This window comes from Aromatoleum diolicum (assembly GCF_012910955.1).
Classification (GTDB): Bacteria; Pseudomonadota; Gammaproteobacteria; order Burkholderiales; family Rhodocyclaceae; genus Aromatoleum; species Aromatoleum diolicum.
This window is the reverse complement of sequence record NZ_WTVQ01000021.1, coordinates 1-55,895: the sequence shown is the minus strand read 5'-3', so window position 1 is coordinate 55,895 and position 55,895 is coordinate 1. Positions and strand designations below refer to the sequence as shown.

General features: G+C 66.0%; 53 protein-coding genes (1 of these 53 running past the window's edge). 33 read left to right on the top strand and 20 right to left on the bottom strand.

What is annotated here, in order from left to right:
• From metW to GPA25_RS13565, 7 genes are all read right to left on the bottom strand, one after another.
• Positions 1-368: the 5' portion of a methionine biosynthesis protein MetW gene (metW, locus tag GPA25_RS13595; protein ID WP_169260948.1), read on the bottom strand. Its footprint begins 220 nt before the window's first position; the window shows 368 of its 588 coding nt (coding positions 1-368); its start codon is at positions 366-368; the stop codon falls past the left edge of the window.
• Positions 369-370: 2 nt separating this feature from the next.
• Complete coding sequence (gene metX, locus GPA25_RS13590; RefSeq protein WP_169260947.1) at positions 371-1,498, bottom strand: homoserine O-succinyltransferase MetX; 1,128 nt, start codon at positions 1,496-1,498, stop codon at positions 371-373.
• Between the two features lie 365 nt (positions 1,499-1,863).
• Positions 1,864-3,594, bottom strand: coding sequence for a phosphoenolpyruvate--protein phosphotransferase (ptsP, locus tag GPA25_RS13585; protein ID WP_169260946.1), 1,731 nt, complete (start codon positions 3,592-3,594; stop codon positions 1,864-1,866).
• Positions 3,595-3,598: 4 nt separating this feature from the next.
• Positions 3,599-3,868, bottom strand: a complete 270-nt coding sequence (locus tag GPA25_RS13580; protein WP_169260945.1) for an HPr family phosphocarrier protein — start codon at positions 3,866-3,868, stop codon at positions 3,599-3,601.
• A gap of 7 nt (positions 3,869-3,875) precedes the next feature.
• Complete coding sequence (locus GPA25_RS13575; RefSeq protein WP_169260944.1) at positions 3,876-4,259, bottom strand: PTS sugar transporter subunit IIA; 384 nt, start codon at positions 4,257-4,259, stop codon at positions 3,876-3,878.
• 137 nt (positions 4,260-4,396) lie between these two features.
• On the bottom strand, positions 4,397-4,864 hold the full coding sequence (locus tag GPA25_RS13570) for a hypothetical protein (protein WP_169260943.1): 468 nt from the start codon (positions 4,862-4,864) through the stop codon (positions 4,397-4,399).
• 235 nt (positions 4,865-5,099) lie between these two features.
• Positions 5,100-6,725 carry an ABC-F family ATPase gene (locus GPA25_RS13565; protein WP_169260942.1) on the bottom strand — a complete coding sequence of 542 codons (1,626 nt, stop codon included), beginning with the start codon at positions 6,723-6,725 and terminating at the stop codon, positions 5,100-5,102.
• A gap of 400 nt (positions 6,726-7,125) precedes the next feature.
• On the opposite strand from GPA25_RS13565, the gene GPA25_RS13560 reads away from it, so the two are divergent.
• Entirely contained in the window at positions 7,126-8,760 is a 1,635-nt protein-coding gene (locus GPA25_RS13560; protein WP_169260941.1) for a sensor domain-containing diguanylate cyclase, read from the top strand.
• 46 nt (positions 8,761-8,806) lie between these two features.
• Positions 8,807-9,367 carry a DUF3592 domain-containing protein gene (locus GPA25_RS13555; RefSeq protein WP_169260940.1) on the top strand — a complete coding sequence of 187 codons (561 nt, stop codon included), beginning with the start codon at positions 8,807-8,809 and terminating at the stop codon, positions 9,365-9,367.
• Between the two features lie 13 nt (positions 9,368-9,380).
• On the opposite strand, the gene trhP is transcribed toward GPA25_RS13555, so the two are convergent.
• From trhP to GPA25_RS13540, 3 genes are all read right to left on the bottom strand, one after another.
• Positions 9,381-10,757 carry a prephenate-dependent tRNA uridine(34) hydroxylase TrhP gene (trhP, locus tag GPA25_RS13550; RefSeq protein ID WP_169260939.1) on the bottom strand — a complete coding sequence of 459 codons (1,377 nt, stop codon included), beginning with the start codon at positions 10,755-10,757 and terminating at the stop codon, positions 9,381-9,383.
• A gap of 131 nt (positions 10,758-10,888) precedes the next feature.
• Positions 10,889-11,455 carry a phasin family protein gene (locus GPA25_RS13545; RefSeq protein ID WP_169260938.1) on the bottom strand — a complete coding sequence of 189 codons (567 nt, stop codon included), beginning with the start codon at positions 11,453-11,455 and terminating at the stop codon, positions 10,889-10,891.
• Between the two features lie 192 nt (positions 11,456-11,647).
• Entirely contained in the window at positions 11,648-12,313 is a 666-nt protein-coding gene (locus GPA25_RS13540) for an esterase/lipase family protein (protein WP_169260937.1), read from the bottom strand.
• 107 nt (positions 12,314-12,420) lie between these two features.
• Between GPA25_RS13540 and GPA25_RS13535 the strand changes: the two genes are divergently transcribed.
• Positions 12,421-12,795, top strand: coding sequence for a thiol-disulfide oxidoreductase DCC family protein (locus GPA25_RS13535; RefSeq protein ID WP_169260936.1), 375 nt, complete (start codon positions 12,421-12,423; stop codon positions 12,793-12,795).
• 60 nt (positions 12,796-12,855) lie between these two features.
• Here the strand turns inward: GPA25_RS13535 and GPA25_RS13530 are convergent, their stop codons facing one another.
• The 6 genes from GPA25_RS13530 to GPA25_RS13505 all read right to left on the bottom strand — a co-directional run bounded on the left by GPA25_RS13530 (position 12,856) and on the right by GPA25_RS13505 (position 20,328).
• Positions 12,856-13,443 carry a hemerythrin domain-containing protein gene (locus tag GPA25_RS13530; protein ID WP_169260935.1) on the bottom strand — a complete coding sequence of 196 codons (588 nt, stop codon included), beginning with the start codon at positions 13,441-13,443 and terminating at the stop codon, positions 12,856-12,858.
• 61 nt (positions 13,444-13,504) lie between these two features.
• Positions 13,505-14,713 (bottom strand): 3-oxoadipyl-CoA thiolase, encoded by a 1,209-nt coding sequence (pcaF, locus tag GPA25_RS13525; protein WP_169260934.1) that lies wholly within the window; start codon positions 14,711-14,713, stop codon positions 13,505-13,507.
• Between the two features lie 103 nt (positions 14,714-14,816).
• On the bottom strand, positions 14,817-16,061 hold the full coding sequence (boxA, locus tag GPA25_RS13520) for a benzoyl-CoA 2,3-epoxidase subunit BoxA (RefSeq protein ID WP_169260933.1): 1,245 nt from the start codon (positions 16,059-16,061) through the stop codon (positions 14,817-14,819).
• 61 nt (positions 16,062-16,122) lie between these two features.
• Positions 16,123-17,544, bottom strand: coding sequence for a benzoyl-CoA 2,3-epoxidase subunit BoxB (boxB, locus tag GPA25_RS13515; RefSeq protein WP_169260932.1), 1,422 nt, complete (start codon positions 17,542-17,544; stop codon positions 16,123-16,125).
• Between the two features lie 169 nt (positions 17,545-17,713).
• Positions 17,714-19,384, bottom strand: coding sequence for a 2,3-epoxybenzoyl-CoA dihydrolase (gene boxC / locus GPA25_RS13510; protein WP_169260931.1), 1,671 nt, complete (start codon positions 19,382-19,384; stop codon positions 17,714-17,716).
• 29 nt (positions 19,385-19,413) lie between these two features.
• Entirely contained in the window at positions 19,414-20,328 is a 915-nt protein-coding gene (locus tag GPA25_RS13505) for a helix-turn-helix transcriptional regulator (protein ID WP_169260930.1), read from the bottom strand.
• 320 nt (positions 20,329-20,648) lie between these two features.
• Between GPA25_RS13505 and GPA25_RS13500 the strand changes: the two genes are divergently transcribed.
• The 13 genes from GPA25_RS13500 (at position 20,649) to paaH (ending at position 33,268) form a co-directional block, all read left to right on the top strand.
• Positions 20,649-22,226, top strand: coding sequence for a 3,4-dehydroadipyl-CoA semialdehyde dehydrogenase (locus GPA25_RS13500; RefSeq protein WP_169260929.1), 1,578 nt, complete (start codon positions 20,649-20,651; stop codon positions 22,224-22,226).
• 42 nt (positions 22,227-22,268) lie between these two features.
• Complete coding sequence (locus GPA25_RS13495; RefSeq protein ID WP_169260928.1) at positions 22,269-22,736, top strand: 4-hydroxylaminobenzoate lyase; 468 nt, start codon at positions 22,269-22,271, stop codon at positions 22,734-22,736.
• A gap of 235 nt (positions 22,737-22,971) precedes the next feature.
• Positions 22,972-24,564 (top strand): benzoate-CoA ligase family protein, encoded by a 1,593-nt coding sequence (locus GPA25_RS13490; protein ID WP_169260927.1) that lies wholly within the window; start codon positions 22,972-22,974, stop codon positions 24,562-24,564.
• A gap of 57 nt (positions 24,565-24,621) precedes the next feature.
• Positions 24,622-25,815, top strand: coding sequence for an ABC transporter substrate-binding protein (locus GPA25_RS13485; protein ID WP_246265675.1), 1,194 nt, complete (start codon positions 24,622-24,624; stop codon positions 25,813-25,815).
• 75 nt (positions 25,816-25,890) lie between these two features.
• Positions 25,891-26,757 carry a branched-chain amino acid ABC transporter permease gene (locus GPA25_RS13480; protein ID WP_169260926.1) on the top strand — a complete coding sequence of 289 codons (867 nt, stop codon included), beginning with the start codon at positions 25,891-25,893 and terminating at the stop codon, positions 26,755-26,757.
• A gap of 5 nt (positions 26,758-26,762) precedes the next feature.
• Positions 26,763-27,731 (top strand): branched-chain amino acid ABC transporter permease, encoded by a 969-nt coding sequence (locus GPA25_RS13475; RefSeq protein WP_169260925.1) that lies wholly within the window; start codon positions 26,763-26,765, stop codon positions 27,729-27,731.
• The gene (locus GPA25_RS13470) at positions 27,724-28,482 is read left to right on the top strand and encodes an ABC transporter ATP-binding protein (RefSeq protein WP_169260924.1); all 759 of its coding nucleotides are present in this window, start codon (positions 27,724-27,726) and stop codon (positions 28,480-28,482) included. Before GPA25_RS13475 ends, GPA25_RS13470 begins: the two co-directional genes overlap by 8 nt.
• A 7-nt stretch (positions 28,483-28,489) precedes the next feature.
• Positions 28,490-29,254, top strand: coding sequence for an ABC transporter ATP-binding protein (locus tag GPA25_RS13465; RefSeq protein WP_211163109.1), 765 nt, complete (start codon positions 28,490-28,492; stop codon positions 29,252-29,254).
• Between the two features lie 155 nt (positions 29,255-29,409).
• A complete protein-coding gene (locus GPA25_RS13460) occupies positions 29,410-30,180 on the top strand; it encodes an alpha/beta fold hydrolase (RefSeq protein WP_169260923.1) in 771 nt (256 codons plus the stop codon).
• A gap of 4 nt (positions 30,181-30,184) precedes the next feature.
• The gene (locus tag GPA25_RS13455; RefSeq protein ID WP_169260922.1) at positions 30,185-30,607 is read left to right on the top strand and encodes a benzoyl-CoA thioesterase; all 423 of its coding nucleotides are present in this window, start codon (positions 30,185-30,187) and stop codon (positions 30,605-30,607) included.
• A 16-nt stretch (positions 30,608-30,623) separates the two neighbouring features.
• Positions 30,624-31,427, top strand: coding sequence for an enoyl-CoA hydratase/isomerase family protein (locus tag GPA25_RS13450; protein ID WP_169260921.1), 804 nt, complete (start codon positions 30,624-30,626; stop codon positions 31,425-31,427).
• Between the two features lie 94 nt (positions 31,428-31,521).
• Complete coding sequence (locus tag GPA25_RS13445; RefSeq protein ID WP_169260920.1) at positions 31,522-31,686, top strand: rubredoxin; 165 nt, start codon at positions 31,522-31,524, stop codon at positions 31,684-31,686.
• Between the two features lie 34 nt (positions 31,687-31,720).
• Positions 31,721-33,268, top strand: coding sequence for a 3-hydroxyacyl-CoA dehydrogenase PaaH (gene paaH, locus GPA25_RS13440; RefSeq protein WP_169260919.1), 1,548 nt, complete (start codon positions 31,721-31,723; stop codon positions 33,266-33,268).
• A 67-nt stretch (positions 33,269-33,335) separates the two neighbouring features.
• Here paaH and GPA25_RS13435 read toward each other — a convergent pair whose 3' ends face one another.
• Both GPA25_RS13435 and GPA25_RS13430 read right to left on the bottom strand, forming a co-directional pair.
• Positions 33,336-34,955, bottom strand: a complete 1,620-nt coding sequence (locus tag GPA25_RS13435; protein ID WP_169260918.1) for a T6SS phospholipase effector Tle1-like catalytic domain-containing protein — start codon at positions 34,953-34,955, stop codon at positions 33,336-33,338.
• A gap of 25 nt (positions 34,956-34,980) precedes the next feature.
• Positions 34,981-35,463: a DUF3304 domain-containing protein gene (locus GPA25_RS13430; protein ID WP_169260917.1), complete on the bottom strand. Its 483-nt coding sequence runs from the start codon at positions 35,461-35,463 to the stop codon at positions 34,981-34,983.
• 433 nt (positions 35,464-35,896) lie between these two features.
• Between GPA25_RS13430 and bzdN the strand changes: the two genes are divergently transcribed.
• The 16 genes from bzdN to hbdR all read left to right on the top strand — a co-directional run bounded on the left by bzdN (position 35,897) and on the right by hbdR (position 51,774).
• Complete coding sequence (gene bzdN / locus GPA25_RS13425) at positions 35,897-37,036, top strand: benzoyl-CoA reductase, bzd-type, subunit N (RefSeq protein ID WP_169260916.1); 1,140 nt, start codon at positions 35,897-35,899, stop codon at positions 37,034-37,036.
• A gap of 19 nt (positions 37,037-37,055) precedes the next feature.
• Positions 37,056-38,360 (top strand): benzoyl-CoA reductase, bzd-type, subunit O, encoded by a 1,305-nt coding sequence (bzdO, locus tag GPA25_RS13420; RefSeq protein ID WP_169260915.1) that lies wholly within the window; start codon positions 37,056-37,058, stop codon positions 38,358-38,360.
• 132 nt (positions 38,361-38,492) lie between these two features.
• Positions 38,493-39,302, top strand: a complete 810-nt coding sequence (locus tag GPA25_RS13415) for an acyl-CoA dehydratase activase (protein ID WP_169260914.1) — start codon at positions 38,493-38,495, stop codon at positions 39,300-39,302.
• 38 nt (positions 39,303-39,340) lie between these two features.
• A complete protein-coding gene (bzdQ, locus tag GPA25_RS13410) occupies positions 39,341-40,249 on the top strand; it encodes a benzoyl-CoA reductase, bzd-type, subunit Q (protein WP_169260913.1) in 909 nt (302 codons plus the stop codon).
• 52 nt (positions 40,250-40,301) lie between these two features.
• The gene (locus GPA25_RS13405) at positions 40,302-40,754 is read left to right on the top strand and encodes a GNAT family N-acetyltransferase (protein ID WP_169260912.1); all 453 of its coding nucleotides are present in this window, start codon (positions 40,302-40,304) and stop codon (positions 40,752-40,754) included.
• A gap of 151 nt (positions 40,755-40,905) precedes the next feature.
• Positions 40,906-41,064: a hypothetical protein gene (locus GPA25_RS13400; protein ID WP_169260911.1), complete on the top strand. Its 159-nt coding sequence runs from the start codon at positions 40,906-40,908 to the stop codon at positions 41,062-41,064.
• A complete protein-coding gene (locus GPA25_RS13395; protein WP_169260910.1) occupies positions 41,061-41,843 on the top strand; it encodes an SDR family NAD(P)-dependent oxidoreductase in 783 nt (260 codons plus the stop codon). Before GPA25_RS13400 ends, GPA25_RS13395 begins: the two co-directional genes overlap by 4 nt.
• 113 nt (positions 41,844-41,956) lie before the next feature.
• Complete coding sequence (locus GPA25_RS13390) at positions 41,957-43,135, top strand: acyl-CoA dehydrogenase family protein (RefSeq protein ID WP_169260909.1); 1,179 nt, start codon at positions 41,957-41,959, stop codon at positions 43,133-43,135.
• 161 nt (positions 43,136-43,296) lie between these two features.
• Positions 43,297-43,947 (top strand): TRAP transporter small permease subunit, encoded by a 651-nt coding sequence (locus GPA25_RS13385; protein WP_169260908.1) that lies wholly within the window; start codon positions 43,297-43,299, stop codon positions 43,945-43,947.
• On the top strand, positions 43,944-45,275 hold the full coding sequence (locus tag GPA25_RS13380) for a TRAP transporter large permease (RefSeq protein WP_169260907.1): 1,332 nt from the start codon (positions 43,944-43,946) through the stop codon (positions 45,273-45,275). Before GPA25_RS13385 ends, GPA25_RS13380 begins: the two co-directional genes overlap by 4 nt.
• Before the next feature lie 38 nt (positions 45,276-45,313).
• Positions 45,314-46,345 carry a TRAP transporter substrate-binding protein gene (locus GPA25_RS13375; RefSeq protein WP_169260906.1) on the top strand — a complete coding sequence of 344 codons (1,032 nt, stop codon included), beginning with the start codon at positions 45,314-45,316 and terminating at the stop codon, positions 46,343-46,345.
• Between the two features lie 64 nt (positions 46,346-46,409).
• Positions 46,410-47,981, top strand: coding sequence for a 3-hydroxybenzoate--CoA ligase HbdA (gene hbdA, locus GPA25_RS13370; RefSeq protein ID WP_169260905.1), 1,572 nt, complete (start codon positions 46,410-46,412; stop codon positions 47,979-47,981).
• Positions 47,982-48,275: 294 nt separating this feature from the next.
• Complete coding sequence (locus GPA25_RS13365) at positions 48,276-49,022, top strand: SDR family NAD(P)-dependent oxidoreductase (protein ID WP_169260904.1); 747 nt, start codon at positions 48,276-48,278, stop codon at positions 49,020-49,022.
• Between the two features lie 57 nt (positions 49,023-49,079).
• On the top strand, positions 49,080-49,898 hold the full coding sequence (locus tag GPA25_RS13360) for an enoyl-CoA hydratase family protein (protein ID WP_169260903.1): 819 nt from the start codon (positions 49,080-49,082) through the stop codon (positions 49,896-49,898).
• A 250-nt stretch (positions 49,899-50,148) separates the two neighbouring features.
• Positions 50,149-50,904: an enoyl-CoA hydratase/isomerase family protein gene (locus tag GPA25_RS13355; protein WP_169260902.1), complete on the top strand. Its 756-nt coding sequence runs from the start codon at positions 50,149-50,151 to the stop codon at positions 50,902-50,904.
• Positions 50,905-51,090: 186 nt separating this feature from the next.
• The gene (hbdR, locus tag GPA25_RS13350; protein ID WP_169260901.1) at positions 51,091-51,774 is read left to right on the top strand and encodes an HTH-type transcriptional regulator HbdR; all 684 of its coding nucleotides are present in this window, start codon (positions 51,091-51,093) and stop codon (positions 51,772-51,774) included.
• A gap of 64 nt (positions 51,775-51,838) precedes the next feature.
• Here hbdR and GPA25_RS13345 read toward each other — a convergent pair whose 3' ends face one another.
• Both GPA25_RS13345 and GPA25_RS13340 read right to left on the bottom strand, forming a co-directional pair.
• The gene (locus GPA25_RS13345) at positions 51,839-53,359 is read right to left on the bottom strand and encodes a 3-hydroxyacyl-CoA dehydrogenase (protein ID WP_169260900.1); all 1,521 of its coding nucleotides are present in this window, start codon (positions 53,357-53,359) and stop codon (positions 51,839-51,841) included.
• A 3-nt stretch (positions 53,360-53,362) separates the two neighbouring features.
• The gene (locus GPA25_RS13340) at positions 53,363-54,136 is read right to left on the bottom strand and encodes an enoyl-CoA hydratase (protein ID WP_169260899.1); all 774 of its coding nucleotides are present in this window, start codon (positions 54,134-54,136) and stop codon (positions 53,363-53,365) included.
• A gap of 367 nt (positions 54,137-54,503) precedes the next feature.
• On the opposite strand from GPA25_RS13340, the gene GPA25_RS13335 reads away from it, so the two are divergent.
• Positions 54,504-55,697 carry an amidohydrolase family protein gene (locus GPA25_RS13335; protein ID WP_169260898.1) on the top strand — a complete coding sequence of 398 codons (1,194 nt, stop codon included), beginning with the start codon at positions 54,504-54,506 and terminating at the stop codon, positions 55,695-55,697.
• Positions 55,698-55,895 lie beyond the last annotated feature (198 nt).

Sequence of the window (55,895 nt, the reverse complement as noted above, 5' to 3'; positions counted from 1 at the left end):
CTCTGGCGGTGGCGCCAGTAGCCGAAGTTCGGAAAGCTCACCACCGCCTCGCGGCCCACCCGCAGCATTTCGGCGAGAATCCCCTGCGTGTTGTGCATCGCCTGCAGCGACAGGCTCATGATGACGTGGTCGAAGAACCCGTCCTCGAAGCCGGCCAGCCCCTTTTCCATGTCCATCTGGATCACGTTGATGCCGTTGCGGGTGCACGCGAGCAACTTGTCCGGGTCATTCTCGACGCCGTAACCCTGCACCTGGCGCACCTCGACGAGGTGCTTGAGCAGACTGCCGTCGCCGCATCCCAGATCGAGCACCTTTTCGCCCGGCGAAATCCATTCGGTGATGACTTCGTAGTCGTAACGGTAGGACATGGCTAAACCTTGATGCGGTCGAAATAGGCGGTCAGGAGCGCGTGGTATTGCGCGTCGTCGAGCAGGAAGGAATCGTGTCCGGCGTCGCTCTCGATTTCCGCGTAGCTGACATTGCGCCGGTTGTGCAGCAGCGCGTAGACCATCTCGCGGCTCCTCGCGGGCGCGAAGCGCCAGTCGGTGCTGAAGGACACGACGAGGAAGTCCGCGGTCGCGCGCGCGAGCGCCGCCGACAGGTTGCCGCCGTGCGCGAAGGCGGGATCGAAGTAGTCCAGCGCCTTGGTCGCCAGCAGGTAGGTGTTGGCGTCGAAGTAGCCCGCGAACTTGTCGCCCTGGTAGCGCAGGTAGGACTCGATCTCGAATTCGACGTCGTAGCTGTAGATCGCCTTGCCATGGCGCAGGCTGCGGCCGAACTTGTCGCCCATCGCGTCGTCGGACAGATAGGTGATGTGCCCGACCATGCGTGCGAGTTTCAGGCCGCGTGCCGGCACCACGCCGTGGTCGTAGTAGTGGCCGCCGTAAAACTCCGGATCGGTGAGGATCGCCTGGCGCGCGACTTCGTTGAACGCAATGTTCTGCGCCGTGAGCTTGGCGGCCGAGGCGATCACCACCGCGTTGGCGACGCGCTCCGGATGCTGCAGCGTCCACGACAGCGCCTGCATGCCGCCGAGGCTGCCGCCGACCACCGCGGCGAAGCGTTCGATGCCGAGGCGGTCGGCTAGGCGCGCCTGTGCCTCGACCCAGTCCTCGACCGTGACGAAGGGGAATTCCGCGCCCCACGGTTTGCCGGTGGCGGGATTGGTCGAGTTCGGCCCGGTGGTGCCGTAGCAGCCGCCGAGGTTATTCACGCCGATGACGAAGAACTTGCGCGTGTCGAGCGGTTTGCCCGGTCCGACGAGGTTGTCCCACCAGCCGATGCTGTTGGGTGCATCGGCGTGATGGCCGGCGACGTGGTGCGAGCCCGACAGCGCGTGGCACACCAGCACCGCATTGCTGCGCGCGGCGTTGAGTTCGCCGTAGGTTTCATAGACGAGTTCGTATTCGGGCAGCGCGCCCCCGCTGCGCAGCGCCAGCGGCTCGGCGAAGTGCGCCCGCTGGGGGCTGACGACGCCGACGGATTGGGGTTGGATCATGGTCGTATTCTTGTAAACGAAAAAAACCCAGCCGGCTGGGAAACGCGGACTGGGTCGCCCTCGCTTTAGCCGGATTTATTAAGCGCCCGCAAGCTGTGGTTCAAATCGGCGCTAAGGCTCCAAAATTATCGCGCGCGGGAGGAATTGTCAAACGTCGTCTGGTGCGTACACCGGCCGGGTACAAGGCGGAGGGCGTGCGCCGGAATTCGGCCGGCGGGCTTGCCCCGTAGGAGCGGCTTCAGCCGCGAACAGGCCGTTTCGCGGCTGAAGCCGCTCCTATGGGCGCCGGTGTGATCGAGCGTCCGCAGCGCCGTCGCCGCGCCCCGCCGCGAGCCGGACGCCCGCTGCCGTATTGGCACGCATTGCTAGCCCGCCAGCCGCAGCACTGCCTCGCGCACCTTCGATTGCTCGTCCATCTTCAGGATGCGCTGCACGCGCGGTGCCAGTTCGCCAAGGTCGGCGCGCAGCACCTGCTGTTTGATCTCCAGGATGTTGCCCGGATGCATCGAGAAATTGCGCAGTCCCATGCCCAGCAGCAACAGCGTGTAGGCCGGGTCGCCCGCCATCTCGCCGCATACCGACACCGGCAGGCCGAAACGGGCGCCGGCCTGGATCGTGCCGCCGATCAGCTTCAGCACTGCCGGATGCAGCGGGTCGTAGAGATGCACCACGGCCTCGTCCGAGCGGTCGATCGCCAGTGTGTACTGGATCAGGTCATTGGTGCCGATCGACAGGAAGGACAGGCGGCGGATGAACATGCCCAGCGCGAGCGCCGCCGCCGGCACCTCGATCATGCCGCCAACCTCGAGCCGGGGATTGTATTTGATGCGCTCGACGTCGAGTTCGGCCTTGGCCTTTTCGATCAGGCGCAGCGTCTGGTCGATCTCGTGCGCGTGCGCGAGCATCGGGATCATGATCTTGAGCTGCCCGTGCACCGAGGCGCGCAGCAGCGCGCGCAGCTGCGTCAGGAACATCTGGGGTTCCGCAAGCGAATAGCGGATCGCCCGCAGGCCCAATGCCGGGTTCGGCTCGAAGCGCGCGGTCACGCCGTTGAGCGCCTTGTCGGCACCGACGTCGAAGGTACGGATCGTCACCGGCTTGTCCGGCAGCGACTTCAACACCGTGCGGTAGGCTTCGTACTGCTCGTCCTCGTCGGGCAGCGAGTCGCGTCCGATGAACAGGAACTCGGTGCGGTACAGGCCGACGCCGTCCGCATTCACCGCCCTGACCTGGGCGAGATCCTTCGGCCCCTCGATGTTCGCCAGCAGGTTCACGTCCTCGCCGTCGAGGGTGGTTGCGCGCGTATCCTTCAGGCGATTGAGCTTGGAACGCTCCAGTTCCAGTTCGCTGCGGCGCAGGCGGTATTCCTCGACGATGCGCTCGTCGGGATTGACGATGACGACGCCGCGCGTGCCGTCGATGATCAGCAGTTCGTCCTCTTCGACGAGCTGGCGGATGTGATGCAGGCCCACCACCGCCGGGATGCGCAGGCTGCGCGCGACGATCGCGGTGTGGCTGGTGGGGCCGCCGACATCGGTGACGAAGCCGCCGATGTTGTGGTCGCGGAAACCGATCGTGTCCGCCGGCGACAGGTCGTGCGCGACGATGATCGTGCCGAGGCCGTCACGGCGCTTTGGTGGCAGATGGCCGGGATGGCCGAGCAGCACCTTCACCAGACGCTCGACCACCTGCACGACGTCGGCCTTGCGCTCGCGCAGGTAGGGGTCCTCGATCTGGTCGAACTGCTCGACGACGAGTTCCATCTGCTGTACCAGTGCCCACTCCGCATTGCAGCGCCGCGCCGTGATCAGCTCGCGCGCGGCGTCAACCAGCATCGGGTCGCCCAGCATCATCATCTGCAGGTCGACGAAGGCGCCGACCTCGCTGTGACTCTGCCCGGCAGTGGCCGCGGCCTTGAGGCCGACCAGCTCGCCCTGCACCGTCGCCACCGCCTCATTGAGTCGCTCGACTTCCTCCGGAAGGTACCGCACTGCCACGTGGTAATGGCTGACCTCCAGCATCGCGTGCGATACCAGGTGCACGTGGCCGATGGCGATGCCTTGCGAGACCGGCAGACCGTGGATGGTGAACGGCATGTAGTTATTCCCCCTCGCCGAAGCGGTCGGCGATCAGGTCGAGGATGGCCTGCAGGGCCGCGTCCGCGTCTTGTCCCGAGGTTTCGATCGTGATCGTCGCGCCGCGCGCCGCCGCCAGCATCATTACGCCCATGATGCTCTTGGCGTTCACGCGCCGCCCGTTGCGTTCGAGCCAGACGTCTGCCCCGAAGCTGCTGGCGGTCTGGGTCAGTTTTGCCGAGGCTCGCGCATGCAGGCCCAGCTTGTTGATGATTTCGGCTTCGACTCTCGGCATGCCCGGCTCACTTGATGTGCAGCACGCCGTCGCAGCCGCCCGAGACGGCGCGCTGCACGACGGTGTGCATGTCTCTTTCCCGATACGTCAGGACTCGCAGCAGCATCGGCAGGTTCACGCCCGCGATGGCTTCGACGCGACCCGGCGCGATCAGTTTCTTGGCGATGTTCGACGGCGTCGCACCAAAGATGTCGGTGAGCACCACCACGCCCTGACCGCTGTCGGCCAGAGCAAGCATCTGGCGCGCGAGCGGCAGCAGGTCGAGCGGGTCGTCCTGAGCCGACACGCCGAGCTGGACCATCTGCACGGGACGCTTGTTGAGCACATGGCATGTGCACTGTATGAGTGCTTCGCCAAGGCTGCCGTGGGTGATGAGGAAGATGCCGATCATTTCGTCGCCAAGGGGTTCGCGACGATTGTAGCCGAGACATGTACGACTGCAGCAGCGGACCGACCCGCACGGGGGTCTTTCGGTAGCCGTGTGCTGCTCGGCTCATGCCGTCGACGCCGGGACGTGACGCGTGCCGCTCAGAGGTTGTGGCAGGTGGTGCAGAGCAGGCGTTCGCCGCCGGCGCCTCTGACGTAGTCGGCCGTGTGCGTCGGATCGGGCGTCGTCGTGCCGTGTTCGGTGTGGCACGAGGCGCAGTCGATGACCCAGCTGATGGCGTCCGCCGTGCCCTTGGGCGTCGCCTTTGACGAGCGCGTTCGCGTGCCGGTCGTGCCGGTGGTGCTGGTCGTCGAGCTGCTGAATAACTGGATCTCGTCGGGGTCGGCCTGGCCGTTGCCGTTTTGATCGAAGAACAGGATGCCGGACTGCGAGCCACCGGGCTGGTGGTAGTCGGCGCGGGAAGGATAAGAGACGCGCACCGGATGATGTCCGGGTGCGACAAAGTAGCCGGTGAGATCCGGTGCCGCATTGTCCACCGACGTTGCGTAATGGCACGTGCGGCAATCGGAATATTCCGCGCGTGCCGCGGCGATGGCAGAAAAAGCCATGCATGCCGTCAGCGTCAGCCGGAATCCGCGTGTCGTAAACAAAACCAGTCGCCCATGGTGGTTGACCCGGAATCGGGTCAATATCGGGCCGAAATATACAACTGGTATTGTAAATATGCAAATGACGATGGACTCAGGCCTTCGTCATTTGCCCGGGGTCTGCTCGATGATTACGACAGCATTGCGCTGCGCGGTCTGCGCATTCCGGGGTGGCGGCCCCGGAACCGGTCGGACCTCAGCCGAGGCCCTGGCTGGCGAGGTATTCCTCGTAGCTGCCGCGGTAGTCGATGATGCTGCCGTCGAGCTTGATTTCGATGATGCGCGTCGCCAGCGAGGACACGAACTCGCGGTCGTGCGAGATGAACAGCAGCGTGCCGGCGAATTTCTCGAGACCGGTGTTGAGCGATTCGATCGATTCCATGTCGAGGTGGTTGGTCGGCTCGTCCATCAGCAGCACGTTGGGGCGCGACAGCATCAGCTTGCCGAACAGCATGCGGCCCTGTTCGCCGCCGGAGATCACCTTGACCGACTTGCGCACGTCGTCGCCGGAGAACAGCAGGCGGCCCAGGGTGCCGCGGATCAGCGTCTCGAGGTCGCCGCCTTGCGAGTCCACGGTGACGCGTGCGTAGTCGGCGATCCATTCGGTCAGGCTGGTGTCGCTGGCGAAGTCGGCCGAATGGTCCTGCGCGTAATAGCCCGGCTTGGCCTTCTCGGCCCACTTCACGCCGCCTTTCTGCGGTTTCAGGTCGCCCAGCAGCAACTTCATCAGTGTGGTCTTGCCGACGCCGTTCTCGCCGATGATCGCGACTTTCTCGCCCGCCTCGATGGCGATCGAGAACTTGTTGATCAGCGGCTTCTCCATGCCCTCGTAGGCGAAGGACAGGTTCTCGACTTCGCACGCGAGGCGGTGCAGCTTGTCCTTGTCGTCGTAGTCGAAGCGGATCCACGGGTACTGGCGGCTGGAGGGCTTGACGTCTTCGGGCTTGAGCTTGTCGATCAGCTTCAGACGGCTGGTGGCCTGCTTGGCCTTGGACTTGTTGGCCGAGAAGCGGCGCACGAATTCCTGCAGGTCCTGGATCTTTTCCTTGGCGCGCGAGTTGGCGGCGCTCAGGCGCTGGCGTGCGAGCGTCGACGCTTCCATGTAGTCGTCGTAGTTACCGGCGTACACGGTGATGGTGCCGTAGTCCAGGTCGGCCATGTGGGTGCACACCTGGTTCAGGAAGTGGCGGTCGTGCGAGATGATGACCATCGTGCTGTCGCGCTCGTTGAGCACGTCTTCGAGCCAGCGGATGGTGTTGATGTCGAGGTTGTTGGTCGGTTCGTCGAGCAGCAGGATGTCGGGGTTCGCGAACAGCGCCTGGCACAGCAGCACGCGCAGCTTCCAGCCGGGCGCGACGTTCTTCATCGGCCCGTTGTGCAGATCGGTGCCGATGCCCACGCCCAGCAGCAGTTCGCCGGCACGCGATTCGGCGGTGTAGCCGTCATACTCCGCGAACTTGCCTTCGAGTTCGGCCGCGTGCATGTAGTCTTCCTCGGTCGCCTCGGGGTTCGCGTAGATCGCGTCCTTCTCGGCCATGCACGCCCACATCTGCTCGTGGCCCATCATCACCACGTCGAGCACGCGCATGTCCTCGTAGCCGAACTGGTCCTGCTTGAGGTAGGCCATGCGCTCGTGCGGATCTTTCGAGACGTTGCCGGCAGACGATTCGAGCGCGCCGCACAGGATCTTCATGAACGTCGATTTGCCCGCCCCGTTGGCACCGATCAGGCCGTAGCGGTTGCCTTCGCCGAACTTGACGGAGACATTCTCGAACAGGGGCTTGGCCCCGAACTGCATGGTGATGTTGGCGGCGACGAGCACGGCGAGTCCTGTTTTCCAGATAAAACAAAGCCTTGCATTATACGCCAGAAGGTCGGGATTGTCGGGATGCTGTTGCCGGCGGGGTGCGTCCGGGCTGCTTGGGGGCGGCGGTCCGGGTGCTGCGGGGCTCCGCGGAGGGGCGCGGACGGCGGCCCGGCGAATATCGACGGTGTCGCGCCGCGAAACTCATGATCGGCGTAATGCGGAATGAAATCAGTGAAATACGCTATGACTTTTGCCGTATATACGGCGCGAACGGGCGAGGATAGACTGACCACCAGGGAGCCCGTCGGGTGATGTCGGCCGTACCGGGACCCGGCCCTTGTCCGTCTTGGGAGCCGCTCACGCCGGCATTCGTCGTAGTGGGGGGGACGGGCACGCCAGAGAAAAGGGGAAGTACATGAACAGCCAGGATCAGCACCCGGCGGGCAGGCGCGATGCGCCGCTCTATCTGGTCTTGGCATTCGCCTGGCTGTTGTTCACGCTCGCCTCGATCAGCTTTGCGGTTCACGACGCATGGGAGCGCGTCGAGCGCGATTTCGCCGCGCGCGCCGAAAAGGACATCGACACCCTGCGTGATCGTCTGCGCAGCAACGAGACCCTGCTGGACGGTTTTGCCGCTTTCCTCGGTATCGTCGAGTCGCCCAGTCGTGCCCAGCTCGCAGGCTTCGCGAGTCGCACGCTGGCGGGCAATCCGCACATCTACATGCTCGAGGTGGTGCAGAAGGTTCCCGCAAGCGCACGTGCCGAATTCGAACGGACGCTCGCGGCGCAGGCCGGCGCGGGTCGCCGCATCAGCCGTTTCGACTACCAGGCGGGGCGCAGCTGGGCACCGGTTGCCGACAAGGCCGTGTATTACCCGATTTCCTTCATCTGGCCGGAAACGCCCGAATCGCGCCCGGTTCTCGGTCTGGACCTGGATGCCGTGCCGCATCTGCGCGATACGATGCGCCGGGCGGATCTCAGCGGTGCCGCCGTGGCGTCGCAGCCGTTTGCGCTGATCGAAGGGCCGCTGGCCTACGTAATGTTGAAGCAGGCCGACCGCAGCCCGCCCGAAAAAGGGAAACGGGACGTAGCGCCACGGCCGGAGCGCTATGCCTTGCTGGTCGTCAAGGGCGAATCGCTGCAGCCCGCGAGCATTGATCCGTATAGCTCGCATACCCTGCGGGCGCTCGGCGACCGTGGCCCGATCGATCCGCCACTGGTCGATGTGCCGGCGCAGTTTGCGGCAAGCGCGCTGGAGCGGCGGCTGCTGCCCCGGGTCCGGGTCACTACGATGGATTTCGGCACCTCGCAACCGGTCCGCCTGAGCATGAGCCGGCAGTTGCGCTTCGCCGACATCAGCGCCCAATCGCTCGGTCTCGCGATACTCCTGTCCGCCTTGTCGCTGCTGGCACTGGTCCTGTTCGTGCGCAGACACCGCGCGGCGGCGCTTCGCGAACACGAGGCTCACCGGCGCGCGCGCCATCATGCCCTGCATGACGCGCTGACGGGGCTGGCGAACCGGCGCTTGCTGCTCGATCGCGTTGAACTGGCGCTGGCGCACTGGCGGCGGACAGGCGAGGGGTTTGCGCTGTTCTTTGTCGATCTGGACAAGTTCAAGGAGGTCAACGACCAACATGGGCATGATGCCGGCGATGCCGTGCTGCGGGCCGTGGCGCAACGCATGCGCAACAGCGTCCGCGAAACCGACACGGTCGCGCGTATCGCGGGCGACGAATTTGTCGTGCTGATTCCCGGCATTACCGAGCGCGTGACGCTGCAGACCATTGCGGACAAGGTTCTCGCGGTGCTGGCGCAACCGGTCGAGGTCCGCACGGGGCTCACGATCGTCATTACCGGCAGCCTCGGGATCAGTCTGTGCCCGGACGACGGTTGCGAGCCGGACGCGCTGCTCAAGTGCGCCGACGCGGCCATGTACGACTCCAAGCGCGGCGAATCCGGCGCGCCGGGTCCCACCGCTGCGCCGCGCCTGCGCCTGATCCGCAAGGCGGACCGGATGGCCGCAATCCAGCGGAAATTCGCCCGCCACTGATACTTAGTTCCTGTCGCGCTCACTCCTCAGGCTGCAAACTGTCGATATGTTCGTCCCCCAAGCCCCTTCGTCGTTGCGAGTCCGTCTGGCGAGTCTCGTGATTCGTGTCGGTGTCCCCCTGCTGGGGGTGACCTTGCTTATCCTGGGGCTGCTGGGGCTGGTGTCCTTTGCGGTGCTGCCGGCTTTCGAGGCGCTGCGCAGTCGCGACTGGCAGCCGGTGCCGGCGGTGCTGGAAACCGTAGCCGTGCAGCCGCCGCCTTCGCGCCTGCATCCGCCGCTCGATGCGGTCGCGGTCCGCTATCGCTACACGATCGGGGGCATCGACTATGCTTATGATTGTTTCGACCCGCATGCCGGTCTGTATCTGCACAAGGCGAGTTCGGAAGTGCTGGCGGAATTGCGCGCATCGCGCGAGATCGTGGTGTGGGTGAACCCCGCCAATCCGGCCGAGGCCATGGCGCGCCGCGACCTGCGCTGGCCCGTGCTGCTGTTTTCGCTGCCGGCCCTGCTGATGTCGCTGATCGGCGGCCTGCTGGTATTTGCCGGGATGCTGGCGTGGAACAACGTCGATCTCAAGCTGGCCCGGCGGCCCAGCGGCGGTCATTGAAACGCGGCGTTCCTTACAGCAGACGGGCGACGAAGCACGGTGCGTCGGTTCGGGTGCCGGCGGGCAGCGGCAGCCGGACGCGGCGGCCGGCGCCGGGAATGCGGGCGAGGGGCTGGCGCTCGGCGTCTTCGAGGTGTTCCAGCACGGCGATGATGTTGCCGTGGGGCTGGATGAACTCGAGGCGGTCGCCGAGGCCGAAGCCGTTCTTGACCTCGACATCGGCGAGGCCGCTGCTGGCGTCAATGCCGAGCACTTCGCCGACCAGCAGGCTGCGGCCGGACTCGGAGTGGCCACGCAGGTAGTTCTGGTGGTCCGGCGTGTGGTGGCGCTGGTAGAAGCCGTCGGTGTAGCCGCGGTTGGCGAGACCTTCGAGTTCGCCGAGCAGGCGCGTGTCGAAGGGGCGCCCGGCGAGCGCGTCGTCGATGGCGCGGCGGTAGCCCTGGGTGGCGCGCGCGACGTAGTAGGGGCTCTTGGTGCGGCCTTCGATCTTCAGCGAATCGACGCCGATGGCGACGAGGCGTTCGATGTGCTCGACGGCGCGCAGGTCCTTCGAATTGAGGATGTAGGTGCCATGCTCGTCCTCCTCGATGGGCATCAGCTGACCGGGGCGGGTGCCTTCCTCGAGCAGGAACACGCGCTCGCCGGCGGCGTGGCGCGGGCCGCCGCCGAGTGCGATGCCGGGTGCGACATCGGCTGTGGTGTCGCCCGTCGCAGCCGTGGTGCCGCAGCGGTGCAGGTCGCCCGAGCCGTCCTCCTGCGCTTCGTGCGCCTTGTAGTCCCAGCGGCAGGAGTTGGTGCACGTGCCCTGGTTCGGGTCGCGGTGGTTGAAGTAGCCCGACAGCAGGCAGCGGCCGGAGTAGGCGACGCACAGCGCGCCGTGCACGAACACTTCGAGTTCCATGTCCGGGCAGGTCTGGCGGATGTCCTCGATCTCGTCGAGCGAGAGCTCGCGCGACAGGATCACGCGCTTGATGCCGACCGAAGCCCAGAACCGCACGGCGGCATAGTTGGTGGTGTTGGCCTGTACCGACAGGTGGACGTCAACCTCCGGCCAGCGCTCGCGCACCATCATGATCAGGCCGGGGTCGGCCATGATGAGGGCGTCGGGCTTGAGCGCGATGACCGGTTCCATGTCGGCGAGAAAGCTGCGCACCTTGGTGTTGTGCGGCAGGATGTTGCTGACGAGGTAGAAGGCCTTGCCGCCGGCGCGCGCCTCGGCGATACCCTCGGCGAGCGCCTCGAGCTTGCCAAAGCTGTTGTTGCGCACCCGCAGCGAATAGCGGGGCTGGCCGGCATAGACGGCGTCGGCGCCATAGGCGAAGGCGGTGCGCATCATCTGCAGCGAGCCGGCGGGGGCAAGGAGTTCGGGGGCGCGGGGTAAGGTGGGCATGGTCGGCGGAAGCGGGGACGAGGCGTGCAAGGGTAACCGGAAACGACTTCGGCGCCCGAAGGCGCCGAAAGTTCAGTGCGTGATCGTCACCGGGCGGTGGCGTTGCCGCCTCCGCCGGACGACCGGGCTTGTCAGGCCGACTTCTTGGACGCGGTCTTGGTTGCAACGGGAGCGCTGACGGCATCGACCGCTGCCTTGGCCGTCGCAGCGACGTTGGACTCGGTGATCTGCACAACCTTGCGGGTGGCCTTGTTCACGCTGTCGTAGGCCGAGTTGGCGGCGGCGATTGCCGACTGCACCGCGGCGACGGCGACTTCGGAGCCGGCGGGAGCGGACTTCGCAGCCTTTTCGAGGGCCGCGCCGACTGCCTTGGCGGCTTCGGCGAACTGGGTCTCGATCGGCTTCACGGCTTCTTCGACGCTCTGGGCGAGGATCTCGTAGCTGCTGCTGAAGTAGGCCAGCGCCTTTTCGGCGGCGGGGCGGGCCAGCGAGGCCTGCAGCGCGAAGAATTCGTCGGGGGTCTTGACGGCGAGCAGGGCACGCACGGCAGCGCTGCCGTCTTCGAGCGCGGCACGCGTGGTGTTGAGATTCAGCGCGATCAGACGCTCGGTCGATTCGAAGCTGTTGCGGGTAGCGGTTTCGACGGTGGCAAGGAGGGTCTTGCTGGTGGCGGCGAAGCTGTCGGTGTTGGCGATCATTTTGTATTCTCCTGAGGGGGCGGCGGGGGCTCGGTCTGCAGACCCGCTGTTTTCAGCGGGCTTTTGCTGCACTGCACAATTGAGATTCTAGACTGTTATTTGTCGCAGTCAAGTTAATTTTGTTGCAGTGCACCAATCGGCGATGTGATGGCCGCCACGACCGGTGGAATTCGGCGTGCGGGACGGTGGCATTCAGGTCTGGCGGGTGGCGTCGGGCGTGTCCGGGGAATGGACGAAGGCTCCGCTACGGAGGAAGGCTGCGACCTGATCGGTACAGTGCCGCGAGAACAGCATTTCCGTGTGGTTGACCGTTAGCGTGATCGTGTCGCGGGCTTGTGCAACGCGGGTTTCGTCGACCATCACGACGCCGTCGTTGGGCTTGGGCAGGCGCACCAGCGTGCCGGCAAGGCCGAGACCGCGGCAGCCCGCGAGGACGCCGATGTCGATCCCGTCGAGGCCCTGAGGCGGCGGCGTGGCGAGCCAGTCGCGCATCGAGCGGCCGACGATCGCGGAAAACCCGGGTACGCGCATCAGCGTGGCCGCGCTACGCGAGCCGCCGTAGGGCGGCCCCATCAGCACGACGCGGCGCACGCGCGGGTCGGGGTGGCGGGCCAAGGTGCTGAGTACGAGCAGCCCGCCGAGGCTGTGCCCGACGAGGTGGATGGTGTCGGCTTCGAGGCTGGCGAGGAAGCGCGCGAGTCCCTGCGCGTTAGCGGCGAGGCCGTGCCGCACCGACGGGTAGGACCAGGTCTGCGTGGCGAAGCCGTAGCGCCCGAGCCGGCGCCGCATCAGGCCGAACACCAGCCCGTGCATCCACAGGCCGTGCACCAGCACCACCGTTTCGCCGCGTGTGTTCATGCGTGATGACTATACCGGAATCGCGCAGGCGGCACGAACGCCGCGGACGGCTTGTCCAAGGAGCAGGGGCCGGGGTGTGGGTGCCCGGCCGTCAGTGGGACAAGCCGATGAGCGATGAAAAGGACAACATCACTGTCTATTACGACGGCGCCTGCCCGCGCTGCGTGCGCGATCGCGCGCGCTACGAACGCCTGGCGGGAAAGGCCGGCGTGGCGGCGACGAACTGGGTGGATATCACGGGACGCGACGCCGAACTGTGCGAACTCGGCGTCGATCCGCAGGCGGCACTGCGCGAGTTGCATGTCAGCGACGCCGCCGGCAGTCTCCATCGTGAGCTGGATGCCTACATTCTGCTGATGTCGCGCGTGCCGCTGCTGCGCCCGCTGGCGTGGCTGATCGGTTTGCCGGGGGTGCGGCCGCTGGTGTCCTGGTGTTACCGCGGCGGGGTCAGGCGACGCCTGCGGGCGACGCACCGGCTGTAGCGCGTCGTCGACGTGGCGCCCCGCGCGCGGCGGCCAGGGCGAGGCCGCGGGCGCGCGTGCTCAGGGCGGCGTATCGCCGCCGAAGCCGATCGGCGAGGGGGCGAGACTGAGGATGCGCTGATAGAGGGCTTCCGCTTCGTCCTTGGGCTTGATGCCGAACAGCGGGTTGTCGTTCTCGCGGAATGCGGCGGCGATTTCGGCCCATTCGGCGGCGGTCAGCACGCGCTCGGCGATCGGCATGAAGACGTCCTCTTCGGTGCGCAGGTGCTCCCATTCGAGTTCGGCATAGCGGTCGGCGGTGTCGAAGAATTCCTCGCCGGCATGGGCGTCGCCGCCCTGGAAGGCGATCAGCTGCTTCTTCAGGTTCTCGACCATCGGGTAGCCGAGGGCATGTTCGCGCTCGAGCCGGCCGATCAGGCCGTCGGCTTCGCGGGTGCGGCGCTTGACCGCGGCGAACAGGTACTTGTCTTCCTTGGGGTGATGCCAGCGGTCGGGGTAGGACACGATGTAGTCGAGGATCGCGCGCAGCAGGGCGAAGTTGGGCGCGCCGCCCTTGCGCATGTCCTTGACCAGATAGCGCAGCGAATACAGCACGGCGCTGATCGCGAGGTGCTCGTCGCGGATGATCTGGATGGCTTCCGGTTTCAAGTTCGGTCTCCCGTGGTGCGTGTCGTGTCGTGTCGTGTCGTGTGGTGGTCGTGGCAGCGTATCAGACGCGCTCGATGGCGAGCGCGATGCCCTGGCCGACGCCGATGCACATCGTCGCGAGGCCGTAGCGCCCGCCGGTCACTTCGAGCTGGTTCAGCGCGGTGGTGACCAGGCGCGCGCCCGAGGCGCCGAGCGGGTGGCCGATGGCGATGGCGCCGCCGTTGGGGTTCACCTGCGCGCCGTCGTCGGGCAGGCCGAGCTGGCGCAGTACCGCGAGGCCTTGCGCGGCGAAGGCTTCGTTGAGTTCGATGGTATCGAAGTCGCCGACCTGCATGCCGAGGCGCGCAAGCAGCTTGAGCGTGGCCGGTGCCGGGCCGATGCCCATGATACGCGGCGCCACGCCGGCAGCGGCACTGCCGAGGATGCGCGCGCGCGGCGTGAGGCCGTAGCGGCGCACCGCGTCTTCGGACGCGAGCAACAGCGCGCAGGCGCCGTCGTTGACGCCGGAGGCGTTGCCGGCGGTGACGCTGCCGTCGGGGCGCACGACGCCCTTGAGCTTCGCCAGCATCTCCAGCGTGGTGTCGGGACGCGGGTGTTCGTCGGCGCTGAAGACCAGCGCTTCGCCTTTCTTGCGCGGCACTTCCACCGGCACGATCTCGCGCGCGAAGAAGCCGCGCTCGGCGGCCGCCGCCCAGCGCTGCTGGCTGCGCAACGCGAAGGCGTCCTGGTCGGCGCGCGACACGCCGAAATCAGCGGCGACGTTCTCGGCGGTTTCGGGCATCGAGTCGATGCCGTATTGCGCCTTCATCAGCGGATTGACGAAGCGCCAGCCGATGGTGGTGTCCTCGATCTTCGCGCTGCGCGAGAAGGCGCTGTCGGCCTTGGCGAGCACGAAGGGGGCGCGGCTCATCGACTCGACGCCGCCGGCGATCATCAGCTCGGCCTCGCCTGTGGCAATCGCGCGCGCGGCGCTGCCCAGCGCGTCGAGGCTCGATCCGCACAGGCGGTTCACGGTGCTGCCGGGCACTTCGACCGGCAGGCCGGCGAGGAGCGCGGCCATGCGGGCGACGTTGCGGTTGTCTTCGCCGGCCTGGTTGGCGCAGCCGTAGATGACGTCATCTACGGCCTGCCAGTCGACGGCGGCGTTGCGCGCGATCAGGGCCTTGATCGGCAGCGCGGCGAGGTCGTCGGTGCGGAGGCCGGACAGCGTGCCGCCGTAGCGGCCGAAGGGGGTGCGGATCGCGTCGCAGATATAGACGGGCTTGTTCATGCGCTGGTGTTCCCTGTGGTCGACGCGGGCGCGCCGGGACGGACCCGGGGCGCGCCGGCGCGTTGGGTTGCGGCCGGGACGATGCGCCCCGGCGGCGTGGGTCTTAGTAGGTCTCGACGTGGAAGCGAGCCTTCGAAAGCAACTGCGGGCGCAGCTGGTCCCAGTCGGCACCGTTCGCGCGGCAGATGTCGCGGAAGGCTTCCAGGACGCCGGCTTCCATGCCCTTGAGGCCGCAGATGTAGATGTAGCAGTTGTCGTCGTTGAGCATCGCGAACACCTTGTCGGCGCGCTCGCGGATCGAGTCCTGCACGTATTTCTTCGGTTCGCCGGGCACCCGCGAGAACGCGAAGTTGATCTCGATGAAGTCCTTCGGCAGCTTCTGCAGCGGGCCGAAGTAGGGCAGCTCGGCGGGCGCGCGGGCGCCGAAGAACAGCAGCAGTTCGCCGCCTTCGTTGTGGTTCATGCGGCGGCGGCGGCGCTCGGTCATCGCGCGCATCGGCGCGGAGCCGGTGCCGGTGCAGATCATCATGATCGACGAGCCGGGGTGGTTCGGCATCAGGTAGGTGGCGCCGTAGGGGCCGGTGACCTGCACCTTGTCGCCTTTCTTGAGGTCGCACACGTAGTTCGACGCGACGCCGCGCGCGGGCTTGCCTTCATGGTCCTCGGTGACGCGCTTCACCGTCAGCGAGAGGTTATTGTAGTGCGGGCGCTCGCCGTCGCGCGGGCTGGCGACCGAGTACATGCGCAGCAGGTGCGGCTTGCCGCGCTCGTCGGTGCCCGGCGGGATGATGCCGATCGACTGGCCTTCGAGCACCGGGAAGGGGGTCGTGCCGAAATCCAGCACGATGTGGTGGATGTCGCTGGAGGCGTCGTCGGCGGTGAGGCGGTAGTTGCCGGTCACCGTCGCCGTCACCGGGCTGGCGGGCGAGTAGATATTCACGTAGGGGTGCGACGCGGACCATGGGGCCAGCGCCGGGCCGCCCTGGCCGGCGGTCGCGACTTCGGTAATCTGCTGCACTACGGCGGGGAGTTCCGCCGCGCCCATGACGGTCGCTTCGAGCTGGTCGAGCGCGGTGGTGTCGGGCAGCAGATCCCAGGAAAACTGTTCGGTCAGCGTGAAGGGCTTGGCCTGTTCGACGTTGCGCCATGAATCGATCGCGCCGGTGGGACAGGGCGAGATGCAGGCCAGGCAGCCGTTGCAGGTGTCGAAGTTCACGACGTAGTTGCGGGTGTCGTGGGTGATCGCATCGACGGGGCAGATCTCTTCGCAGGTGTTGCAGCGAATGCAGATTTCCGGGTCGATCAGGTGTTGCCTGGCAATGCTGGCGTGCTCTGCGGGCGCGTTCATGGCTGTCTCTCTCCACTGGGCGGGGAACGGGCTGGTGCCCGTCCCCGTTCTTCTCGATAGCTTAGTTGAAGCGGACGTAGTCGAAATCAACGGGCTGGTTGTTGATGCCGCGACCCGGGGCAGCGATCCAGTTCGCAAACTTGCCGCGCTCGACGCACTGACCCATCAGCGAATGCACGTACAGGCGGTCGCTCTCGGTCGGCAGCCAGCTGTTGTGCTGGTGCGTCCATTCGGCTTCCGACAGCAGGCGGCCGTCCGGGCTGATATGCGAACCGGCGAACATGCCGATGCGACGGTGGAAGCCCTTGTGCGGCAGCGTGAAGCGGAAGTCGAAGCCGAACTTGGCCGGGATGCGGTTCCAGCGGTCGACGCCGGCCTGCACATCGGTGATCCAGTCGTCGCGCAGACGCTCGTTGAGCGCCGACAGCGCCGGCACGTGGCGGGTCAGGATCTTGTCGCCGGCGACATCCATGACCTCGTATTCCGAGTTCTGCAGCGTGTGGTCGTCGGCGATCTTCTCTTCCTCGAAGCGGCCCTTGAGGCCGTTCGTGTAGTAGGTCGCGGCGTTCGACGAGATTTCGGCGCCGTACAGGTCGCTGGTGACGCTGTAGTGGAAGTTGAGGTACTTCTGCAGCGTCGGCAGGTCGATAACGCCGGCGGCGCGCAGCTTGGCGGGGTCGTCGGTCTTGAGTTGCTGCATCACTTCGCAGGTGCGCTGGATGATGCGGGCGACACCGGATTCGCCGACGAAGAGGTGGTGCGCTTCCTCGGTCAGCATGAACTTGCAGGTGCGCGCCAGCGGATCGAAGGCCGATTCGGCGAGCGAGGCGAGCTGGAACTTGCCGTCACGGTCGGTGATGAAGGTGAACATGAAGAAGGACAGCCAGTCCGGCGTCTTCTCGTTGAAGGCGGTGAGGATGCGGGGGTTGTCCGCGTCGCCCGAACGGCGCTCGAGCAGCGCTTCGCCTTCCTCGCGGCCGTCGCGGCCGAAGTGCGCGTGCAGCAGATAGACCATCGCCCACAGGTGGCGGCCTTCCTCGACGTTCACCTGGAAGAGGTTCCTCAGGTCGTACAGCGAGGGTGCGGTCAGGCCGAGGTGGCGCTGCTGCTCGACCGATGCCGGCTCGGTGTCGCCCTGGGTGACGATGATGCGGCGCAGGGTCGAGCGGTACTCGCCCGGCACTTCCTGCCACACGTCCTGGCCCTTGTGCTCGCCGAAGGTGATCTTCTTCTGGCCTTCCTGCGGTGCGAGGAAGATGCCCCAGCGGTAGTCGTGCATCTTGACGTGGCCGAAGTCGGCCCAGCCCTTGGGATCGACGCTGACGGCGGTGCGCAGGTAGACCTCGTAGTCGGTCGAGTTCTCCGGGCCCATGTCGTCCCACCAGTTCAGGAAGGACGGCTGCCACTGTTCGAGGGCGCGCTGCAGGGTCTTGTTTTCCGAGAGATTGACGTTGTTCGGGATGCGTTCGCTGTAGTTGATCATGTCTGTACTCCTCCAGATTTATCGTATGAGCCGGTCGCCGTGCGTGGCTTACCGGGTCTTGCTTCGCTGCTTTCGACTCCACGCCGCGCCAAGGCGCCGGCGGCAACGGCTGCGGGACGGCTTGCCGCGCGGCGGGAGCGGGATTAAATGAGCGATTCCTGTGCGGGTGTTACACGCGTTCCCAGTTGAACTGCGCCTTCTTGCCCGAACCGAAGAGCTTCAGCGCGCCGTTCTCGCCGACCGCGTTGGGGCGGTTGAAGATCCAGTTCTGCCAGGCCGAGAGCCGCCCGAAGATGCGCGTGTTCATCGTCTCCACGGGGCCGAAGCGCAGGTTGGCTTCGAGGCCGGTGAGTGCGTCGGGCGACAGCGCGGCGCGTTCCTCGATCGCGATGCGGATCTCGTCGGCCCAGTCGAGGTCGTCGGGAATCGCGGTGACGAGGCCCAGTTCCAGCGCTTCGGCGGCGGACAGCACGCTGCCTTCCTTCGCCTTGACTGCGCCGATCGGGCCTTCTTCCTGGTAGAAGCGCGCGGCGATGCGCGACAGGCCGTTCACCATCGGCAGCGGGCCGAAGTTCATCGCCGACAGGCCGATGCGGTTGGCGGCATCCGCGTCGTCGCGCATGTAAGTGCGGTCGGCGGCCAGGGCGATTTCCAGCAGCGTGCCGGCGAAGCACGAGCCCGGCTCGATCAGCGCGTACAGGCTGCGCGACGAGACGTCGATGCGGGCGAGGGTACGGCGCAGCATGCCGAGCGTTTCACGCACGAACCAGTTGTCCTGGTTGGCGACGATGGTCGCGTCCATGTCGATCACGGTCTGGGCGTCACCCGTCGTGCGCAGCTGCCACAGGCCGACGTCGAGGTGGTTGGTGCGCAGGTTGAGGATCGCGTCGTCGAGTTCGCGCGCCATCTGCAGCGGCCACCACTTCACGCCCTGGGCTTCGATCTCGGCGGCGGTTTTCGCGGTGACGGCCGACGGGGCGCGCACGGTCAGTGTGACGGTGCGGGCGGCGGCGTCGATCGCGGCATCGACGAATTCATAGTGGTAGCCCTTGTCGTCGACCGTGCGCTCGATACGGGTGAGCTGCACGCCCTTGGCGCCCGCCGGGCGGTCGGAGGTCTTCGCGAGTGCCTTCGCGCGGTTGGCGATATGCTCGGCGAACTGCTGCTGCTTGACCACGTCGTCGACCAGGCGCCAGTCCTTGGCACGGTTGCCGCGCACGCCTTCGGAGATGGTGCAGAAGATGTCGGCGTGGTCGCGGCGCACGCGGCGCTTGTCGGTGACGCGTGTCAGGCCGCCGGTGCCGGGCAGCACGCCCAGCAGCGGCACTTCGGGCAGCGACACCGAGGAGTTGCGGTCATCCACCAGCACGATCTCGTCGCAGGCGAGCGCCAGCTCGTAGCCGCCGCCGGCGGTGGTGCCGTTGCACGCAGCGAGGAACTTGAGGCCCGAGTACTGGCTGGAATCCTCGATGCCGTTGCGCGTCTCGTTGGTGAATTTGCAGAAATTCACCTTCCAGGCATGGGTCGACAGGCCCAGCATGTAGATGTTGGCGCCGGAACAGAAGATCTTCGGCTTGCTCGAGGTGACGACGACGGTGCGCACTTCGGGGTGCTCGAAGCGCACGCGCTGCAAGGCGTCGTGCAGCTCGATATCGACGCCGAGGTCGTACGAGTTGAGCTTCAGCTTGTAGCCCGGGCGGATGCCGGCGTCTTCGTCGATATTGAGCGTCAGCGTGGCGATCTCGCCTTCGGTCGCGAGCGACCAGTGACGGTACTTCGACGGGTCGGTGCGGTAATCCACCGGTTGCACGGCTGCCTGCTTGTTCGCGACTGCTTCCATTGTCTGTCTCCTCTCTCTCTGTATGGGGCTCAGCTCAAGACGAGCTGGCGTAACTTCATGAAACTCTGGTCCACCGTGTCGCCCGAGGTGTCGAGCACGGTGTCCGCCTTGGCGTAGAGGGGCAGGCGCGCCTCGAGGATGCGCTTGAGATCCTCCATCGCCTCGTCGTTGCCTGCCATCGGCCGCATGTCGCCCTGGGCCATCACGCGGGCCATGTGTTCTTCCGGCTGCGCCTTGACCCACACCGTGAGGCAGTTGGACAGCAGCATTTCGAAGGTTTCCGGTTGCGCCACCACGCCGCCGCCGACCGAGATCACGGCCCGCGGGTGCTCGCGCATCACGCGTTCCAAGGTGCGCTTCTCGATGCGGCGGTAACCCGACTGGCCGTACAGCGAGAAGATTTCGCGCGCCGGGATGCCGGTTTCCTTTTCGATCTCGCGATCCAGTTCGATGAAGGGCATGCCTTCCTCTTGGGCGAGGCGCTTGCCGAGCGTCGACTTGCCGGCGCCGCGCAAACCGATCAGCGCGACGCGCTTGCGCCGCACGGCTTCCTCATGGCCGAAGTCGCGCATCAGGCGAAACACCACTTCTTCCAGGCGGTGCTGCGGCAGGCGCTCGAGAAAGCGCCGGATCAGGCGCTTCTCGACGGTGTCCTCGGTTTCCGGTGCCAGCAATTCGATCAGCGAGACGTTCAGGGCGCGGGCGATGTTGTGCAGCAGCACGATCGACACGTTGCCGTCGCCGGCTTCGAGGTGGGCGAGGTGGCGTTCGGAGACGCCGGCCTCGCGGGCCACCAGCTTGCGCGTCATGCCGCGGCGGTCGCGGATCTCACGCACCCGTCTGCCGAGCGTCGGCAGGATATTGCCGTCAGTCGCGACGACGGCGTCGTCGGCGGCCGGACGGGCATCTTGCTGGAGCGATTCGGTTTCGGAGCTGAGGCTCATTTGGGTTCCTTTCGTGCAGCGGGCTGCATCGGTGAGTTGAACAATAGTGCAGCGATTTCGATACGTCAACACTTAAAGTGCAGTTTTTACATTGTGCAGTGCACTAGAGTTCATAAATAGTTCATGTTATTCGGGGCTGTATGGGTTTCTAATGGCGCAAACTGCAGCTTGATGCGCGGCAAATCAAAAAAAGTGGAAGTAAAGTGCTTGACGAAGGATTTTGCGCGTGTATTCTATATCCACAGGGTTGCGCTGCAGGCGCGACTGCCGAATCGCAGCATCGGGCGCAGACCACGATGCAGGAACACAGAGGAGACAAGGTGAAACTGGCCAATCATGTATACGGACAATGGGTCGAAGGCGCCGGCGAAGGCATTGCGCTGACGGACCCGGTCACCGGCGAGGTGCTGGTCAGCGTGTCGTCCGAGGGCGTCGATGTGGCACGTGCGCTGGAGTTCGCCCGGCGCACCGGCGGCCCCGCGCTGCGCGCCAGTACATATGAAGCGCGGGCGGCGATGCTCGGCGCGATCGCCGAAGTGTTGACTGCCAAACGTGCAGAATATTTCGACATCGCGCTGCGCAACTCCGGCTCGACCGAAGCCGATGCGGCGTTCGACATCGATGGCGCGATCTTCACGCTGAAAAGCTATGTGCGCGCCGGCAAGTCGCTCGGCGGCGCGCGCCATCTGAAGGAAGGGGCGCGCGTCGCGCTGGCCAAGACCGACGTCTTCCAGGGCCAGCACTTCCTGATGCCGCTGACCGGTGTCGCGGTGTTCATCAACGCGTTCAACTTCCCGGCCTGGGGCCTGTGGGAGAAGGCTGCCCCGGCGCTGCTCGCCGGCGTGCCGGTGTTCATCAAGCCGGCGACGCCGACTGCGTGGCTCACCCAGCGCATGGTCGAGGACGTCGTCAAGGCGGGCATCCTGCCGCAAGGCGCGCTGTCGATCGTGTGCGGCTCGGCGCGCGATCTGCTCGATCACGTTGGCGAGTGCGACGTCGTGTCCTTTACCGGTTCGGCCGACACCGCGGCGCGCATGCGCACGCACCCGCAAGTCGTCGCCAACTCGGTACGCATCAATATCGAGGCCGACAGCGTCAATTCCGCGATCCTGGGGCCCGACGCGCAGCCCGGCAGCGCGGAGTTCGATCTCGCGGTGAAGGAGATCGTGCGCGAGATGACGATCAAGGCGGGGCAGAAATGCACCGCGATCCGCCGCATCCTGGCGCCGTCCGGCGTGTCGCGGGCGCTCGCCGACGCGGTCGCAGGCAAGCTCGCCGGCTGCAAGGTCGGCAACCCGCGCAGCGAAGGCGTGCGTGTCGGCCCGCTGGTCAGCCGTGCGCAGCAGGCCGCGGCCTTCGAAGGTCTGGCGAAACTACGCGAGGAATGCGAGACGGTGTTCGGCGGCGATCCGGACTTCGAGCCGGTCGATGCCTGTGCGTCCATGTCCGCCTTCGTGCAGCCGACGCTGCTGTATTGCGACAAGGGTCTCGCCGCGCGTCATGTGCATGACGTCGAGGTGTTCGGCCCGGTTGCGACGATTGTCCAGTATGCCGACACCGCCGACGCGATCGCCATCGCGCGGCGCGGGCGCGGCTCGCTGGTGGCGTCGGTGTATTCCGGCGACACGGCCTTCCTCGGCGAACTCGTCCCGGCGATCGCGGATCTGCACGGCCGCGTGATGGTCGTCGATGCCGCGGTCGGGGCAAACCACACCGGGCACGGCAACGTGATGCCCACCTGCCTGCACGGCGGCCCCGGGCGCGCCGGTGGCGGCGAGGAACTGGGCGGTCTGCGTGCACTGGCGATGTACCACCGCCGCTGCGTGGTGCAGGGCGGCCCGGCGCTGCTCGAAGCGCTGTCGCGCGACGCGGCCGATGCCGCGCTGCTCGGCAACTGAACTATAAAAAAAGCACTCCCGACTCCGACAGAGAGACAGACCATGACGCCAGAAAAATTCCAGGCGCTGATCGCCGAGGTTACCGGCGCAATCGCCGGCCGGCCGCTCGACGGCCAGCTCGCCTCCTTCCTCAATGAGCGTTTCCCCGCCGACGGCCCCGAGTTCCAGGCCATCGCCGCGGCCTGTCGCGACGCGGTCGCGGCCGGCTGGATGTGCGACCGCGAGCACGGCGGCATCAAGTTCGGTCGCGTCATCAAGCCCTGTGCCGAGATCCACGACTTCAGCGTCGACGTCGTCGAGATGGCCGACCTCGTCGGCCCACAGCATGCGCACCCGAACGGCGAGATCGACATGATCATACCGCTCGCGGGCGACGCGAAATTCGACGGCCACGGCGCGGGCTGGTTCGTCTACGGACCGGGCAGCGTGCACCGCCCGACGGTCAGCGACGGCCGCGCCTACGTGCTGTATCTGCTGCCGCAGGGCGCGATCGAGTTCACGCGCCAGTAAAAAACATGTCCGTAGCAGCACGACGCCATGAATCGGCACGGCGCAGCCCCCGTCGGGAGGCATTTCGTGCCGAGGCGTCCGCCGCGCGCCAACGAGGCGCGGAATGCCTCCCGACGGGGGCGGGTTCCATCCCCGATTTTCTTGAAACGTAACAGCACCCCGTAATCGAACAGCGCCGGCACAAGACCGGCAACGAATGCCCCCGGCACCGACCGGACCAACGGAGGAATACGCAATGACCACGCTGAGCGCAGCGGACCACAGCACCAGTCCGCCCCAGATCACCCTGCCGCGCCAATACAACGCGGCCGACGACCTCATCGGTCGCAACCTTGCCGCCGGCCGCGGCGCGAAGATCGCCTACATCGACGACAACGGCCGCTACAGCTACGACGAGCTCGCCGCGCGCGCGAACCGCTTCGCCAACGCCCTCGGCACCCTCGGCATCCTGCGCGAACAGCGCATCCTGATGTGCGTGCATGACTGCATCGACTTTCCCGCCGTGTTCCTCGGCGCGATCAAGGCCGGCGTCGTGCCGATCGCGGTCAACACCCTGCTGACCCCGTCCGACTACGAATACATGCTCACCGACAGCCGTGCGCGCATCGCCGTCGTGTCGGCGCCGCTGTACGACACCTTCGCCGCGCTGCTCGGCAAGGTGGAGACGCTCGAACGCGTCATCGTCGCCGGCGGCGCCGGTGACAACGCGCTGGCGGGCCTCATGGCAGCCGCCTCCGACCGCTTCGAAGCCGTGCCGACCACCTGCGACGACCCCTGTTTCTGGCTCTACTCCTCGGGCTCGACCGGCGCGCCGAAGGGCACCGTGCACATCCATTCGAGCCTGATCCACACCGCCGAACTGTACGCCAGGCCGATTCTCGGCATTCGCGAGGACGACATCGTGTATTCGGCGGCGAAGCTCTTCTTCGCCTACGGCCTCGGCAACGGCCTGACCTTCCCGCTCGCGGCGGGCGCCACTGCGGTGCTGATGGCCGAACGGCCGACGCCCGCCGCGGCCTTCAAGCGCCTGCGCGAACACAAGCCGACGATCTTCTACGGCGTGCCGACGCTGTACGCGTCGATGCTCGCCGATGCCGACTGCCCGAAGCGCGACGAGCTGGCGATCCGCATGTGCACCTCGGCCGGCGAAGCGCTGCCCGAGGACATCGGCCGGCGCTGGACCGAGCACTTCGGCGTCGAGATTCTCGACGGCATCGGCTCCACCGAAATGCTGCACATCTTCCTGTCGAACCGCCCCGGCGACGTGCACTACGGCACCACCGGCAAGCCGGTGCCGGGCTACCAGGTGCGCCTCGTCGATGACGAAGGCAATGTCGTCGAAGGTGCCGACGAGCCGGGCGAACTGCAGATCTCCGGCCCCACCAGCGCCGTCATGTACTGGAACAATCGCGAGAAGACCCGCGCGACCTTCCAGGGGCCGTGGACGCGCAGCGGCGACAAGTATTCGCGCAACGCCGACGGCTACTACGTCTATGCCGGGCGCAACGACGACATGCTCAAGGTCAGCGGCATCTACGTGTCGCCGATCGAAGTCGAATCCTGCCTGATCCAGCACCCGTCGATCCTCGAAGCGGCGGTGGTCGGCCACGAGGACGACGAGCGCCTGATCAAGCCCAAGGCTTTCATCGTGTTGAAGCCCGGCGTCCATCCGTCGGAACAACTGGCCGACGAGATCAAGGCGCACGTCAAGGCGCACCTCGCCCCCTACAAGTACCCGCGCTGGATGGAGTTCGTCGACGAGCTGCCGAAGACCGCGACCGGAAAAATCCAGCGTTTCAAGCTGCGTGCGCTGGGCGCGGGCCGCTGAATCGCCGTAATCTATCCACGGGGCATCGACCCCGACAATACAACTGGAGGAGACACCATGAAGCAGACGCAACCGCAAGTCCGCCGCATCGTCCGCAAGACCATCGCCTTGGCGCTCGCCGCCGTGATTCCGGCGCTCGGCGCCTTCGCCGCGCAGGCCGCCGACAAGGTCAAGGTCGGCCTCATGCTGCCCTACACCGGCACCTACGCGTCGCTCGGCAACGCGATCACCAATGGCTTCAAGCAGTATGTCACCGAGAATGGCGGCAAGCTTGGCGGGCACGAGATCGAGTACTTCGTCGTCGATGACGAGTCCGATCCGTCGAAGGCCACCGAAAACGCCAGCAAGCTGATCAAGCGCGACCAGGTCGATGTACTGGTCGGCACCGTGCATTCGGGCGTCGCGCTGGCGATGGCCAAGGTTGCGCGCGACAACAAGACGCTGCTGATCATCCCCAACGCCGGCGCCGACGAACTGACCGGCCCGCTGTGCGCGCCGAACGTGTTCCGCAGCTCCTTCTCGGCATGGCAACCGGCCTACGCGATGGGCAAGATCGTCGCCGATCGCGGCCACAAGAACGTCGTCACGGTGACCTGGAAGTACTCCTTCGGCGAGCAGTCGGTGGCGGGCTTCAAGGAAGCCTTCGAGAAGGCCGGCGGCAAGATTGCGAAGGAACTCTACCTGCCCTTCCCGAACGTCGAGTTCCAGCCCTTCCTGACCGAGATCGCGTCGCTCAAGCCGGACGCGGTGTTCGTGTTCTTCGCCGGCGGTGGCGCGGTCAAGTTCGTCAAGGACTACGACGCGGCCGGGCTGAAGAAGAGCATCCCGCTGTACGGCTCGGGCTTCCTCACCGACGGCACGATCGACGCGATGGGCGGCTCGGGCGAGGGGCTGATGACCACGCTGCACTACGCCGACAACCTGACCAACCCGAAGGACCAGGCCTTCCGCAAGGCCTACGCGCTGGCCTACAAGGCGCAGCCGGACGTATATGCGGTGCAGGGCTATGACGCGGCGCAGATGTTGAAGACCGGTCTCGAAGGCCTGAAGGGCGGCAAGTTCGACAAGGAGGTCGTAGCCAAGGCGATGGAAACGGCGAAGGTCGACAGTCCGCGCGGCGCCTTCACGCTGTCGAAGGCGCACAACCCGGTGCAGGACATCTACCTGCGCAAGGTCGAAGGTCGCGAGAACAAGCTCGTCGGCGTCGCGGAGAAGGCCCTCGCCGACCCCGCACGCGGCTGCCGCATGTAAGCCTCCGCAGTCCTTCCATCCGCTTCAATCCTTACGTATCCGGACGCCCGCAAGGGCGCCCGGAGGGGAAGACTCATGGATTTCGTATCCTTCCTGATCCAGGTGCTGAACTCGCTGCAGTACGGCCTGCTGCTGTTCCTGGTGGCCAGCGGCCTGACGCTGGTGTTCGGCATCATGGGCATCATCAATCTGGCGCACGGCAGTTTCTACATGATCGGCGCCTACCTCGCGTTCGCGCTCACCAGCATGACGGGCAACCTGATGCTGTCGATCGCGCTCGGCGTGCCGCTCGCATTCGCCTTCGGCGCGCTGCTCGAATGGCTACTGTTCTCGCATCTGTACAAGCGCGACCACCTCGAGCAGGTGCTGCTGACCTACGGCCTGATCCTGATCTTCGAGGAGTTGCGCAGTCTCGCGGTCGGCGACGACGTGCATGGCGTGGCGATTCCCGCGATCTTCTCGGCGTCGATCCCGCTGTCCGACAACCTCAGCTATCCGGTGTATCGCCTGGTGATCTCGGTCGTCTGTCTGGCGCTCGCCGGCGGGCTGTACTACCTGATCCAGCGCACCCGCCTGGGCATGATGATCCGCGCCGGCAGCCACGACCGCGACATGGTCAAGGCGCTCGGCATCGACATCAACGTGCTGTACCGCACCGTGTTCGCGCTCGGCGTCGCGCTCGCCGCGCTCGCCGGCATGCTCGCCGCGCCGATCTCCTCCGTCTATCCGGGCATGGGTTCGAGCGTGCTGATCATTTCCTTCGTCATCGTCGTCATCGGCGGCGTCGGCTCGGTATGGGGCGCGCTGGTCGCGGCGCTGCTGATCGGTTTTGCCGACACCTTCGGCAAGGTGCTGCTGCCGGATCTCGCCGGCCTGATGGTCTATCTGGTGATGGCCGTGGTGCTGCTGTGGCGCCCGGAAGGCATCTTCAGGAAGGGGTAAGAATCATGAATTCCCGTGTTTCGACAATCTTCAAGCTGGCGGTGCTCGCCGCGGTGCTGGCCTTCCCGGTTTTCGGTTCGGGCTTTTACACCGAGATGCTGGCGAAAGTCCTGATTCTTGCGATCTTCGCGATGAGCCTCGACCTGCTGGTCGGTTTCACCGGCCTGGTGAGCTTCGGCCACGCGGCCTACTTCGGCGTCGCCGCCTATGCGGTGGCGCTGGTGACGCCGAAGTACGACCCGGCGAGCCTGTGGCTGGCGCTGCCGGTATCGGTCGCCGCTGCCGCGCTCGTCGCCTTCGTGATCGGGCTCTTCGTGCTGCGCACCAAGGGCATCTATTTCATCATGGTGACGCTGGCGTTCGCGCAGATGGCCTATTACGTGTTCCACGACACGCCGCTCGGCGGCGGCTCGGACGGCATCTATCTGAACTTCAAGCCGGATGCGGCGATCGCCGGCTGGGCGCCGTTCGACCTCAACGAGCCGCTGCACCTGTACTACTTCGTCGCCGGCGCGATGCTGTTCGTGTATGGCCTGCTGAAGCTGGTGCTGCGCTCGCCCTTCGGCCGCGTGCTGGTCGGCATCCGCAGCAACGAGCACCGCATGCTGTCGCTGGGCTACGCGACCTTCCGCTACAAGCTCGCCGCCTTCACGCTCGCCGGCGCCCTGGCGGGGCTGGCCGGTTTCCTGTACGCGGTGCTGTTCGGCTTCGTCACGCCGGAATACCTGTCCTGGCACAAGTCCGGCGACGTGCTGCTGATGGTGATTCTCGGCGGCATGGGCAACCTTGCCGGTGCCATCGCCGGGGCGGTCGCGCTGGTCGGCCTGCAGGAACTCTTCACCGGCATGACCAAGCACTGGCAGCTGCTGATGGGCGTGACCATCGTCGCCGCGGTGCTGTTCATGCCCGGCGGCATGACGGCGACACCGGCCCGCATCATGGCGCGCATCAACGGGGGAAAGACCAATGAGTGAAGTTCTGCTCGCCGCCGAAGGCATGACGCGCCGTTTCGGCGGGCTGACGGCGAACCACAACGTCAATCTGAGCCTCGAGCGCGGCGTGCTGCACGCCCTGCTGGGGCCCAACGGTGCCGGCAAATCGACCTGCATCAACATGCTGTCGGGCGACCTGCCGCCCTCCGAAGGCACGATCCGCTTCAAGGGTGAGGACATCACCGGCCTCGGCTCGCACCAGCGTTCGAAGATCGGCATCGGCCGCAGCTACCAGCGCACCAACATTTTCCCGAAGTTCTCGGTGCTGGAAAACTGCCGCCTCGCCGCGCAATCGCGCAACCCGCGGCCGTGGCGGCTGTTCGCCGACGCACTGCGCCTCGCCGATACGGTCGAACGGGCACGGGCCGCGATTGCGGAAGCCGGCCTTGCCGGGCGCGAGGAACGCATCGCCGGCACCCTGTCGCACGGCGAGCAAAGGCAACTGGAGATCGCGATGGTGCTCGCCACCGACGCCCAGGTGCTGCTGCTCGACGAGCCGCTAGCCGGCATGGGTTCGGACGAATCCGCGCAGATGGTCACGCTGTTGAATCGCCTGAAGGCGACGCGCGCGATCTTGCTGGTCGAGCACGACATGGACGCGGTGTTCGCGGTCGCCGACCGCATCACCGTGATGGTCAACGGCCAGGTGCTGGAATCCGGCACGCCGCAGCAGATCCGCAACAGCCCGGACGTGCAGCAGGCCTATCTTGGACATGAGGCGGAGCATGAATGACATGTCGATGCTGAAAGTGAACGAAGTGGCACTTGCTGCCCCCGCCGCGGCCGCCGACACGCGCGAAATGCTGCTCGAAGCGATCGGCCTGCATACCTATTACGGCTCCAGCCACATCCTGCACGGCGTCAATTTCAATATCCGCAAGGGCGAGGCGCTGGGCCTGATGGGGCGCAACGGCATGGGCAAGACCACGCTGATCCGCACCATGCTTGGCTTCCTGACGCCCAAGGCGGGCGGCGTGCTGGTGCGTGGCCAGCGCATGACCGGCGGGCCGACGCACAAGATCGCGCGCCTGGGCATCGCCTACGTGCCCGAAGGGCGCGGCATCTTCCCCAACCTCACGGTGAAGGAGAACCTGATCATGGCGGCGCGCGCCGGCGTCGAGGGGCAGCGCGAGTGGACCTTCGAGCGCGTGATGGCGACTTTCCCGCGCCTGTCGGAACGGCTCACCAACGGCGGCGGCCAGCTCTCGGGCGGCGAGCAGCAGATGCTCACCATCGGCCGCGCGCTGATGACCAACCCGGACCTCTTGATCCTCGACGAGGCCACCGAAGGCCTGGCGCCGCTGATCGTGCGCGAGATCTGGCGCGTGATCCGCGAGATCCGCGACAGCGGCATCGCCACCGTGGTCGTCGACAAGAACCACGCAGCGGTGACCGCGGTGACCGACCGCTCGATGATCCTCGTCAAGGGCCAGGTGGTGTTCGACGGCCCCAGCGAGGAGGTGCGTAATAATCCCGAACTCATCCAGAAACACTTGGGGGTATAAATGGAACAGCCCCCACGCTCACCATGTTTCGAGGAGGGCCGGCTTTGCACAGCCGGCCCGTTCGGCAGGCGCGGCGCAGTGCGCCGTGAAACCCCTGCCTCACCCCCCCGAGGGGGCGCAGGCCTCCCTTGGGGCGGCCCGGCGGGAGGCCTGATGTGAAACAGATACTGGTCGGTGAAACGCGCCTCGAATACGTCCGGCTGCCCTCGTCGCATCCGCGCGAGGGCGCGCCGTCCATCGTGTTCCTGCACGAAGGGCTCGGTTCGGTGGCGATGTGGCGCGACTTCCCGCAAAAAGTCGCGGACGCGAGCGGCTGCGAGGCGGTGGTGTATTCGCGCGCCGGCTACGGCCGCTCCGACCCGGCGCAACTGCCGTACAGCGTGCGCTACATGCACGAGGAAGGCCTGACCGTGCTGCCGCGGCTCCTCGACGCGCTGGAGATCGAGCGCCCGATCCTGTTCGGCCACTCCGACGGCGGCTCGATCGCGCTGATCTGCGCCGGCGGCACCGATACCCGGCTCGCCGGCGTCGTCGCGATGGCGCCGCACGTGCTGGTCGAGGACATCTCGGTCGCGAGCATCGCGCAGGCCAAGGTCGCGTGGCAGACGACAGACCTGTCGGCGCGTCTCGGCAAGTACCACGCCGACGTCGACGCCGCCTTTTGGGGCTGGAACGACATCTGGCTGCACCCGGATTTCCGCGCGTGGAACATCGAGGAGTACGTCCCGAACATCGCCTGCCCGGTGCTCGCGATTCAGGGCGAGGACGACGAATATGGCACCATGGACCAGATCGACCGCATCGCCGCCAAGGCGCGCGACGTGGAACTGGTCAAGCTCGCCGACTGCCGCCACTCCCCGCACAAGGACCAGCCCGAAGCGGTGATCGCGGCGGTCGCCGAATTCGTCAATCGCATCCTGGACTGAAAAAATGATCTTCGAATGCAAGAAATCCATCCGCTTCCACCACTGCGACCCAGCCGGCATCGTCTTCTATCCGCAGTGCCTGGTGCTGTGCAATGAAGTCGTCGAGGACTGGTTCGACCGCGGCATCGGGGTCGATTTTTACAAGCTGCACGCGGAGATCCGCCGCGGCGTGCCCATGCGCCATCTCGAAGTCGACTTCATCGCGCCGAGCATGCACGGCGACGAGCTGACCTTCACGCTCTATGTCGAGCGCATCGGCGGCAGCTCGATGGTCATCGTCACGACGGCGGCGATGGGCGAGCAGGTGCGCTTCCGCGCGAAGCAGACGGTGGTGTGGGCCGATCTCGGCGGCGCCCCGCGCGCGACGGTGATCGACGACGAATGGCGCGAGCGTTTCAGCCGCTACCTGCAAGCACCGAAGGATTGAAACCGAAGGACAGACGATGGATTACAGCCGCTACACGAACCTGAAGGTCGAACTCCACGAGCATGGCATCGCCGAGGTGATCCTCGGCGAACCGGGCAAGCTGCCGGCCGCCGACGCCATCGGCCACGGCGAGCTCGCCGACATCTGGCGCGACCTCGACCGCGACCCGGCGGTGTCGGTGATCGTCGTGCGCGGCCAGGACAAGGGCTTCTCGGCCGGCGGCACGCTGGATCTCGTCGCCGCGATGGTCGACGACTTCGAGCACCGCGCCCGCGTGTGGAAGGAAGCGCGCGACATCGTCTACAACATGATCAACTGCTCGAAAGTGATCGTCTCCGCGATCAACGGCCCGGCCGTCGGCGGCGGCCTTGCGGTCGCGTTGATCGCGGACATCTCGATCGCGGCTAAGAACGCGCGCCTGATCGACGGCCACACGCGCCTGGGGGTGGCGGCCGGCGATCACGCCGCGATCATCTGGCCGCTCTTGTGCGGCATGGCGAAGGCGAAGCTGCATCTCCTGCTGTCGAACGAGATCAGCGGCGAGGAAGCCGAGCGCATCGGCCTCGTGTCGATGGCGGTCGACGCCGACGCCCTGCGCGACACCGCCTTCGACGTCGCGAAAAAGCTCGCTGCCGGCCCCCAGACAGCGCTGCGCTGGACCAAGCACAGCCTCAACAACTGGCTGCGCCAGGCCGGGCCGATCTTCGACAACTCGGTCGCGCTGGAGATGCTCGGCTTCGGCGGCCCCGAAGTGCGCGAAGGCCTCGCCGCGGTACGCGAGCGCCGCACCCCGAATTTCCCGAGCGGCTCGCCGTTCTGAGCGCCCGCGCGGCACCACGCTAAAACAGCAGCACATAAAAGCAGCACCAGAACTTCAATCCCGACCCCCAACGACAGAAACCAGGAAAACGATCATGGCCACCTACCAGTGCAGCGCCTGCTATTACCCCTACAACGAAGCCGAGGGCATACCCGACGACGGCATCGCCGCCGGCACCAAATGGGAAGACGTGCCCGCCAACTGGGTCTGCCCCGATTGCGGCAACACCAAGGAAAACTTCACGCTCGCCGACGACTGAGCGCGCGGACGAATATGGGCAAGAGGGAACGGCGATGAACGGCCTGACAACCGATGTGAAAGTGCTGGTGATCGGCGCGGGCGCGATGGGCAGCGGCATCGCCCACGTCGCGGCGGCGGCCGGCCATCCGGTGTATCTGTACGACACCCGCGCCGAGGCGGTCGACAAGGGTCGCGCCGGCATCGAGCGCGACCTGCGCTTCCTCGTCACGAAGGGCAAGCTAGCCGAAGCCGACGCCAACGCGACGCTCGCGCGCGTGATTCCCGCCACCGATCTCGCCGTGGCGCGTGACGCCGGCCTCGCGATCGAAGCGATCGTCGAAAACCTCGACATCAAGCAGAAGCTCTTCCGCGAACTGGAAAGCCTGCTCGGCGAGGACGCGATCCTCGCGAGCAACACCTCGTCACTGTCGATCACGCAGATCGGTGTCGCCCTCGCGCGCCCCGAACGGCTCGCCGGCCTGCATTTCTTCAACCCCGCGCCGCGCATGAAGCTCGTGGAGATCGTCTCCGGCCTCGCCACGACGCGCGCGATCGCCGAGACGCTGTATGCGACTGCCAGGGACTGGGGCAAGGTGCCGGTGCATGCGACGTCCACGCCCGGCTTCATCGTCAACCGCGTCGCGCGCCCGTATTACGCCGAGGCGCAGCGCGTGCTCGCCGAACGCGCCGCCGATCCCGCGACGCTCGATGCCGCATTGCGCGAGAGCTGCGGCTTCCCGATGGGCCCCTTCGAGCTGATGGACCTGATCGGCCACGACGTCAATTTCGCGGTGACGAACTCGGTGTTCGACGCCTACTTCGGCGACAAGCGCTTCGCGCCCAGCCTGATCCAGCAGGAACTGGTCGCCGCCGGCCGCCTCGGGCGCAAGAGCGGGCGCGGCTTCTATGACTACGGCGAAGGCGCAAAACTGCCGCCGCCGCACACCGAGGCGCCCCAGCCGGGTGAAGCGACGCTGACGGTGGTCGGCGACCTCGGCCCCGCCGCGGCGCTGATCGGACGGATCGAGGCGGCCGGCGTCGACGTGCGGCGCCTTGCCGGTGAAGGGCTCGCAGCCGGCGCGGCGCGCGGCTGGATCGAAATTGGCGGCGCACGCCTCGCGCTGTCCGACGGTCGTACGGCGTCGCGCCGCGCGGTCGAGGAGGGCTGCGCGAACCTTGTGCTCTTCGACCTCGCGCTGGACTATGCAACGACCCCGCGCCTGACGCTCGCGCGCGCCGATTCCTGTGGCCAGGGCGCGTGGAACGGCGTCGTCGGCACCCTGCAGCGCACCGGCCTCGCGATCGGCCGCCTCGACGACGTCGCCGGCCTTGTCGGCCTGCGCACCGTCGCGATGCTCGCCAACGAAGCCGCCGACGGCGTGCTGCAGGGCATCGGCTCGGCCGCCGACATCGACACCGCCATGCGCTACGGCACCAACTACCCGAAAGGCCCGCTGGCGTGGGCCGACGAACTCGGCGTCGCCGTCGTCGCGCGCGTGCTGGAGCACCTGCGCCAGCACTACACCGAGGAGCGCTACCGCCTCTCGCCGCTGCTGCAGCGCATCGCGCTGCGTCCCGACGGGCAGTTCCACGCGGGGTGAGGGCTTTAGGGGGGATGGGCGCGCTCGGCATGCCGCATCCCGCCCATGCTGCCCCGCACCTATGGCGCTATGCATGTGCCGTGCGTCGATGCTTTTCCCCTGCGGCGAGAACGCGAGTTTCGTCGCAGAAAATGGCGCGCTGCTCATGCAATGCACATGGCCATTCAGTAAAGTGTGCAACCGAATCGTGGACATGCTCGGCCATGAAGGTTTCGACCTCTTCCGGAAGCCCTGACCGATCGTCCCAAGTGGCGATGATCAGGCCTTCGTAGCGGGTGCGAGGGCGGCTCCATTCGGTGTCGCCTTGCCATTCGACCGGCTCGCGGATGGCGGGAATCTGGCGCACCAGACGCCGATGCTCGGCCAGAAGCTGTTTCGCCTGCACGTCCGGTTTGCGCGGCAGTTCGTAAGTCCAGCTTGTCGGTGAACACGTCCGATGGTTGTTGTGTGCCGTTACCGCGTCGCACACCACGGGGTCGACGCCGCGGTGCAGCGCTCCAAGCACGCGGCTGTCGCTGTTCGTCCGCGTGATCGCGGCGCGCCAGCGAAACTTCAGCGTCCGGTGTGCATGCAGCAGCGACTCCAGTGAGCCATCCGTCGTCGGCAGGGACTCCAGTGAGCCATCGGCCGCCGGCAGGGACGCCATGTAGGTGTGATAGGCGTGCAACAGCGGTGCATCGGGCGGCAGCGCGATTTCCATGCGAACTTCGAGCGGCGCGTCGGAAAGCCTGCGCAGCATCACCCCGCTGTTCAGGGCCTCGGCGTACATGTCGCGCAAGGGAATGCGCGAAAGCGAATTGGAGCGGCCCTGAAAGCCGTCGAAATAGCCGCCTCCCACATCCGAATGCACGCCGGGGTAGATCACCTCTTCGCACTTTTTCGGGTATTCGCTGCCGACGCGAACCGAATCGAGCGGGAAGGCCTGCCGCACTTCATGCCCGGAAACGAAATGCAGGCAGCGCTCGACGCCCTCGGGAATCGCCAGTTCCGAGCCCCAGCCCATATGCAGTCCGGGGCCGCCAACCGACGCCACGGTGTCGAACAGGCCCAGGAAGACAATGCGCAGGCGCACCTGCTCGCCGTAACGGGCCTTCCACATCAAACGGTTGTCGGCATCACGTTCGCATTGCTCGGCGATCAGGCGGCGGACGAACGCACGGGCGAGGGTCGCGCCGCGCGAGAAACCGAAGACCGATAGCGTGATCCATTCGATGTGCCGCAACGCGCCTGCGCTCCACTCGATCTCGAGGATGCGTCGGAACTCGTACAGTGCGGCTTCGAGGCGCATCTCCCCACCGACACCGAATCCCAGCCCCAAGGCCCCGCCTTTGTCTTCATCTGGCGAGATGTTGCCGTTCGCGTAGCGGTATGGCGTGCCGACGCCGGGAATGTAGCGTGCAACGGCTTCTTGACCGTCCCTGTCATCGATCGCCGCCTGAAAGAGCTTGGCCACGTTGGACAGCGCGCGCTCGGCCGCGGGTTTGGCCATCTCCTGGTACAGATTGTTGCCGGTGCCGTCGAAGAAGAAGGACAGCTTGGGATAGAGGCGGCATCGAGCGCGGTCGACGGGCGTCGATTCCGGTGTCCACCATCCCATCTGCTCTTCCATACGCTTCTTCGCGCCTTGCTGCCAGGCGCTCGCGAGTTGTTCGTCCGTGGTGGGCGAACCGGCCTGTCTGACGGTCATGAGTTTCTTCCCGAGATCGGTTGGATTACTTGTGGCGACAGGCGGTGGCGCTGGACGAGAACGCGAACTCGACCTTGTCCACCGTCCGGAAGATCACGCACAGATAGATCTCGTCGGCCAGGAAGTCCTCACGCGACCAGTCGTCCTTGATGCTCTTGTTGATGCGATGCGGGGCACGGGGGAAGGGGACGAGGGCGGAGCGGTCTTCGCCGGCGACGATGATCTTCCCGGTGGCGGGATCGTCCTCGGCGCCCCAGCGCCACTGCACCAGGGCCGGTTTCGACCAGTCCTTGCGGCCTGCGATGCAGCATGTTGCCTTGCCTCCCCCGCCATGGGGATCGACATTTCCCGCCCATGCGTCCTCCACGAAGATGTTGGGTGCGTAGCGGTGAGTGTGGTTCACCGGCACCAGCATCTGGCCGGGCTCATTGCCGGAACCGAAGGGGGTCGCGCAGGACGAGAGGGAGAGGGCGGTCAGCGCCCCGAGAGCAAGTTTCCAGATTTTCATGTTTGCGTGACAGATGCGTAACCGAAAGGCAATTCTTTTCGCCTGGCGACGGTGATCAACGGCGATCACGCAGCGCAGCGGACAGTGTACTCCGTGCTGTCAGAGTAATGACAAGTGAAAATAGCAACAAGCGGGCGTGGCAGGGGGATGGTGCATGTGGGCTCGTCCTCGAACTGCTCGTGATCAATTTCGTGGTCGGCTAACCGGTCGCACCCAGCGGTCCGTTCGCATGCACTCCGCTGCATGAAAATGAATAATTGTTCATTCAGTACTTGATTTCGGAAAATCCCTCAATTAAAGTGAACGAGCGTTCAGTCAGTTGATGGACATCAAACAGACTGAAGTGGAGGCGGGACCGGAACGACTTGGCCGGACAGGCTCCCCGACAGGGCGGATCGCCCGGAGGGCGGGGCAATCACAAGGAGACAGATTCATGAACGACGGATTGTTTGACCAGTTCAAGGAGTGGTACGAGAAGCGGCACGACTACGCCCGTGCCTGGAAGGCGCGCACCGGCGGGCAGGTCGTCGCCACGATGTGCACCTACACGCCCGAAGAGCTGCTGATCGCGGCGGGCATGCTGCCGGTGCGCGTGCTCGGCGCCCACGAGCCGCAGAACGTGACCGAGCCGCACATCTTCGGCATGTTCTGCCCGTTCTGCCGCGACTCGCTGGCGCAAGGCCTGCTTGGCCGCTACGACTACGCTGAAGGCGTGACGCTGACGCAGTCGTGCATCCAGTACCGCCAGGCCTACAGTTCGTGGCGCCAGAACGTGCCGACGGTGAAATGGGACTACTACGTGGCGATGCCGAACGACGTGCAGTCGCCGCATTCGCGCAAGGCGCACCACGCCGAAGTGCAGGCCTTCCGCGTGTTCCTGCAGACGCTCATCGGCAAGACGATCACCGACGACATGCTGCGCGACGCGCTCGCGGTGATGGACGAGAACCGCCGCTTGCTGCGCCAGCTGTTTGACTACCGTAAGGAGGATGATCCGAAGGTGACCGGCGTCGAGGCGCTGTACGCGTCGATCACCGCGCAGTTCATCGACAAGCGCGAGCATAACGAGCAACTGAAGAAGGTGCTCGCCGCACTGCCGAAGCGCCAGCTGAACCGCCCGCAAGGCGCGCGTTTCATGACGATCGGTTCGGAGAACGACGACGTCGCGTTCATGGCGATGGTCGAATCGGTCGGCGCGACGATCGTCATCGACGACCAGTGCTCGGGTACGCGCTACTTCTGGAACGCATCGAAGCCGGAAGACGACGTCATCAAGGCGATCGCCGAGCGCTACTGCGACCGTCCGGCGTGTCCGACCAAGGACTATCCGGTCCACTCCCGTTACGACCACGTGCTCAACCTGGCCAAGGAATACAAGGTCCAGGCCGCCGTCTTCCTGCAGCAGAAGTTCTGCGACCCGCACGAGGGCGACTACCCCGACCTGAAGCGTCACCTCGAAGCCAACGGCATCCCGACGCTGTTCCTCGAATTCGACATCACGAACCCGATCGGCCCGTTCCGCATCCGTATCGAAGCGATGCTCGAGACGCTGAGCGAAGAAGAGCTGTTCTGAGCCCACCAGGAGAACAACCATGACGAACCTGTATCCGACCGAACCGCTCAAGCTCTGGGGCAAGGCCAAGGAGCTGCGCGAGCAGTACTACCAGAACTTCGCCCGTGCCAAGGACAACGGCGGCATCCGCTGGTCCGCAGCGGGGTGGTCGTTCGATGCGATCCCGACCTCGCTGGGCGACGATGTCTATCCGCTCACCGGCGAGCCGTATTCGGCCGGCGTGTCGCTCGACCGCAAATTCACCCAGCGCTGCCTCGACGCCGCCGAATCCTACGGCTTCGCCCGCGACATGTGCTCCTACATGCGTATCTACTGGGGCAGCATGCACCTCGATGAATACTTCTACGGCGGCAAGTGGCCGACGTCGGACTTCATCTTCCAGACGCAGATCTGCTGCTCGCACGCGAAGTGGTACCAGCACGTCGCGCGCACCAAGAAGATTCCCGACTTCTACGTCGATGTGTCGGTCGGCGCCTACAAGGACCTGACGCCTGACCGTCTCGACTACGTCACGAGCCAGCTCCACGACTCGATCGAATTCGTCGAGAAGGCCACCGGGCGCAAGTGCGACGACGAGCGGCTGATCCGCGCGATCAAGAACGAGATGCGTTCGACCGCGCGCTGGGCGCAGATTTGCGAACTGCAGAAAGCCGTGCCGGCGCCGCTCGACGAGAAGACCATGTACTCGCTGTATGTGCTCGCGATCCTGCACAAGTCCTCGCAGTGGTGCGCCGACTTCTACGACGAGCTGTACGAGGAAGTGAAGGACCGCGTCGCGCGCGGCATCGCCGCGGTGCCCAACGAGCGCTGCCGCCTGATGTCGGACACACAACCGCCGTGGCCTTTCCTGAAGATCTTCCGCTACCTCGAGACCTACGGCGCGGTGTCGGTCGGCTCGCTCTATACCTTTGGCCTCGAAGGCACGTGGGAGACCAAAGCCGACGGCAGCTGGGGTGCGCGCACCCTGCCGTGGGAGAAAGGTATCGAGATGAACGACCGCGACACGGCGCTGCGTCTGTATGCCGACTGGAACCTGTCGAAGCCGCTGTGGCAGCAGTTCTTCGATCCGTCGGTGAAGAGCGAAATGATGCTCAACATCGCGCGCGACTGGAAAGTCGACGGTTGCATGATGCACCTCAACCGCGGCTGCGAAGGCCTGTCGGTCGGCATCATGGAAAACCGCCAGGCCATGGCCAAGGCCGGTATTCCGATCATGACCTACGAAGGAAACATGGGCGACGAACGCGAGTTCGACGAAGTGCGCACGCAGGCCCGTGTTGATGCGTTCATGGAACAACTCGGTCTGCGCCGCCAGGCCGCCTGAGTTCCGCTCCGCGCCCTCCCCGCGCTGTCGGTGGCGGCGCAGGCCACAGCATTCGTGCGACCTGCGTCACGCCGTCGCGGCCCGGGGCCGCCGGCAAGACGAACGAGATGAAATTCGATTGAGGACACGAAGATGATTACCGCTGGAATCGACATGGGCTCCCGCAGCGTCAAGGTTGTGCTGCTGGAAGAGATCGAGCTGGATGGCGCGCAGCAGCGCAACTACGCCGTGAAAAAGGTGCACCTGATGTTGCCGGGTGACCTGGACGCGGATCAGGCGGCCGAACAGGCGTACGACGATGCACTCGCCGCTGCGGGGGTGACGCGCGCGCAGGTGAGGTCGGTGTTTGCGACCGGGGCCGGGCGCAGCCAGGTGGGTTTTGCAGCCGAAGGTGTCACCGAGATGACGGCCGGGGCGCGCGGCGCGGTGTACATGTATCCGCAGGCCCGCACCGTGGTCGATGTCGGCGCCGAGGAAGGCCGCGGCATCAAGACCGACTCCGATGGCAAGGCGATCGACTTTGCCGGTAACGAGAAGTGCGCCGCCGGCGCGGGCTCCTTCGCCGAGGCGATGAGCCGTGCGCTGCAACTGTCGCTGAAGGACTTCGGCGAGGCGAGCCTGCGCTCCGACAAGAGCATCCCGATGAACGCGCAATGCACGGTGTTCGCGGAGTCCGAAGTGGTGTCGCTGATCCATTCCTCGACGCCCAAGGAAGACATCGCCAAGGCGGTGCTGGATGCGGTGGCGAGCCGGGTGTGCGCGATGGTGCGCCGCGTCGGCATTGACGGCCAGGTCGTGCTGATCGGCGGCATGGGTCACAACCCCGGTTTCGTCGCGTCGCTGAAGAACGCGATGGATGTCGATCAGGTGCTGCTGCCCGAGTTCCCCGAGTACGTCAGCGCCATTGGTTGCGCGCTGATCGCGGCCGAACGCCTGCACTGAACCGATACGCGAAACGACACGGATAAAGGAGCGATCAAATGAATGCAGAAGTTGCTGCCGCCACCGCCGCCCCCGAGAAGAAGGAATTCTGGCGCTGGCAGGAAAACACCTGGTTCGACGAGACGAAGAACTGGAAGGACGCGAAGGTCATCACTTGCGGCATCGACGTCGGTTCGGTGTCCTCGCAGGCAGTGATCGTCTGTGATGGCGAACTGTTCGGCTACAACAGCATGCGTACCGGCAACAACTCGCCGGACTCGGCGAAGAATGCGCTGCAGGGCATCATGGACAAGGTCGGCATGAAGCTCGAGGACATCCATTACGTCGTCGGCACCGGCTACGGCCGGGTGAACGTGCCGTTCGCCCACAAGGCGATCACCGAGATTGCCTGCCACGCTCGCGGCGCCAACTACATGGGTGGCTCGAAAGTGCGCACGATTCTCGACATGGGCGGCCAGGACTGCAAGGCCATCCACTGTGACGAGAAGGGCAAGGTCACCAACTTCCTGATGAACGACAAGTGCGCAGCCGGTACCGGCCGCGGCATGGAAGTCATCTCCGATCTGATGCAGATCCCGATCGCCGAACTGGGCCCGCGCTCGTTCGACGTGGATGTGGAGCCGGAAGCGGTTTCGTCGATCTGCGTGGTGTTCGCGAAATCCGAGGCGCTGGGCCTGCTGAAGGCCGGCTACACCAAGAACAAGGTCATCGCGGCGTACTGCCAGGCGATGGCCGAGCGTGTGGTGAGCCTGCTGGAGCGGATCGGCGTGGAGGAGGGTTTCTTCATCACCGGCGGAATCGCGAAGAACCCGGGTGTGGTGAAGCGTATCGAGCGGATTCTCGGCATCAAGGCGGTCGATACCAAGATCGACAGCCAGATCGCCGGCGCGCTGGGCGCGGCACTGTTCGGCTACACGCTGATGCAGAAGCAGGCTAAGGCGGCTTGAGTCACGGCCGGCCCACTGCCGGCGGCGCCGCATCTCAAAAAGGAGAAGGGAAATGCCTGAAAAGAACCGCCTCATGCGGGTATTGAAGAAGGACGATCTGGGTGCGATCGTCTCGATTGACGAAGTCGCGACCAAACGGTCTCGCCGCGACTATTACCAGCGCAAGTTCGACACGATTCTCAATTCGACCCACAACATCAACTCGTCGATCGTCTGTGAAGTCGATGGCCGGGTCGTCGGCTTCGTGATGGGCGATGTCTATTTCGGCGAGTTCGGGATCCCCGAGACGTCGGCGACGATCGACACGATCGGCGTCCATCCCGAATACCGGAACCGCGGCATCGCGGCCGAAATGCTCGACCAGTTCATGATGAACATGAAGGCGGCCGGCGTGAAGAAGGTGTACACGCTGGTGAATTGGGATGACTTCACGCTGGAGAAATTCTTCGCGCGGCAGAAGTTCACCCCCGCGAAGCTGGTGAATCTGGAATGCCAGCTGCCCTGAGCGGGCATCCGGTGCGGCGACCGCCAAGGTCGGCCGCGCCGGCATCGAGAACGCGCAATTCACCAGAAATGCGCGTCATCCCGGTTGCCCTGGCTCTCCGGAAGAATGGTCCGGAAAGCTCGAATATGACTTGACGCCGGAAAGTGAATGAGTGACCATTCATTCACAATTTTGGGGGGCGAAGATGACGGATTCCGACGACGTGACGCTCGAAGTGCCCGCGCAATCGCAAGGCAGTACGCAGGGGATGGTGATCGGCATCCGGGCCCGCCGCGACGCGTTCCCGCTTACGAAGGAGGGTGTGCAATGAGCAGCGAACGCGAACTATCCGGCAAGCACGCGGTGATCACCGGCGGTGGACGTGGCATCGGTGCCGCGATCGCGCAGCGGCTGGCCGAACAGGGCGCCCGCATCACGCTGATGGGGCGCACGCGCGACGTGCTCGAAGCGCGCGCCGAAACCTTGCGCGCGCTGACCGAGATCAATTGCGAAACCGTGGATGTCGGCGATGCGGCGTCGGTCGAGGCCGCATTCGCCGCTGCGGTGCGCCGGCTCGGACCGGTTTCGATTCTGGTCAACAACGCCGGTCAGGCGGGGAGCGCACCGTTCGTCAAGACAGATCCGGCACTGTGGCAGCAGATGCTGAGCGTCAATCTGACCGGGACCTATCTCGGCACCCGCGCGGCGCTGCCGGACATGCTCGCCGCCGGCTGGGGGCGCATCGTCAATGTTGCCAGCACCGCGGGCCAGAAGGGCTATCCCTACGTCTCCGCCTATTGCGCCGCCAAGCATGGCGTCATCGGTATGACGCGCGCCCTGGCGCTCGAACTCGCGCAGAAGCGCATCACGGTCAATGCGGTGTGCCCCGGCTATACCGATACCGACATCGTGCGCGACGCGATCGCCAATATCCGCGCCAAGACCGGCCGCAGTGAAGCCGAGGCGCAGGGTGAGCTGGCGAAGCACAACCCGCAGGGCCATCTGGTGCGCCCGGACGAAGTCGCCAATGCGGTGTTGTGGCTGTGCATGCCGGGTTCGGAGGCGATTACCGGCCAGGCCATTTCGGTGTCCGGTGGCGAAGTGATGTGACAGGGCATCGTTCGTGCCGACCTCGCGCAGCGCGAGCCGGCGCGTGCGGCGCACGGCAGGCATCAGAGGAGGCGGTGACAGTGGCTCACTGCCCCATGGAGGAGGAGAAGAAGATGAGTGATCAGACCTATCTCGAATGGCCGTTCTTCGAAGAGCGCCACCGTCGCATGCAAATCGAACTCGAAGCCTGGGTCGCGGCGAACGTCAGCGTGCACCATGGCGATCTCGACGCGGCCTGCCGCGAGCTGGTCGCAAAGCTGGGGGCCGCCGGATGGCTGCGCTACGCGGTTGGCGGCACCGCCTATGGCGGCCGTCACGATACGATCGATACGCGCGCGGTGTGCCTGCTGCGCGAGACCCTGGCGCGCCACTCGGGGCTCGCCGACTTCGCCTTCGGCATGCAGGGACTGGGCTCGGGTGCGATCACGCTGCACGGCTCCGATGCGCAGAAGCGCAGATACTTGACCCTGGTCGCATCGGGGCAGGCCATTCCCGCCTTTGCGCTGTCCGAACCGGGATCGGGTTCGGACGTTGCCGCGATGAGCTGCAGTGCGCGCGCCGACGGCGACAGCTACGTGCTGGAAGGCGAAAAGACGTGGATCTCGAACGGCGGCATCGCCGACTTCTACGTCGTCTTCGCCCGCACCGGCGAAGCCCCGGGCGCGCGCGGGTTGTCAGCCTTCATCGTCGACGCCGACCGGCCGGGGCTTGAAATCGCCGAGCGCATCGACGTCATCGCGCCGCACCCGCTGGCACGCCTGCGCTTCAACGAGTGCCGCGTGCCGAAGTCGAGCCTGCTCGGTCAGCCGGGGCAGGGCTTCAAGGTCGCGATGCAGACGCTCGACATCTTCCGCACCTCGGTGGCCGCCGCGGCGCTGGGTTTCGCGCGGCGCGCGCTCGACGAAGCCCTCAAGCGCGCGACGACGCGCGATATGTTCAACCAGAAACTCGCCGATTTCCAGATCACGCAGGCGAAGCTCGCGCAGATGGCCACCGGCGTCGACGTGTCGGCGCTGCTGACCTATCGCGCCGCCTGGCAGCGCGACCAGGGGCAGAACATCACCCGTGCGGCGGCGATGGCGAAGATGACCTCCACGGAGACCGCGCAGCAGGTGATCGACGCGGCGGTGCAGATCTGGGGCGGTTGCGGCGTGGTCAGCGATCACCCGGTCGAGCGCCTGTATCGCGAGATCCGGGCGCTGCGCATCTACGAAGGCGCGACCGAAGTCCAGCAGCTCATCATCGCCCGGCAGACCCTTTCGGCGTACGAGCAGGAACAGGCACAACAGTGACGGCGCCCGTTCCGACGCGGCGCGGGTGACAACGGCCCGCCCCCCCAATGGGAGGCGGTGGCCGGTCGTAGTCGCGTTCACGTGCCGGGTTGAGGCAGAAGTCCTCATTCATTGAATGACTGAGCGTTCAGTCATTGCGATGCACCAGGAGGAGACATAACATGCATGCAAACCTTGCGAGCTTCGATGCGACGGTGGTGGCTGTGCCGCGCGACGTCGAAGCGCTTCCTGTTCGAGCGGCGGCCAGTGCAGGCGAAGAAGGACTCCAGCTCGAGCCCGGTTCCATCGAGCACGTCGCCCATCCGGAAGAACTGCCGCATGGCCCGTGGGGCATGCGGCTGTACGCCGTCAGCAGGGCGTTCGCGCTGGCCGGCGGCGCCCTGTTCATCGCGCTGATCGCAATGTCGCTGGTTTCGATCGTCGGCCGCAAGCTGTTCTCGCTGCCGGTTCCCGGCGATTTCGAGATCCTGCAGATGGGGGCGGCCGCCGCCGCGGCGACGTTCTTCGCGTACTGCCAGATGACGGACGGGCACGTGCGGGTGGACTTCTTCACGAACTGGCTGCCGGCGCGCCTGCGCGCCTTTCTCGACGGCCTCGCCGCGCTGCTGATGAGCGCGGTCGCGCTGCTGATTTCCTGGCGCACCGCGGTCGGCGCCATGGCGTCGTTCGAGTCGGGCGAGGCGTCGCTGATGCTCGGCTGGCCGGGCTGGATCGCGATCGCGCTGATCGTGCCGAGTTTCGTGCTGTTCGCGGCGACCGGCCTGTATATCGCGGCGCGTCGTTTCCGTAGCGTGATGGGAGAAGCGAAATGAGCGGCATCGGAATCGGCGTCATCATGTTCGGCATCCTGCTCGTCATGCTGGTGCTGCGCCTGCATATCGGCATCACGATGTTCCTCGTCGGCGCCGGTGGCTTCCTGACGATGAACGGCGGCGACCTGTCGCCCTTTCTAAACATGCTCAAGAACCTCGCCTATGCGCGGCTCTCGAATTACGACCTCGCCGTCATTCCGATGTTCTTGCTGATGGGGCAGTTCGCGACCCACGGCGGACTGTCGCGGGCGCTGTTCCGCTGCGTGAGCTCGCTCGTCGGTCACTGGCGCGGCGGCGTCGCGATCGCTTCGACCGGAGCCTGTGCGGGCTTCGGCGCGATCTGCGGTTCGTCGCTGGCGACCGCGGCGACGATGGGGCAGGTGGCGCTACCGGAACTCAAGCGCTACAAGTATTCCGGGGCGCTCGCCACGGGCGCCCTCGCCGCCGGCGGCACACTCGGCATCCTGATTCCGCCCTCGGTGCCACTGGTGATCTACGCGGTGCTGACGCAGGAATCGATCGGCAAGCTGTTCATGGCCGCGGTGCTGCCCGGCCTGATCGCGATGTTCGGCTACATGCTGGTGATCCGCATCATCGTCACGCTCAAGCCCGAGGCCGGTCCGGCAGGGCCACGTGTGCCGTTCGCCGAGAAGTTGCGCTCCATCCTCAACGTGTTCCCGGTCGCGCTGATCTTCATGGTGGTGATCATCGGCATCTACGGGGGCTGGGCGAACCCGACCGAGGCGGCGTCGATCGGCGCGGCGGCCTGCGGCATCCTCGCGGTGGTCAGCGGCGGCATGCGGCTCGCCGGCGTCAAGGACAGCATCCTCGGCGCGGCCGAAGCAACGGCGATGATCTTTCTCGTGCTGCTCGGCGCCGACATGCTCAACACCGGCCTCGCGCTGACGCAGATGCCGGCGGAGCTCGCAAACTGGGTCAAGGATAGTGGCATGTCGCCGCTGCTGGTGCTCACCGCGGTCCTGGTGATCTACGTGTTCCTCGGTTGCGTGATGGACGCGCTGGCGATGATCCTGCTGACGATCCCTATCTTCTATCCCATGATCATGGGGCTCGAGTTCTGGGACCTCAGCCAGGGAGAGAAGTCGATCTGGTTCGGCATCCTCGTGCTGATGGTGGTCGAGATCGGCCTGGTGCATCCGCCGGTCGGCATGAATATCTACATCATCAACAAGGCCGCGAAGGATGTTCCGCTGACCGAAACGTTCAAGGGGGTGATGCCTTTCCTCGCCTCCGACCTGATGCGCATCGTGTTGCTGCTGTTCTTCCCTGTCATCTCGCTGTACCTGGTACGGACCTTCGGCGGCTAGCCGGGACCGGATCATTCCACGCGTTCAAAGGAGAAGCGATGAAAACCCGTAACCTGCTCCAACCGCTCCTGGCCTCCCTGCTGCTGGCGTGCGGCGCCGCCCAGGCACAGGCCGACAAGGTGGTCACGCTGCGCGTGCACCACTTCCTGCCACCGTCGTCGAACACGCAGTTGAAATTCCTCGAGCCGTGGTGCGCAAAGATCAACGCGGAATCCGCCGGCCGGCTGAAGTGCCAGATCTACCCGGCGATGCAGATGGGCGGGACGCCGCCGCAGCTGTTCGACCAGGCGAAGGATGGCGTTGCCGACATCGTCTGGGCGCTGCCCGGCTATCAGGCGGGACGCTTCCTCGTCACCGAAGCCTTCGAGTTGCCGTTCATGGGCGTCTCGGGCGAAAAATCGAGTCGTGCGCTGTGGACCTACGCGACAAAAAATGCGACCGACGAATACAAGGGCGTGCGGCCGCTGGTTTTCCATGTGATCTCCGGCATGGCGCTGCATACGACAAAGAAGCAGGTCCGCACCATGGACGACCTGCGCGGCCTGAAAGTGCGCGCCCCGACCCGCCTGGCGACGCGCATGCTCACTGCGCTCGGCGCGACGCCGGTACCGATGCCGGTGCCGCTGGTCACGGAAAGCCTTGCCAAGGGCGTCATCGACGGGGCGATGATCCCGTGGGAAGTGGTGCCGGCGATGAAAGTGCAGGACGTCGTGAAATTCCATACCGAGACCGACCCGATCATGCCGCTGCTGTCGACGTCGGCATTCGTGCTGGCGATGAACCAGGCGAAATACGACAGCCTGCCTGCCGATCTGAAGAAGGTCATCGACGCAAACAGCGGCGCCGAGGTGTCGGCGTGGGCCGGCAAGGTGTGGGATGACGCGACGCTGATTGGGCGCCAGGCGGCGGTCGAGCACAAGAACACCTTCTATACGGTGCCCGCTGCCGAGGTGAAGATCTGGCAGAAGGCCGCCGATTCGGTGACGACCGAGTGGGTCAAGGAAGTCACCGCCAAGGGTTATGACGGCCAGAAGCTGCTGGCGGAAGCCCAGACCCTGCTGAGCAATTGACCGGTCCGGTTGCCATACGCCCCGGCGGTCTTGTCGGGGCTTTTTCTGTCCTTGTGGAGCAGATATGAGCTTTGAGAATACCGCGCGATATGGAGTGATGAACGCCGCCGACGAAATCATCGGCCCCCCTCTTTCCCTCGGACTCGGCGAGCAGCCGGCGATCCTCAGTGGCGACCGCTCGGTGAGCTATCGCGAACTCGACGCGATGGTCAATCGCAGCGGCAACGCGATGGCCGGCCACGGCGTCGTCCCCGCCGACCGGGTGCTGTTCCTGATGGACGACTCGCCCGAAATGGTCGCCGCCTATCTTGGCGCGATGCGTATCGGCGCGGTCTCGGTGGCGCTCAACGTGCGGCTCGCGCCGCGCGACGTGCGCTACGTGATCGAGGACAGCGCCTGCCGGGTGCTCTTCATCGACGCCGAGTTCCTGCACCTCTATCTGGAAATCGCCAGGGACTTGGTCGAGCGGCCGCAGGTCGTCGTGCGCGGGGGCGAGGCGACGGGCGGGACGGTGTCGCTCGAGCGTTTCCTCGAAGGCTACGGGGACGCGCTCGCCTCGGTGCCCGCGGCGCCCGAAGACATTGCGTTCTGGGTCTATTCGTCGGGCACCACGGGGCGTCCGAAGGCGGTCCTGCATACGCACGCGTGCGTGCTGATCGCCGACCGCATGGAGCGCGAGTACTTCGGCGCGGGTCCGGGAGACCGCATCTTCACGACGTCGAAGATGTTCTTCGGCTGGGCGCTCGGCCATTCGCTGATGGGGGGGCTGCGCTGCGGGGCCACCGTCATCGTCGCGCCGGGGTGGCCGGACCCGGAAATGATCATCGAGGTCATCGAACGTCACGCACCGACGCTGCTCTTCAGCACGCCGGTGATGTACCGCAACCTGCTGCGCGATGGCGCCGCCGAGTCGCCCGCTTTTGGCCGCATCCGCCATTTTCTGTCGGCCGGCGAGAAGCTTCCCGAAACGCTATACCACCGCTGGCGCGAAGCGTTCGGCAAACCGATCATCGACGGCATCGGGGCGTCGGAAACGATCTTCCTGTTTCTCGTCAACGACGGCGGCGAACAGAGGCCGGGTTCCTGCGGCAAGAAAGTTCCCTGGGCCGAGGTGCGTCTCGTCGATGAAGCCGGCAACGAGATCGTCACGCCGGACGCGCCGGGCTTGATCGCGATCAGGACGCCGTCGCAGTTCGCCGGTTACTGGAAGCAGCCCGAGCAGACCGCGAAGGCCCTGCGCGATGGCTGGTACTACCCCGGCGACATGTTCAGTTTCGATCGCGACGGTTACTGGTATCACTGCGGGCGTGCCGATGACATGCTCAAGATCTCGGGGCAATGGGTGAGCCCGTCGGAAATCGAGTCCTGTGCGATGACCGCGCCGGGCATCTCCGAGGCCGTCGTCGTCGGCGTCCCGCAGGACGACGGCCTGACGCGTCTGGTGCTGGTCGCCGTCGCCAAGGATCCGTCGGCAAGCCCGACGCGGCTGTCCGCGCAGCTGCTCGATACGCTGATGGCGAACCTGTCGATCTACAAATGTCCGCGCACGATCCGGTTCGTCGATGAACTGCCGCGCACGGCCACCGGCAAGATCCAGAAATTCCGCCTGCGCGAACTGATGAAGTCGGCCGCTTAGAACGCGGCCGGGCAGGCGTCACGCGGGCGCCTCGTTCAGCCCTGCGGCGAGGTAATGACGTCGACCTGCGTGGCGGCGCCATCGCCAGGCCGGCAGCGGACTCTGCAGGCAATTTTCAACAATCCGAGCGCAGGGGGTTGACTTGATTGACTGACTGAACAATCATTCATTTAAGCAACGGCGCTTCCGGAACGATCGAGGCGGCGCTTGTCGGTAGCGGGGTCGGCAGCGACCGGAGCGGACGTCTGGAGACCCCACGGGCGAAAGACTGGTTAATCAGGAGGCGTGAAGAAAATGAACCTTGCAGGCAAAACGGCAGTAGTCACGGGCGGCGCATCGGGGATCGGACTGGCGACGGCGGAAACGCTGGCCCGGGCAGGTGCTTACGTATTGATCGGCGACATCGACGAGAGCAAGGGCGCGGCGGCGGCCGGCGCGCTGGCCGAACAGCATCTCGGCGTCGAATTCATCCGCCTCGACGTAACCGATCTCGATTCGATCACCGCGTTCCGGGACGAGGCGTACCGCCGCCGGCCGCAGATCGACATCGTCGCGAACGTCGCCGGCTGGGGCAAGATCCAGCCGTTCATGGAGAACACGCCGGACTTCTGGCGCAAGGTCATCGACCTGAACCTGCTCGGCCCGATCGCCGTCTCGCACGCCTTCCTGCCGCAGATGATCGAGCGCGGTTCGGGCAAGATCGTCACCGTCTCGAGTGACGCGGGGCGCGTCGGCAGCCTGGGCGAGACCGTGTATTCCGGTGCCAAGGGCGGCGCGATCGCGTTCACGAAGTCGCTCGCGCGCGAAGTGGCGCGTTACGCCATCAACGTCAATTGCGTGTGCCCGGGACCGACCGACACGCCGCTGCTGCAGGCGGTGCCGGAGAAACACCGCGAGGCCTTCGTCAAGGCGACCCCGATGCGCCGCCTCGCAAAACCGTCTGAACTCGCCGATGCGGTGCTGTTCTTCGCCAGCGACCGGGCGAGCTTCATCACCGGCCAGGTCATCAGCGTCAGCGGTGGCCTGACGCTGGCCGGCTAAATGAGTGACGATTCATTCAATGCACGTTTTCAGGCAGTCCATCCTCAGGAGAATCTCATGTACAAGTTGAAAGCCGCCGACTGGCATCCCGAGCATTTCAAACTCGAAGTGGCCGACCGCGTCGCGACGATTACGCTAAACCGCCCGGAGCGCAAGAACCCGCTGACCTTCGAGAGTTACGCCGAGCTGCGCGACACCTTCATCAAGCTTCAATATGCTGAAGACGTGCGCGTCGTCGTGATCACCGGCGCCGGCGGCAACTTCTGCTCGGGCGGCGACGTGCACGACATCATCGGCCCGCTCACGCGCATGGACATGGACGGCCTGCTCGCCTTCACGCGCATGACCGGCAACCTCGTCAAGGAAATGCGCAACTGCCCGCAGCCGATCATTTCGGCGGTCGACGGCATTTGCGCCGGTGCCGGCGCGATCATCTCGATGGCCTCCGACATGCGTTACGCGACCCCCGAGGCCAAGACCGCGTTCCTGTTCGTGCGCGTCGGCCTGGCCGGATGCGACATGGGCGCGTGCAGCATCCTGCCGCGCATCATCGGCCAGGGGCGCGCCTCCGAGTTGCTGTACACCGGCCGCTCAATGAGCGCCGAGGAAGGCCGCGCCTGGGGTTACTTCAATGACGTCGTCCCGGCCGAGAAGGTGCTGGCGAAAGCACAGGAGATGGCCCTGTCGCTCGCCAACGGCCCGGCGTTCGCGCATTCGATGACGAAGAAGTGCTTGCATCAGGAATGGAACCAGACGATCGAGCAAGCGCTCGAGACCGAGGCCGAGGCGCAGGCGATCTGCATGAAGACGAAGGATTTCGAGCGCGCCTACAACGCGTTCGTGAACAAGCAGGTGCCGAAGTTCGAAGGGAATTGAGCCGTAGCTGGTGAAGTGACCCGCTGCCTGCGTGGCAGCGGGGGTCCGAAGAAACATGGCCGCACACAGCGCGGCTGCGCCGGAGCCCGGCGATCCGCTTTCGGGGGCATCGCATCAAACGGTGTGCGCGATATTTCGCTGCTCACCTCCTCTGTTGCCCGCACACGCCGGCGATGCCCCGTTTTTATGCTCGCCGCCGTGCCGCGATCCAGCGGTTCGGCGGCACCGTGGGACTTATCGCGAGGGACTTATGATTTCGCTGACTATCGAAGCTTCGGTTGCGACCGTCACGCTGTGCCGCGCGCCGGTCAATGCGATCAACGAAGAATGGATCGAGCAACTCGACCGGATTCTGGCCGAGCTCGAACGGATGCCGCGTGTGAGCGTGCTGTGGATTCGCAGCCGCGAACGCCTGTTCTGTGCCGGCGCGGATCTCGAGCTGATTCGCTCCCTGTACGGCAGCGAGGAAGGGCGCAAGCAGATGATTGCGATGACCCGCCGGATGCAGCAGGTCTACGCGCGGCTCGAGCGGCTGCCGCAGGTGTCGGTCGCCGAGATCGGCGGCGCGGCGCTGGGGGGAGGATTCGAACTCGCGCTTGCGTGCGATTTGCGTGTCGTTGCCGACACCGCGAAGATCGGCCTGCCGGAGGCGCAGCTCGGATTGCTGCCGGCCGCGGGCGGCACGCAGCGCATGACCCGCATCTGTGGCGACGCCGTCGCCAGGCGCCTGATTCTCGGCGCCGAAGTCATCGGCGGCGCCGACGCTGTCGCGCTCGGCTGCGCGCACTGGGTCGCTCCCGCGGCGGCGCTGGAATCGACCGCGCGGGCGCTGGTCGAGCGCATCGCCGCGCTGCCCGGCGCGGCGTTGGCGGAATGCAAGCACTGCATCGCGGTGGCGGTCGACGGGGCGGAGGACGGCTTCGAGGTCGAACTTGCCGGCAGTGCGGCGCTGCTCGCCGATGCCGAGACCCAGCAACGGGTGCAGCGCTTTCTCGACAAGCAGTGATAGTGAACGGGCGCTACCGCTCCGGTGGGCGGCGCAAGCCGCCGAGCTGGATCGTCAGCACCGGCACCGGTCCGGGCAGGCGTGATGCCGAAGGCCGAAGGCGGAAACTGTCGTGCAGTGGTGGCACAATACGGCGTCCGGTTCGATTCCGGACAGCTGTGGCAATCGCAATCCCGAGGAACGATCATGAGTTCAGCAGAAAGCGTCAAGAGTGTGGTGACCGACCCGAAGTTGGTCGGGGAGCGGCGTCAGCAGATTATTCGTGCGGCGACGAAGCTCTTTTCCGAGGAGGGCTACTACACGACGACGATTTTGCAGATCGCCCGCGAGGCCAAGGTCAGCACCGGCCTGATCTACCAATACTTCGGTGAAAAGGACGACATCCTGTTCCTGACGCTGAAGAACGTGCTTGATACATACGAAAATGAGATTCCCCGGCAACTCGAAGGCGTGTCGCATCCGGTCGAACGGCTGTGCCGGGCCGTATGGGCGTACTGCGCGATCGTCGATTCGCAGCGCGAGGCGACGGTGCTGGCATACCGATCGACCAAGTCACTGCGCCCGGATCGGCGCGGCCTCATCAAGGACGGCGAAACCCGAACCAACCGCCTGATCGAGAAAGCGATTCGCGCCTGCACCACAGGCGGTTACATGCGCCCGATCAACGAGTATCTCCTCTCCTATCAATGCGTCATGTTCGCGCACGCCTGGGCCCTGAAGCACTGGGCGTTTTGCGACCGCTATACGCTGGCCGAATATGTCGATGAAGGCCTGCAACTGCTGGTCGAGCCCTTCCTCACCGCGAAGGGCAAGACGGCGATGTCGCGTGTTCCGCAAAGCGCCGGCACGGTGCTGCGGGGGGCGGATTGAGCCTCGTGCGGCGCTGATTGCGCTCGCGCCGCCGCCCCTGCATAGGCCGGGCCGACGGCGTCGATCAGTGATCGGCGGTTAGCAGCGATACGCCGAGCCGGGCGCGGCGGATCAGCCATGGGCTGGGCCGGTAGCGCGGGTCGCGATAGAAGGTGTGCATCGCGTCGAGGATCTCCAGCACCGTCGCCGCGCCGAGCGCGTCGCCCAGCGTCAGCGGCCCCTTCGGGTAGCCCAGACCGAGCGTTACCGCGCGGTCGATGTCGGACGGCGTTGCGATGCCCTGCTGTGCAATGTCGCAGCCGATGTTCACGATCATCGCGAGCACGCGCTGCGCGACAAAACCCGGGCTGTCATTGATCACCGTGACCGGCGTGCCGTCGGACGCGAGCAGGCCCCAGGCGGCGTCGCGCATCGCGCGGGTCGTCAGCGGTGTGCGCATCAGCGTGCGGTGGCCGTCGAGCGCGAGCGCATCGAGTGCCAGCGTGCGCGCCGGGTCCAGCCCTTCGGCGAGCGCGGCGGTGGTTGCATCCTCGCCGATCGGCAGCACCAGGCACACGGCGTCGGCGCCGGGCCGCTCGCCGCGATCGAGCGTTGCGCCGAGGTGTTCGAGCAGCGCCGCAACGCGCTCGGCCGCAGCGGCGTTGCGCCGGCTCAGCCATACCGGCGCGCCAGTCGCTGGCGGCGGCGCCTCCGCGGGCGGGACTTCCGCCTTGCCCTCGCGATAGGTGTAGAAGCCGCGCCCGCTCTTGCGCCCGAGCAGACCGGCGGCGAGTCGCTGGCGCGTGATCGGCGACGGGCGGAAGCGCGGCTCCTGGTAGTACTGGTCGTAGATCGACTCCATCACCGGATGCGAGACATCGAGCCCGGTGAGGTCCAGCAGCTCGAACGGCCCCATGCGGAAACCGGCGGACTCGCGCAGGATGCGGTCGATGGCGGCGAAGTCGGTGATGCCCTCGCCGAGAATACGCAGCGCCTCGGTGCCGTAGCCGCGCCCGGCGTGATTGACGACAAAGCCCGGGGTATCCTGCGCGCGCACCGGCGTGTGCCCGGTGCGCTGCGCCAGCGCCGTGAGCGCATCGCCAACCCAGGGCTCGCTGAGCGCTCCGTCGATGACCTCGACGATCTTCATCAGCGGCACCGGGCTGAAGAAATGGAAGCCCGCGACGCGGCCCGGCAGGCGGCAGCCGGCGGCGATCGCCGTCACCGACAGCGAGGAAGTGTTGGTCGCGAGAATGCAGGTCGCGCCGACAATGTCTTCGAGGCGCCGGAACAGTTCGCGCTTGGCCTCGAGCTGCTCGACGATCGCTTCGACGACGACGTCGCAGTCCGCGAGCCCCTCCAGCGCGTCGGCGGTGGCGAGGCGTGCGGTGGCCGCCACGGCGTCGGCGCTGGCGATCTTGCCCTTGGCGGCGAGCGTGGCGAGCGTCTGGGCGATCGCGTCGCGCGCCTCGCCGGCTGCCTCGGGGCGGGCATCGTGCAGCAGCACGCGGATGCCGCCCTGCACGGCGATCTGCGCGATGCCGCGGCCCATCAGGCCGGTGCCGACGACGCCGAGCTGCAGGTCGTTGCGGGTGGTGTCCAGCATGGTTCAGCGTCCTTGATAATCGGGTTTGCGCTTGTCGAGAAAGGCACGCATGCCTTCTTTCTGGTCCGCGCTCGCGAACAGCAGCTGGAAGGCCTTGCGTTCGAGCATCAGCGCGGCCTCGAGCGAGGCGTCCTGGCCCGCGAGCACCACTTCCTTGATCTGCATGACGGCGAGCGGCGGCAGCGCGGCGATCTCCGCAGCAAGCTCGAGCGCGCGCGCGAGCACCTGCCCGTCGGCGACGACTTCGCTGGCGAGTCCCATGCCCAGCGCCTCGCGGGCACCGACCGGCTGGCCGGTGAGCACCATCTTCATCGCGCGGAACTTGCCGACCGCGCGCGTCAGGCGTTGCGTGCCGCCGGCACCGGGCATGATGCCGATGCGCACCTCGGGCTGGCCGAAGGATGCGCCCTCGCCGGCGATGATGATGTCCGCGTGCATTGCCAATTCGCAGCCGCCGCCGAGCGCGAGGCCATTGACCGCGGCGATGACCGGCTTCGGGCAGGACGCGATCGCCTGCCACAGGCGATGCGTGTTGCGCATCATCATGTCGATCGCGCTGCGTTCGGCCAGATCGCGGATGTCGGCACCCGCGGCGAAGACGCGCTCACTGCCCGTCAGCACGATGCAGCGGACCTCGGGATCGGCGCCGAGCGCGGTGAAATGCTCGGCGAGCGCGAGCCGCAGCGCCTGGCTCAGTGCATTGCGCGCCTCGGGGCGGTTGAGCCGCAGCAGCGCAATGCCGGACTGCGGGCGTTCGAGAATGACCTCGTCGCTCATCGTGACTCCCTGAAGCGCATGCGGCGCGCGTCTTCGGTTTGCGATGTGCCGGACAGGAATGTGGCCGGCACGGAAATGTAGCTGTGATAATAGTGGTAACAGCAACAATTGTATATCAACCAATCGTGTCGCCACGGCAATGCCGCTGAAGCACATGCCCGATCCGCCGACCAGCACCGTTGTCTGTCCGCTATTTCCCGCGCGCGGTGGCACAGGACGTAGCGGGCCTTGTCCGCGCAGCGGCCGCCGACCGTGCCGGCCGCGATCGCGAACGGGTTGTCGGCCCCGTATTCGGCGCCCGTCATCGCCCGGGCCGACGCGCCGCAATGGGCTATATATAGAAACACGCCCTTGCGGAGGCGAGATCATGCGCACCCCAGTCTTCCGCGCCGTCCTCACGCGGACCGCGCCGGCCCTGGCCACCGTGGCCCTGATCAGCGGCCTTCCCGCACCCGTCCGGGCGGAGCAAGCCGGCGGCACGACGCCCGCCACCGACGAGTACGTCCTGATCCCGGACCGCGTTTTCGACGGCCATACGATGCGCGAAGGCTATGGCGTCGTGCGGGGCGCGGTGATCACCGCCGTCGGCCCGGCCGCGACGCTGCCGGCCGCGCGCCGCCATGTCCTCGCCGGCGCGACCCTGCTTCCCGGCTTCATCGACCTGCACGGGCACGTCGCCGTCCAGGGTGTCCCGCCCGCGACGGTGCTGCGCCACGGCACGACCACGGTGCGCGACCTCACCGGCCCGGCGCGGCCGCCGGCTGGCGGCAACGGCAGCCTGCGGCAGCTCAGCGCCGGCCCGATCCTCACGCCGCCGCACGGTTATCCGCTGCCGGTGTGGGCCGGGGGAGGGGGCCACGGCCATGGCGACGCCAGCGCCCTCGCGGTCGAAGTCGCAGACGTCGAACAGGCGCGCAAGGTCGTGCGCCACCTCGTCGATGCCGGCGCGTCCGTGATCAAGATCGCCCTCGAACCCGGCGGCTCCCCGGGCGCCCCGTGGAGCCAGCACGCAGCGCGCGTGCCGCCGCCGTGGCCGCTGCTCGCGCCCGACGTGTTGAAGGCCATCGTCCGCGAGGCGCACGCCCGCGGCCGCAAGGTGTCGGCGCACCTCAGCAACGCCACGGGTGCCCGCCTCGCACTCGACGCCGCGGTCGATGAATGGGCACACATGCCCTGCGAAGCCCTGCCCGAGGACATCATCGCGCGGGCCGTCGATGCGGGCGTGCGGATCGTCGGCGCCCTCGACACGCTGTCCCCCTGCAGCGGCGTTCTCGTCAACACGCGCGAGTTCGTCGCGCGCGGCGGGACTTTGCTCTACGGCACCGACATGGCCCACACCGAGCTGCCCTGGGGCATCAACGCACGCGAACTGGAACTCATGATGCACGCCTCGCACGGCAAGCTTCCGAGGCCGTCCTGGCGGCCGCCACGGGCAAGGCGGGGGAACATCTGGGAATGGCCCCGCTCGGCCAGCTCGTCCCCGGAGCCCCGGCCGACCTCGTCGCCGTGCGGGGCAACCCGCTGCACGCCCTCAAGCGCCTCGAGTACCCCGAGCTGGTGATTTCAGGCGGCCGATTCGTCGTCGACGATCTGCTGCGCGGATCGGGAAAGGGAGAGGGGATGCATCCATCCACGGGTAATCCGCATTAGGTGATGACGAACGCGCAAGCGTGAACGTCGAACTCACCCCGCCGCATGGATCCATGAAGGAAAATCGTGGTCTGTCCCCTATTGTTTTAGTTCCCATAACCTGTATGCC

What these genes read in the sequence shown, in the direction of transcription:
- metX (WP_169260947.1), bottom strand. Translation starts at nt 1,498, where the DNA reads ATGATCCAACCCCAATCCGTCGGCGTCGTCAGCCCCCAGCGGGCGCAC.
- ptsP (WP_169260946.1), bottom strand. Translation starts at nt 3,594, where the DNA reads ATGCCGTTCACCATCCACGGTCTGCCGGTCTCGCAAGGCATCGCCATC.
- GPA25_RS13580 (WP_169260945.1), bottom strand. Translation starts at nt 3,868, where the DNA reads ATGCCGAGAGTCGAAGCCGAAATCATCAACAAGCTGGGCCTGCATGCG.
- GPA25_RS13575 (WP_169260944.1), bottom strand. Translation starts at nt 4,259, where the DNA reads ATGATCGGCATCTTCCTCATCACCCACGGCAGCCTTGGCGAAGCACTC.
- GPA25_RS13570 (WP_169260943.1), bottom strand. Translation starts at nt 4,864, where the DNA reads ATGGCTTTTTCTGCCATCGCCGCGGCACGCGCGGAATATTCCGATTGC.
- GPA25_RS13560 (WP_169260941.1), top strand. Translation starts at nt 7,126, where the DNA reads ATGAACAGCCAGGATCAGCACCCGGCGGGCAGGCGCGATGCGCCGCTC.
- GPA25_RS13555 (WP_169260940.1), top strand. Translation starts at nt 8,807, where the DNA reads ATGTTCGTCCCCCAAGCCCCTTCGTCGTTGCGAGTCCGTCTGGCGAGT.
- trhP (WP_169260939.1), bottom strand. Translation starts at nt 10,757, where the DNA reads ATGCCCACCTTACCCCGCGCCCCCGAACTCCTTGCCCCCGCCGGCTCG.
- GPA25_RS13545 (WP_169260938.1), bottom strand. Translation starts at nt 11,455, where the DNA reads ATGATCGCCAACACCGACAGCTTCGCCGCCACCAGCAAGACCCTCCTT.
- GPA25_RS13540 (WP_169260937.1), bottom strand. Translation starts at nt 12,313, where the DNA reads ATGAACACACGCGGCGAAACGGTGGTGCTGGTGCACGGCCTGTGGATG.
- GPA25_RS13535 (WP_169260936.1), top strand. Translation starts at nt 12,421, where the DNA reads ATGAGCGATGAAAAGGACAACATCACTGTCTATTACGACGGCGCCTGC.
- pcaF (WP_169260934.1), bottom strand. Translation starts at nt 14,713, where the DNA reads ATGAACAAGCCCGTCTATATCTGCGACGCGATCCGCACCCCCTTCGGC.
- boxA (WP_169260933.1), bottom strand. Translation starts at nt 16,061, where the DNA reads ATGAACGCGCCCGCAGAGCACGCCAGCATTGCCAGGCAACACCTGATC.
- boxB (WP_169260932.1), bottom strand. Translation starts at nt 17,544, where the DNA reads ATGATCAACTACAGCGAACGCATCCCGAACAACGTCAATCTCTCGGAA.
- boxC (WP_169260931.1), bottom strand. Translation starts at nt 19,384, where the DNA reads ATGGAAGCAGTCGCGAACAAGCAGGCAGCCGTGCAACCGGTGGATTAC.
- GPA25_RS13505 (WP_169260930.1), bottom strand. Translation starts at nt 20,328, where the DNA reads ATGAGCCTCAGCTCCGAAACCGAATCGCTCCAGCAAGATGCCCGTCCG.
- GPA25_RS13495 (WP_169260928.1), top strand. Translation starts at nt 22,269, where the DNA reads ATGACGCCAGAAAAATTCCAGGCGCTGATCGCCGAGGTTACCGGCGCA.
- GPA25_RS13490 (WP_169260927.1), top strand. Translation starts at nt 22,972, where the DNA reads ATGACCACGCTGAGCGCAGCGGACCACAGCACCAGTCCGCCCCAGATC.
- GPA25_RS13485 (WP_246265675.1), top strand. Translation starts at nt 24,622, where the DNA reads ATGAAGCAGACGCAACCGCAAGTCCGCCGCATCGTCCGCAAGACCATC.
- GPA25_RS13480 (WP_169260926.1), top strand. Translation starts at nt 25,891, where the DNA reads ATGGATTTCGTATCCTTCCTGATCCAGGTGCTGAACTCGCTGCAGTAC.
- GPA25_RS13475 (WP_169260925.1), top strand. Translation starts at nt 26,763, where the DNA reads ATGAATTCCCGTGTTTCGACAATCTTCAAGCTGGCGGTGCTCGCCGCG.
- GPA25_RS13470 (WP_169260924.1), top strand. Translation starts at nt 27,724, where the DNA reads ATGAGTGAAGTTCTGCTCGCCGCCGAAGGCATGACGCGCCGTTTCGGC.
- GPA25_RS13465 (WP_211163109.1), top strand. Translation starts at nt 28,490, where the DNA reads ATGCTGAAAGTGAACGAAGTGGCACTTGCTGCCCCCGCCGCGGCCGCC.
- GPA25_RS13455 (WP_169260922.1), top strand. Translation starts at nt 30,185, where the DNA reads ATGATCTTCGAATGCAAGAAATCCATCCGCTTCCACCACTGCGACCCA.
- GPA25_RS13450 (WP_169260921.1), top strand. Translation starts at nt 30,624, where the DNA reads ATGGATTACAGCCGCTACACGAACCTGAAGGTCGAACTCCACGAGCAT.
- GPA25_RS13445 (WP_169260920.1), top strand. Translation starts at nt 31,522, where the DNA reads ATGGCCACCTACCAGTGCAGCGCCTGCTATTACCCCTACAACGAAGCC.
- paaH (WP_169260919.1), top strand. Translation starts at nt 31,721, where the DNA reads ATGAACGGCCTGACAACCGATGTGAAAGTGCTGGTGATCGGCGCGGGC.
- GPA25_RS13435 (WP_169260918.1), bottom strand. Translation starts at nt 34,955, where the DNA reads ATGACCGTCAGACAGGCCGGTTCGCCCACCACGGACGAACAACTCGCG.
- GPA25_RS13430 (WP_169260917.1), bottom strand. Translation starts at nt 35,463, where the DNA reads ATGAAAATCTGGAAACTTGCTCTCGGGGCGCTGACCGCCCTCTCCCTC.
- bzdN (WP_169260916.1), top strand. Translation starts at nt 35,897, where the DNA reads ATGAACGACGGATTGTTTGACCAGTTCAAGGAGTGGTACGAGAAGCGG.
- bzdO (WP_169260915.1), top strand. Translation starts at nt 37,056, where the DNA reads ATGACGAACCTGTATCCGACCGAACCGCTCAAGCTCTGGGGCAAGGCC.
- GPA25_RS13415 (WP_169260914.1), top strand. Translation starts at nt 38,493, where the DNA reads ATGATTACCGCTGGAATCGACATGGGCTCCCGCAGCGTCAAGGTTGTG.
- bzdQ (WP_169260913.1), top strand. Translation starts at nt 39,341, where the DNA reads ATGAATGCAGAAGTTGCTGCCGCCACCGCCGCCCCCGAGAAGAAGGAA.
- GPA25_RS13405 (WP_169260912.1), top strand. Translation starts at nt 40,302, where the DNA reads ATGCCTGAAAAGAACCGCCTCATGCGGGTATTGAAGAAGGACGATCTG.
- GPA25_RS13395 (WP_169260910.1), top strand. Translation starts at nt 41,061, where the DNA reads ATGAGCAGCGAACGCGAACTATCCGGCAAGCACGCGGTGATCACCGGC.
- GPA25_RS13390 (WP_169260909.1), top strand. Translation starts at nt 41,957, where the DNA reads ATGAGTGATCAGACCTATCTCGAATGGCCGTTCTTCGAAGAGCGCCAC.
- GPA25_RS13385 (WP_169260908.1), top strand. Translation starts at nt 43,297, where the DNA reads ATGCATGCAAACCTTGCGAGCTTCGATGCGACGGTGGTGGCTGTGCCG.
- GPA25_RS13380 (WP_169260907.1), top strand. Translation starts at nt 43,944, where the DNA reads ATGAGCGGCATCGGAATCGGCGTCATCATGTTCGGCATCCTGCTCGTC.
- GPA25_RS13375 (WP_169260906.1), top strand. Translation starts at nt 45,314, where the DNA reads ATGAAAACCCGTAACCTGCTCCAACCGCTCCTGGCCTCCCTGCTGCTG.
- hbdA (WP_169260905.1), top strand. Translation starts at nt 46,410, where the DNA reads ATGAGCTTTGAGAATACCGCGCGATATGGAGTGATGAACGCCGCCGAC.
- GPA25_RS13365 (WP_169260904.1), top strand. Translation starts at nt 48,276, where the DNA reads ATGAACCTTGCAGGCAAAACGGCAGTAGTCACGGGCGGCGCATCGGGG.
- GPA25_RS13360 (WP_169260903.1), top strand. Translation starts at nt 49,080, where the DNA reads ATGTACAAGTTGAAAGCCGCCGACTGGCATCCCGAGCATTTCAAACTC.
- GPA25_RS13355 (WP_169260902.1), top strand. Translation starts at nt 50,149, where the DNA reads ATGATTTCGCTGACTATCGAAGCTTCGGTTGCGACCGTCACGCTGTGC.
- hbdR (WP_169260901.1), top strand. Translation starts at nt 51,091, where the DNA reads ATGAGTTCAGCAGAAAGCGTCAAGAGTGTGGTGACCGACCCGAAGTTG.
- GPA25_RS13345 (WP_169260900.1), bottom strand. Translation starts at nt 53,359, where the DNA reads ATGCTGGACACCACCCGCAACGACCTGCAGCTCGGCGTCGTCGGCACC.
- GPA25_RS13340 (WP_169260899.1), bottom strand. Translation starts at nt 54,136, where the DNA reads ATGAGCGACGAGGTCATTCTCGAACGCCCGCAGTCCGGCATTGCGCTG.
- GPA25_RS13335 (WP_169260898.1), top strand. Translation starts at nt 54,504, where the DNA reads ATGCGCACCCCAGTCTTCCGCGCCGTCCTCACGCGGACCGCGCCGGCC.